Raw genomic sequence first — 57,671 nt, 5'->3', positions numbered from 1 at the left:
CCAAGGCCAATTGCTTTTGTTACAACTGAATCAAATGAGAATGTCTTAAATGGTGCACCATTTAGTTATTTCAACATCGTAACGTCTAATCCACCTATGATATCTGTATCTGTTCAGCGACAAAATGGTAAACAAAAAGATACAGCTAGAAATGCGATTGAGAAAAAAGAGTTCGTTGTCCATATTGTTGATGAATCAAATGTTGAAGAGATTAATAAAACAGCAGCTGCATTGCCACCTACTGAAAGTGAAGTTGAATTAGCAGGCTTAACACCAGTAGAAAGCGTAATGGTTTCAGTTCCAGGTGTGAAAGAGTCAAAAATTCGTATGGAATGTATTTTAGAACAGGCGATTCCATTAGGTAAAGATAATGAGGCTTGTGACTTATTAATAGGCAAGGTTGTTTATTTTCATATAGAAGATGATATTTATGAAAATGGACGGATAGATGCAGATGGCTTAAAAGCAGTTAGTCGTTTAGCAGGGAATGACTATGCTAAAGTTGGGGAAATGTTTACGATTGATCGTCCTAAATAAGTTTAAAAAGAGTGAAGGGTAAAGTAGAATTTACCCTTCACTTTTTTTTTGAAAAAAATTAAAAGAAAAATGAACGATATGCAGAACCTAATCGTATAACAAATGAAACCAAATAAAAATTGTATAGATTAGCAAGAAGGGAGGAGGAAATGGCTGATTTAGATGAATTAGAAATTATAAAGGATGCTCAGCAAGGTGACCAAGATGCATTTGCGAAACTTTTTCAAGTCCATTATTCCTTTTTATATAAATACTTTTTAAAGATGACGTTAAATCAACAAACTGCAGAAGATTTAGTGCAGGATACGATGTTGAAAGGTTATGACAATATAAAGAAATACAATGGTCAATCCAAATTTTCAACTTGGCTAATTACAATCGCTACTAGACTTTATTTAGATCAACAAAGAAAGAAAAAGCGTGAATGGTTTTGGCAAAAAAATGAGTCTGTAGAATTATCACGTTCCTTAAATTGGCAGTTGGCTTATAAAGGGTTTGAGTGGAGTGATATTATGGAGGGTTTTGAAAAGCTTAAATCGGAAGTGCGAGCGGCCATATTATTAAAGCATTACTACGGCTATACGAACGAAGAAATTGGAAATATGATGGGAATTCGAGAAGGAACGGTTAAATCAAGAATTCATAATGGGATGAAGGAATTAAGAAAGGAGTTAATGCAAGATGGATAAAAAAGAAATTGTTTCAGCATTTAAGCAGTTTGATGAAATAACGAATATTAACGAACCTTCAATCAATGAGATTACAGAAAAAATTAAAATACACCAGGAAAAAAAGAAAACCATTTTTCTTAAAGAACTAATCGTATTTATCTGTGTAGCATGCAGTCTATTCATCGGAGCACTTCTTGTTGCTTTAAAGGCACCAGTAAGCATTGTTATTATTCAAGGTTTAGGCTTTATTGCACTACCGATTATTTTTAAACGAGATAAAAAGAAAATTGAAAGTGAGTTGATCTAAAGTGGAATGGACAACAGAAAATATTATCATATTAATTTTAGTCTTTATAATTTTAATAACTCAAAGTATCACACTTTTTACAAAAGCTAAAAAGAGAAATCGTTCAGCCTGGTTATGGGGGCTGTTAGGAATGATTCAATTCCCTTGGCCTAGTGTCTTCTTTTACTTTTTAGTTGTTCGAAAAGATCGAAAAAAACTAAATTAAGGATAGTGTAGGAATACTAGACTAATTGGAACGGTTCGGTTCAATTTTAGTCTAGTATTTTTAAATTTGTGTTTGACAATTTCGGTGTACTACATGTATAGTACATGTATAAGGTGTATTAATTAAGTAATACACGTCGTTATGTACTAAGTGTATGAACTAAGCAGTACACACACATACTACAAAAATCGTATATAGAACGAGGAGGTGGATTGATGGAATTTATAGTGAATAACCGTGAACCCGTTTATTTACAGGTCGTTAGGCATTTTAAACAACAAATTGCCAAAAGACTATTCGAAGCTGGTCAAGAAATACCATCAAGAAGAGAATTAGCTGTTCAATTTAATATAAATCCAAATACTGTACAAAAAGCATACAAGGAAATGGAGGAACAAGGATTGATTACGACTGAACGAAATTTCCCTAGTAAGATTACGACTGATATAAAAGTGTTAAATGGTGTACGAAATGAATTGATTATGGAAGCTGTAAATGAATTCGTCGATTCAATTAAAGTAATAAATGTTCCTGTGGAAGAGTTACTTACAATGGTTAAACAAAACTATGAACAAAAGATAAAAGAAGAAAAGAAGGGAGATGCTTAAATGATCCAAGTAAAAAATGTTTCAAAAAAATATGGTCGGAAAAACGTTTTACGTGATATTTCATTCACTGCAAATAAAGGAGAAATCACTTGTTTAATTGGTATTAACGGTGTTGGTAAGTCTACAACGATGAAGGCGATTATGGGGATTACGCCAATCGATCGCGGTGAAATATTAATAGATGATAAGAAAATGAATCATACAATGTACGAAAATATTACCTTTATTCCAGATACACTTACAATGCTTCCTAGTTTTACAGTTGGAGAAGCAATGCAGTTTATGAAGGATTTTTATGTGAATTGGAATCCAGAGCGTGCAAAAGAATTACTTGGATTTTTCCGTTTAAAGGAAGACGAGAAACTAGGTGAGCTTTCAAAAGGAAATGCTGCAAAAGCAAATTTACTTTTTGGTTTAGGACTAGATGTAGATTATGTTCTGATGGATGAACCTTTTTCTGGTATCGATATGTTTAGTAGAGAACAAATTGCAAAAGTGTTTACGAGTCACTTAATTGAGGATCGAGGCGTGATTATAACTACTCATGAAATTAGTGATATTGAGCATTTAATCGATAAGGTCGTTTTATTAGATAACGGCGAAATACTGAAAGAGTTTTATACAGAAGAAATTCGATTAGAAGAAGGTAAATCAGTGATGGACGTAATGAGAGAGGTGTATGAGTCTTGAATCGATATTTAAAACTAGTTAATTTTGAAGTTAATCGATTTTTTAAATTATATATAGGGTTACTGATTATAGTAGCTATTTCACAGTTTGTGAGTTTGTTTTTAGTAAAGTCTTCTTATATGAACACAGCGAATGATGCAAATTACGCAAGCTCTATGAAAGCAACTGAGGAATTCATTGCATCAAATGGATTGCTAAGCTTTAACCACGTTGCTAATCATCCATTATTTATTGGTCCAATTGTTATATGTATAGCTTTAATGATGTTCTATGTATTTATCATTTGGTACAGAGATTATTTTGGGAAAAATACATTTATTTACCGTTTATTTATGCTACCAACTTCAAGAATGACAATTTACTTTGCTAAAGCGACTACAATCTTAATTATGGTTTTGAGTTTGCTCGCTTTTCAACTAATACTTTTACCGATTGAAATAAACGTATTTCAACAAATCGTTCCAAGTGAACTTTTAGGGAAAATGAGTACGATAGACCTTTTTATGAGTCCTACTATTTTTCAAATGATTTTACCAAGTAATTTTGTGGATTTTATTTTTAGGTATCTTATTGGAATGGGATTAGTGTTTACTCTTTTTACATTCATACTATTAGAACGTAGTTATCGCTGGAAAGGTATAATATTTGGGATATTATACGCTATGGCGATTGTAGTTTTAATTCTTATACCAGAGATTATTCAATCTTACGTTTTTGGAAATGATTTCTCATTTTATCCAAGCGAAGTCGTTTATATGGAAATAGGTCTTTTTGCAATCATTATTACAGGTTCAATCTTATTTAGTAAATATTTATTAAAAAACAAAGTATCGGTGTAAGGAGGAGTTTAGAATGAAGCGATATCGTAATTTGGCAGCAATAGCCGTTGTCACGACAATCAGTATAGGCACGTTTTTTACGAAAGTAGCTATGTCAGAAAGCAAGTTGCCTAAATTTTACTTAAAGACTGAAAATGGAGATTCGAAATACGTTGAAAATTTAGTTCTTAGCGGTGGATACGGTCAGGATGGAGGTAGGGGCTTAAGTATCACTACTGACGGAAGTGAATATAAAGATACTAATTCAATTCTTAGTGAACTTGATAGTGAATACTATGACTTAAAAAAATTAAATGATTTAAAAAAGAAAGAAAGAAACTTTATGCGCGGAAAAATTTCTTCTTCTCAATTTTATATCGATAAAGATTTTGCATGGCACGCCGAGGTAAAAGGTGGAAAACTTGATGGTACGTATGAGCATCAAAATAATCATTTTAAAATGTATATAGATGGTCTTGATCTTCAAAATAAAGACCGTTATAAATTTAAAATTGATATCCCAAGTGAAGAAAACTACTCATATATTGATGTAGAGGATGTACAATTAATCGGTAAAGATTTAGTTGTCACTACTTATCAAAATAAAACGATAGATAATAATACAAAATCAGATGTAAATGTCGATCAAACTGAACTAGTTATGTATCGAATTAATGTAAACCAAAAGAAAATTGTTGATCGTAAAGTGATTAATAAATCATCCAATGACCAAAAGACACACACTCATACTGAATTACAAAATACGATATCAGAATCAGATCAAACGATTCCTTCTAAATTCAGTGTTTACAAAAAGGCAAAACTAAAGGATACGGTTCAAACGAATGGAGAAACAACAACTGAAGAAATTAGTAATGAAGTATTCGTATTTAATTTAGAAACTGATAAAGAAGAAACTTTAAATTTATCGAATGAACAAAAAGAACAATTGAAGCAGAGTAATGTAATCATTGATAAAGATAACTTGTATTTTATAACGAACGGTGATAAAGATTTTTCAGTATTAAAGTATAACCTTAACAATAAAAAAGTTGAAGGTGTACCAGTACTTGCTTCTAAAATTAATGCTAATAATCTTTCAAATTATAAAGTTATTGACGGTAAACTATACGCAATTACGAATAATGTAGAGGGTCTAGGAAAGAGCAATAAAGAATTCAGTATTACTGACTTAACAAACGGACAAAGTGTTTTCGAAGGTAAGATTGAAGTAAAGAATATTAAAGGAAATCCTAGTAAAGCATTAAAAAAATTACAAGTATATGATTTTAAGGTTGAATAAGTAGGGCAGGAAAAAGTTAAGAGATTGGTTATAGGGAAGGATTTTATAAAACTTATAAAATCTTTTCCTACTCCTTCTTCTTTCTTTATTTCTGTTCTTTTTTCTTTACCTTATACTTCATTTAAGGAATATACGTTCTAGTTTAATTACTTGAATTTGTACTTAATCATCGGTAATATGTAAAGATGATTATTTTTAAAGTACGTTTGTTCTGTTTTTGATTGATTTTTGAAATTTTGTGGTAAAATAGAAGGATAGGTATGTTTTGGAAATGGAGGCGGGGAAGATGGAGCAGGAATTCGAGGTAGTTTCTAATTATTCACCTCAAGGCGATCAGCCAAATGCGATTAAGCAGTTAGTTGATGGGGTTATAAATGGTAAAGAGCATCAAGTTTTATTGGGTGCAACAGGTACGGGAAAAACGTTTACCATTTCAAATGTAATTAAAGAAGTAGGAAAACCAACATTAGTATTTGCTCACAATAAAACATTAGCAGGGCAATTATATAGCGAATTAAAAGATTTTTTTCCAAATAATGCAGTTGAGTATTTTGTTAGTTACTATGATTATTTTCAGCCAGAAGCTTATGTACCTCAAACGGATACTTATATTGAAAAAGATTCGAGTATTAATGATGAAATTGATAAATTACGTCACTCTGCGACTTCCTCCCTTTTTGAACGTAAGGATGTCATTATTGTAGCGAGTGTTTCTTGTATTTACGGTTTAGGTTCTCCTGAAGAATATCGTGAATTAGTTTGTTCTCTTCGTATTGGAATGGAAATTAGTCGAGATGAACTATTACATAAACTAGTAGATATTCAGTATGCGCGTAATGATATTGACTTCTCACGTGGTACATTCCGAGTTCGTGGAGATGTTGTTGAAATATTCCCAGCATCACGTGATGAGCACTGTATTCGTGTGGAATTTTTTGGTGATGAAATTGAGAGAATTAGAGAAGTTGACGCATTAACAGGTGAAATTTTAGGTGACCGTGAACACGTTGCAATTTTCCCAGCTTCCCACTTCGTTACCCGTGAAGAAAAAATGAAAATCGCCATTAAAAATATTGAAGTTGAGTTAGAAGAACGATTAAAGGAAATGAGAGATAACGGCAAGTTACTAGAAGCTCAAAGACTTGAGCAACGAACTAGATATGATTTAGAAATGATGAACGAGATGGGATTTTGTTCTGGAATTGAAAACTATTCTCGTCATCTGACGCTGAGACCACCAGGTTCTACGCCTTATACATTATTAGACTATTTTCCAGAAGATTTCTTAATGGTGATTGACGAGTCACATGTTACGGTTCCGCAAATTCGAGGAATGTTTAACGGTGACCAAGCTCGAAAGCAAGTATTAGTAGATCATGGATTCCGTCTGCCTTCAGCATTGGATAATCGACCTTTAAAATTTGCAGAGTTTGTAGAAAAAGTTCAACAAACTATATACGTAACTGCTACACCTGGACCATATGAGCTAGAGCTGTGCCCTGAGAAAGTAGAGCAAATTATTCGTCCAACAGGTCTACTAGATCCGACGATAGATGTTCGTCCGATTGAAGGTCAAATTGACGATCTGATCGATGAGCTTCGTAATCGCATTTCTAAAAATGAGAGAGTACTAATTACTACTCTAACGAAGAAAATGTCTGAAGATTTAACGGATTATTTGAAAGAAATAGGAATTAAGGTTAACTATTTACATTCTGAAATTAAAACGCTTGAACGAATTGAAATTATTCGTGATCTCCGTTTAGGTAAATATGATGTGTTAATTGGTATTAACCTTTTACGTGAAGGTATAGATATTCCTGAAGTTTCATTAGTTGTAATTTTAGATGCAGATAAAGAAGGATTTTTACGATCTGAACGTTCATTAATCCAAACAATTGGTCGAGCTGCAAGGAATTCAAATGGTCATGTTATTATGTATGCTGATAAAATGACGAATTCAATGGATATTGCTATTAATGAAACAAAACGTCGTCGTGAGATTCAGGAAGAATATAACAAAAAACATGGAATCACTCCTAAAACGATTATTAAGCAAGTACGTGATGTGATTCGAGCTACTTCTGTAGCTGAAGAAGAAGAAGTTTATGAAAACGGCATTAGTGCTAAATATAAGAAAATGAACAAAAAAGAACGTCATTTATTTATTCAATCTATTGAAATGGAAATGAAGGACGCAGCGAAGGCTCTTGATTTTGAACGAGCAACAGAACTTCGTGACTTAATATTAGAATTGAAGTCTGAGAGGTGAAGAACTTGAAAAGTATGAATGAAATAATTATTAAAGGGGCCAGAGCGCATAACTTAAAAAATATCGATGTAACGATTCCTCGTAATCAATTAGTAGTTGTGACTGGATTATCGGGATCAGGTAAGTCATCTCTAGCATTTGATACAATTTATGCAGAAGGTCAACGCAGATATGTAGAATCTTTATCTGCGTATGCTCGTCAATTTTTAGGTCAAATGGATAAACCTGATGTTGATTCAATTGAAGGACTTTCACCTGCGATTTCAATTGATCAAAAAACGACTAGCCGAAATCCTCGTTCGACAGTTGGTACTGTAACAGAGATTTACGACTATTTAAGACTTCTTTATGCTCGTATTGGAACTCCGATTTGTCCAAATCATGGTATCGAAATTTCGTCTCAAACAGTTGAACAAATGGTAGATCGTGTAATGGAGTATCCTGAACGAACGAAACTTCAAGTGCTTGCTCCAGTGGTATCTGGTCGTAAAGGGACACATGTAAAAGTATTTGAAGAAATTAAAAAACAAGGGTTCGTTCGTGTTCGTGTTGACGGTGAGTTATTTGATGTATCTGAAGAAATAGAATTAGAGAAAAATAAGAAGCATTCAATTGAAGTTGTAATTGACCGTATTGTTGTAAAAGATGGTGTAGCATCTCGACTAGCTGATTCTCTTGAAACAGCATTAAAACTAGGAGAAGGTCGAGTTATCATTGATGTAATAGGTGAAGAAGAATTACTTTTTAGTGAACATCATGCATGTCCACTGTGTGGTTTCTCAATTGGAGAATTAGAACCGCGCATGTTTTCGTTTAACAGCCCGTTTGGGGCTTGTCATTCATGTGATGGATTAGGAACGAAATTAGAAGTGGATATAAACTTAGTTATCCCAAATGATGAATTAACACTTAAAGAAAATGCTATAGCACCGTGGGAATCAATTAGCTCAATGTATTATCCGCAATTACTAGAGAGTGTTTGTAATCATTACGGAATTGATATGAATATTCCATTTAAAGACATACCAAAAGATCTACAAGATAAAATTCTTTATGGTAGTAATGGCGAACAAATCTATTTTAAATATGATAACGAGCAAGGTCATGTACGTGAAGCAATGATTGAATTTGAAGGCGTTATTTCAAATGTAGAAAGACGTTTTAAAGAAACATCTTCAGATTTTATTCGTGAGCAAATGGAAAAATACATGGCTCAACAACATTGTCCAACTTGTAAAGGGCATCGTCTAAGAAAAGAGGCTCTTGCAGTATTTATTGGTGGCTTGCATGTCGGTGAAGTAACAAAAATGTCAGTTAAAGAAGCGTTTGATTTCTTTGGATCGCTTGATTTAACGCCAAAACAAGAAAAAATTGCAAATCTTATCCTTCGAGAAATTAGAGAGCGTTTAGGCTTTTTAGTAAATGTAGGTTTAGATTATTTAACATTGAACCGAGCTGCAGGTACATTATCTGGTGGAGAAGCTCAAAGGATTCGTTTAGCGACTCAAATTGGTTCGAGATTAACTGGTGTATTATATATTTTGGATGAGCCATCAATTGGATTACACCAACGTGATAATGATCGTTTAATCTCAACATTGTTAAATATGAGAGACATCGGAAATACATTAATTGTTGTAGAACATGATGAAGATACGATGCTAGCAGCAGATTATTTAATTGATATCGGACCGGGAGCTGGTATTCACGGTGGACAGGTCATTTCACAAGGAACGCCAAATGAAGTAATGAATGATCATAATTCATTAACAGGGAAGTACTTATCGGGTGAAAAGTTTATTCCTGTACCGCTTGAGCGTAGAAAAGGCGATGGACGTGAAATTAAAATTGTTGGAGCAAAAGAAAACAATTTAAAAAATGTATCAACTTCATTCCCATTAGGCACGTTCGTTGCTGTAACAGGTGTATCAGGATCAGGGAAAAGTACATTAATTAATGAGATTTTATATAAATCACTAGCTCAAAAATTAAATGGATCGAAAGTACGTCCAGGGGAGCATAAAGAAATAAAAGGGATTGAACAATTGGAGAAGGTTATTGATATTGATCAATCACCAATTGGTCGTACTCCTCGTTCAAATCCAGCTACTTATACTGGTGTATTTGATGATATTCGAGATGTATATGCCGCTACGAATGAGTCAAAAGTTCGCGGTTATAAGAAAGGTCGTTTTAGCTTCAACGTTAAAGGTGGTAGATGTGAAGCATGTCGAGGCGATGGAATTATAAAAATCGAAATGCATTTCTTACCTGATGTTTACGTACCATGTGAGATTTGTCATGGTAAACGATATAATCGAGAAACTTTAGAAGTAAAGTATAAAGATAAATCGATCTCTGAAGTTTTAAATATGACAGTTGAGGATGCAGTTTCATTCTTTGAAAATATTCCTAAGATTAAACGTAAACTTCAAACGTTAAATGATGTAGGTTTAGGTTATATTACATTAGGTCAACCTGCTACAACATTATCTGGCGGAGAAGCACAACGTGTAAAACTAGCTTCCGAGCTTCATAAACGTACGAATGGAAGAACTTTATATATATTAGATGAACCTACTACAGGGCTTCATGTTGATGATATTGCACGATTATTAGTTGTTTTACAAAGACTAGTAGATAATGGAGATACTGTACTTGTAATTGAACATAACTTAGATGTCATTAAAGCAGCCGACCATCTAATCGATTTAGGACCAGAAGGTGGAGACAAAGGTGGTACAATCGTAGCAACTGGTACACCAGAGAAACTATGTAAAGTCGAAGCGTCTCATACAGGTAAGTATTTAAAAGTAGTATTAGAACGTGACAAAGCTAGAATGGAAAAAAGATTGGCATTGATGGAATCTTAAAAAAGCCTCTTTTTATAAGTGTATAGCTATTGAAATATTGATGTGATAGAGTAGTTGATTGGAACGAAAAGGATGCTCAGCTCCAGTTGAATTAGCTGGATAAGAGCATTCTGGAACGGAAATCAACTATTCTTCTTTTTCTTTGTATTTGTTTTTTTTTAGATTTGTTAATGTCATTCCTAATGCCTTTTACTTGAAAAGTAGTCCACATTTCTTTAATGTTTTAACATAGAATAAATAATGAAATAGAAAAATTAGTAATGATAAAAAAATGAGGGCGTATCGATAGAGAGGAGATTTTTGTGAAAAGACTATATCGATCTTCTAAAGATTCTATGCTTGCGGGTGTTTGTGGTGGATTGGGTAAGTATTTTAATTTGGACAGTACATTAATCCGTTTACTGTTTGTTATATTATTCTTCGTAGGATTTGGAGCACTTCTATTTGTGTATTTAATTTGGATATTTGTTGTTCCAGAAGAAGGTGACGTGAAATAAATGAGATGGTTATTTTCATTAGCTATTAATAGCTTAGTTTTTATTGTAGTAGCAGGATTTCTGCAACCAGATTTTTATGTAAAAAATATTCCAACGGCTATCATTGCTGCATTGGTGTTATCGATCTTAAATACAATTATTCGCCCAGTCTTAATTTTAATCACTTTACCTGTAACCATTTTTACAATGGGATTATTCCTGTTTATTATTAATGCATTTACGCTTGAAATTACTGATTATTTATTAGGGGATGCCTTACGAGTAAATGGTTTTGTCACTGCTATTATCGCATCGATTCTAATTAGTACATTCAGTATGTTAATTCAATATTTTGTGTTTGGTTCAAAGGACAAAAAAAAGCATTGTCATCGGTAGAAAAAGAGGCGTCTCTTAAGTTAAAGTACTTTTGAGAGTCTCTTTTTTTGTTTTTTTAGATTAATGGGATTTTCGAACATTTTGTGAACACCATTGTTATTTAACTGATTATATTAAATGCTAAAACTGATTGAAGTTACTAAATATCGTGATAAATTCACTTTTACATTAATGATTTTTAATCGTTTTAGCCCATTTACTGACTTGTCGACATTTTCCCACAAAGTTTAAAAATGGTACAATATGAGAGATAATACATAATTATTAATCCTTAGGAGGCTTGTATGGCTAAATTACGTACAAAGAATTTAGTTGAGTATTTTAAATTAGAGGTCATTAGTGGAAGTGCAGGTTTGAATCGTTCGATTAACACGACTGACTTATCTCGCCCAGGTATAGAGGTTGCGGGTTTTTTTACATACTATCCATCTGATCGAGTGCAAATATTAGGGAAGACAGAATTAACTTTTTATCATAGCTTAACTGACGAAGAAAAACATAATCGATTAAGAAAGCTTTGTGCAGATGATACGCCTTGTATTATCGTGACACGTGGTTTAGAAATTCCATCCGAATTAATTGAAGCAGGTGAAGAAACTGGCGTACCTATTTTACTCTCAAACAGTAAGACAACTAAAATGTATAGTAGACTTACGAGTTATTTAGAGGCTAAACTTGCTCCAACTACAGCATTACACGGTGTACTAGTAGATATTTATGGTGTCGGTGTATTAATTACTGGAAAAAGTGGAGTAGGTAAAAGTGAAACGGCTCTAGAGTTAGTAAAACGTGGTCATCGATTAGTAGCAGATGATTCAGTAGAGATTCGTCAAACTGATGAGGATACGCTGATTGGTTCATCGCCAGAATTAATTGAGCATTTATTAGAAATTCGTGGATTAGGAATTATTAATGTAATGACTCTTTTCGGAGCAGGTTCTGTTCGTAATTACAAGCGCATTACGTTGAACATTGATTTAGAGACTTGGGACTCCCAAAAGGTATACGACCGAGTTGGCTTAGACGATGAAAAACTTAAAATATTAGATACAGATATTTCAAAAATCACTTTGCCTGTTCGACCAGGTCGGAATTTAGCTGTTATTATTGAAGTAGCAGCGATGAATTTCCGTTTGAAAAATATGGGTGTAAATGCTGCTCAGCAATTTGCAGATCGTTTAGAGAAAGTAATTCAAGGCGGTAATAATGTTAGTGATTTAATTTAATGAAAAAGTGGGGAAATTGAAATGGAGTCAAATATTCAGCCATTAGATAAAGTATTTTTACACTTAGGTCCTCTTTCAATAAAGTGGTATGGGGTTTTGATCGGATTAGGTGTTGTGTTAGGTTTGTGGTTGGCAATTCGTGAAAGTAAACGACGTGGAATACCTGATGATACATTTTTGGATCTTATTCTAGTAGCTCTACCTTCAGCAATTATAGGGGCTAGAATTTATTATGTGCTCTTTGAGTGGAGCTACTATTCTAAGCATGTTAGTGAAATACCGGCCATTTGGCATGGCGGATTAGCTATTCATGGTGGTTTAATTGGAGCATTTATTGCTAGTTACTTCTTTGCAAAGAAAAGAGGCATTTCATTTTGGAAGCTTGCAGATATCGCAGCACCAAGTATTTTAGTAGGCCAAATGCTAGGACGTTGGGGAAACTTCATGAACCAAGAGGCTCATGGTGGACCGGTAACTAGATCATTTTTAGAAAGTCTTCATTTACCTACTTGGATCATTAATCAAATGTATATCGATGGAACGTATTATCATCCAACATTTTTATATGAATCATTATGGAGTTTATTAGGGATTATTTTCTTACTAATTTTAAGAAGAGTGAACCTTAGACGTGGTGAAATGTTTTTAACATATTTAATTTGGTACTCAGTTGGTCGTTTCTTTATTGAAGGACTAAGAACAGATAGTTTAATGTTAACAAGTACAATTAGAATGGCACAATTTATTTCAGTCGTAATTATCATACTATCTATTATCATTCTTGTTTATCGTAGAGTTAAGGGGTTATCGAATGAGCGTTATTTAGACGCATAAGTTTGTAAAACAGGAGTGGGAAGCACGTTGGAAACTTTAAAGAGAGGGTTACTAGTTGGTTTACAAACTTCTTGGAAAATAGGGAAAATAATTTTCCCTATTTCTTTCATTTTAACGATTATTAAAGAAACTGCACTAATGGACTGGTTTGTTAATCTTCTTGAACCACTAATGAGTTTTATTGGTTTAAAGGGAGATGCAGCATTAGTATTAGTTTTAGGAAATGTTTTAAATCTATATGCAGCCCTTGGAGCAATGCTACCGATGGATTTAACTGTTAAGGAGGCATTGATCCTTGCAGTTATGTTAAGTTTTTCTCATAATCTATTTGTTGAAACGACAGTAGCTACTGCTGTAGGAGTTCGAGCATCTTTTGTTGTTTTAGTAAGGATTGGATTTGCAATTATATCTGCTATTTGTATCCATTTCTTTTGGTCTGGTGGAACAGAAATTGTTCATAAAGGCATTGCTGTTGCAGAAAGCGTTAACCAGTCAGGATGGGAGATCGTTTATAATGCCATCATCTCGTCATTAATGGGTATTTTAAACCTTATTAAAATTGTTTTTCCATTAATGCTAGTTATTCAAATTGCAAAAGATTTTGGGTGGATGAACTATATAACAAAAGCACTATCTCCATTTACTAAATTAATCGGTGTTGAAGCAAAAGCTGGAGTTACATTAGCTGCGGGATTGTTTTTTGGATTAGCTTTTGGAGCAGGTGTTATGATTCAAGCCGTTAAAGAAGATGGTGTTTCGAAACGAGATTTATACCTCGTTTTCTTATTTTTAGTAGCTTGTCATGCTGTAGTAGAAGATACACTTCTCTTTATTCCTTTAGGGATTCCAGTTTTATACTTATTTTTAATTCGTTTCTTTGTCGCATTAGTTGTTACTTGTATAGTTGCAAGAATCGTAGGAAGAGTTGGTAGAAAAACTGAATCAAATTTAAAAGCTGAAGTGAAATAGAAAGGAAATTCTGATGAAAATAAATACGATACTTTTTGATTTAGATGGTACTTTAATCAATACAAACGAATTAATTATTGCATCATTCTTGCATACTTTAAATAAATATTATCCTGAACAATATAAACGTGAACATGTTATACCTTTTATGGGTCCAACTTTAACTGAATCATTCTCTACGGTAGATGCAGAAAGAGTTGATGAGTTAATCTCGGAATATCGCAGTTTTAATATGGAGATGCATGATGAGTTTGTTGAGGAGTATGAAACGGTTTATGAGACGATTGAAACTTTACACAAATTAGGCTATAAAATTGGGATTGTAACAACAAAGGCACGAAATGTTGTTGAAATGGGCTTAAGTTTTAGTCGATTAAAGCAATTCTTTGATACTGTTATCACAATTGATGACGTACAAAATGCAAAGCCACATCCAGAACCGATTCAATTAGCTTTAAAAAAATTAAATTCTATTCCTGAAGAGAGTATAATGGTGGGCGATAATTACCATGATATTGAAGGTGGTCAAAATGCTGGAACGAAAACAGCAGGTGTTGCTTGGTCACTAAAAGGAAAAGAATTTTTAGCTACATTTAAACCTGATTTTATGCTTGAGAAGATGAGCGATCTCTTACCAATTTTAGGGATTGATGAGAATTGAGGAAAACGAAACACTACCTAATTGAAGGTGAAAATTCACTTTGGCAAGTCTACAAGACTGTTTCATTTTGGAAAACATTTCGAAATACTATTGTCATTGAAATAGCTCGGTATATCCCTTTCTTTAGACTGAAAAACTCGATGTATAGGAATCTCATTGGAATGAAAGTAGGAGAGTATACATCCTTTGCTTTTAAAGTAACGCCTGATTTAATGTTTCCAGAATTAATTTCAGTTGGTAGGAATTCGATTATCGGCTATAATACAACAATCTTGGCGCATGAATATTTAATTAATGAATATCGATTAGGAGAAGTTATTATTGGTAATAATGTGTTAGTTGGTGCAAATACGACAATCCTGCCAGGTGTCACAATTGGTGATGGAGCGAAAGTTTCAGCTGCAACACTTGTCAACAAAGATGTTCCAGCTGGTGCATTTGTTGGAGGTAATCCAATGGTTATTATTTCATTACCTCAATCTGAAACTACTATTTAAACTCTTAAAAAAGTGGTTTTCAATATTTTTTGTTTCGGTTAAAATAATACTTTGACAACTTATTTTAGATAATGTGGAAATTGTACGTTCGTTTAAAATTCTTATAATTTGGACGGCGACTATTTCCTCTTTTTATGTGATATACTGTGATAAGCTTGAAAAACTGGAGGATCGAATGTCTGAAAATTTGGGGAATCAAACAAATCAATTTCATAATGTCGTTTCGTTCTCGTTACCTAAAGATTACTTCTACGAAAAAGGGATGAAAGCTTATAATAGTAACGATTCTGAGCAAGCGATTTATTATTTAAAAAAAGCTGCTGAAAATGAAGAAAATCAAACAGTTCTTATAGATATTTCTAGAAAGCTTTTATCATTACATCAATATCAAACTACAATAACAATTTTAGAATATATTTTAGATAAATTTCCTACAAATGAGGATGTATATTATTTATTAGCATTTGCATTTTTTGAATTAGGATTATTCCAAAAAGCTAATTTGTATGCTCAAAAGTATTTAGAAATTGGCACGGATGAAGAGCAATTAGAAGAACTAGAAGACTATTTAGATATTATTCATAGTGAAGAAGATGATGATTTAAGTATCAACGATGATTTATTAGTGCTTCAAGAGCGGGTTACAAGCTATTTGGCAAATCATGATTGGAAATCTGCTAAAACAACTTTACTTAATATTGTTGATAAGTATCAAGAATTTTGGCCAGCTTATAATAACTTAGCTTTAGTAGAGCTTCATTTAGGTAATCCTGAAGAATCTGAAAGAGTATTACAATATGTTTTAGAACAAAATCCAGGTAATTTATCAGCTTTAATTCATTTAACAATGCTAAAAAGAATATTAAATGAACAAGAAATTGCTCTACGATATCTTGAAGGCTTATCAAATATTGTTCCAATCTCTGAAGAGCACCGCCACAAGCTTGGTGTACTTTTCTATCAATTCAAGAAGTATGAAGAAGCTTATAAATTATTTAATTTACTTTACATGGAACGACCAGATCGTGAAATACAGTTTTATTATATGTTCTGTGATGCAGCTTATCAATCTGGAAGAATTGAAACGGCGGAGCGTATTTGGAATTTTGAAATGACAAGTGAATTTGATGATCATGAGGAATTGGCTCCATGGGCTGAAAAAAAACATTCATCGAATGAAATCGAGCAATTAATGGCTGAAACAGAGTACCAAGCAAAATACTCCAATTCGAATAGTGAGAGATGGGGATTAATCTATTTTATGAAGGAGTATTATTATGAACAAAAATTTAGTTCAATCCTTCAAGATTTAAATCCATTAGAAAATATTGGTCTCGATGAACAATTAGAACAAGTACTTCTAAATAATATGTGTTATCTAGAGCCTCATCCGTCATTGAATATTGCGATTAACGGCGCGAAGAAAGTACAAACAACTTGGGAAGAAGATTATATAATACTACGTAATCATCTTCAATTATGGTTTTTCGCTATTTGTGAGCTTACGTTAAAATATAAAGAATTACCTGTAAGTGAAGATGTTTTACTAGCTGCTACACATTATCTTGTTGAAAATGAAGTAAAACGTGTATCACAAAAGAAAATTGCAGCAAACTATAATATCTCTACCTATTTATTAAATAAAGGCATTAGCGCCATTCGAAGCTTGTTTTAATACCAGATGGTGTTAATGCAAGCTTTCTTTATTTCTCATTAAGGTGAGTATAAATTGGCAGCAAGGATTTGTACTCGATGTGGTAGCCAATACTAGGAATTAAGTATAAGTGCAACTATGCCTTTGACTTCTCCTAAAAGGCTCGTCAGTCGAAGAGTTTTCTTTATCATGAGCATATGATTTGTTGTTTTATGTCATCGCGTATTAGGATAGTGATAGTTAATGAAGTAGGGCTATTAGCCATTTAAGTACAAGGAGTGATTAAGAAATGGAAGAAAAAATTTATGATGTTATTATCATTGGAGCTGGTCCTGCAGGGATGACTGCAGCTGTATATACATCTCGTGCAAATCTTTCTACATTAATGATGGAACGTGGTATTCCAGGTGGACAGATGGCAAATACTGAAGAAATTGAAAACTACCCAGGTTTTGATAGTATTTTAGGCCCAGACTTATCAAATAAAATGTTTGATCATGCGAAAAAATTTGGTGCTGAATACGCTTATGGAGACATTAAAGAAATTATCGACGGTAAAGAATATAAAACAATCATTGCTGGTAAAAAAGAATACAAAGCGCGCGCAATTATTATTTCAACTGGTGCAGAATACAAAAAAATTGGTGTTCCAGGTGAGCAAGAGCTAGGTGGACGTGGTGTATCTTACTGTGCAGTTTGTGATGGAGCATTCTTTAAAGATAAAGAATTAGTAGTTATAGGTGGCGGAGATTCAGCAGTAGAAGAAGGCGTATATTTAACTCGCTATGCTTCAAAAGTTACAATCGTTCACCGTAGAGATCAATTACGAGCTCAAAAAATTCTTCAAGACCGTGCATTTGCAAATGAAAAGATTTCATTTATTTGGAATTCAACAATTAAAGAAGTTAACGGAACTGATGGTAAAGTAAGTAGCGTAACGCTTGTAGATACTCAAAATGGTGAAGAATCTGAATTTAAAACAGATGGCGTATTTATCTATATTGGCATGCTGCCTTTAACAAAACCATTCTTAAGTTTAGGTATTACAAATGAAAATGGATATATCGAAACAAATGATGTAATGGAAACAAGAGTACCAGGTATTTTTGCTGCTGGTGATGTTCGTGAAAAAACTTTACGTCAAGTTGTAACAGCTACTGGAGACGGAAGTATTGCTGCTCAAGCAGTACAACATTATATTGAAGAATTAATAGAAGAATTATCTAAAACTAACTAATCTTGATTAATAAAATTAAGTTTTAGAATTGTGAACAAAATTGTAATATTCTGAAACTTATATGTAATTAGGGTGTAACTCTCCTGAAATATAGTTACTGTAATATAGACAATAACCAGAGAGCCCCCTAATATATATAGGAACATGGATATGCGCTTGTCCATGTTCCCTTTTTTTGTGCATTAAAGTATAAATTTGCAGCGACAAAGGAGGACCTGACGTAGTAGCAATTAAGTATAAGTGTAACTACGCCTTTAGTCTTCGCTTTAAAGCTCGTAAATTAGTGAGTATTCATTATTTGTCTCCGAAAGTGATCGGTTTTGTTCCTCAATCGTAGTTCGAATCCACAAAATCTTTTCCTTTAGCCAGGACCTTTCTACCCTAATTCCCACTCTTAACAAGTTGTTGTCTGACTAGTTTAACGGTATAATATAGATTGGGCAGTTTCAACCAACTGCAAGTCCAAATTGTAAGTGAGGTATAAGAAATGCAAAGAGTTACACATTGTGTTTTGGTAAATGAAAATAATATCCTCTTGCTACAAAAACCTAGAAGAAACTGGTGGGTTGCACCCGGCGGTAAGATGGAGCCAGGTGAAAACATTAGAGAAGCAGTTGTTCGTGAATATCGTGAAGAAACAGGTGTTTACTTAAAAAACCCAAAATTAAAAGGTGTTTTTACAATTATTATAGAAGAAGAAGCTAAGGTAGTGAATGAATGGATGATGTTTTCATTTTTGGCTACCGAGTTTGACGGTGAAAATCAAGATGAGTGTGAAGAAGGAATTCTTCGCTGGCATGCAATAGATGAAGTGAAAAATCTTCCTATGGCAGCAGGTGACTATCATATTATTGATTATTTACTAAAGGGTAAAGAAATTTTACATGGTACTTTTGTATATACACAGGATTTTGAATTATTAAGATATCGTTTAAATCCTAGTTAACCTAAACTTTATAGAAAGGGTTGAGTTAAATGCCTACAAGATCACATGTAAAAATGGTTATTATAACTGGAATGTCAGGTGCTGGAAAGACTGTCGTTGTTCAAGCGTTAGAAGATATCGGTTATTTCTGTGTCGATAATCTTCCTCCTGCTCTACTTCCAAAATTTGTAGAGCTATTAAAGGACCCGGACCACAATACAACAGATAAAGTTGCTCTTGTTATGGATTTACGAGGAAGAGAATTTTTTGATCAGTTAGGGAATTCGTTAGATCAATTAATGTCTACTCCTTCAATCATCCCTCAAATTTTATTTTTAGATGCAACGAATGCCGCACTTGTTACTCGCTACAAAGAAACTCGTCGCTCACATCCACTTTCTCCAACGGGTTCTCCATTAAAAGGAATTGAGTTGGAACGTACTCTTTTAGCCGAGGTAAAAGGGCGTGCACAATTAATTTATGATACTTCAGATTTAAAACCTAAAATATTACGAGAAAAAATAATTGAACAATTTAGAGAAAATGAACAAGAAGGTTTTTCAGTAAATATTCAGTCATTCGGTTTTAAGTACGGAATACCAATTGATGCGGATTTAGTATTTGACGTACGATTTTTACCAAACCCATTTTATATTGAATCAATGCGTCCTTTAACTGGCTTAGATGAAGAAGTTTCCTCTTATGTTCTTAAATTTAATGAGACAACTGAATTTATGCTGAAATTAATTGATTTAATTAGTTTTATGTTACCTCAATATAAAAGAGAAGGTAAACGACAACTAATCATTGCGATCGGATGTACGGGTGGACAGCATCGCTCTGTTACTTTAGCGGAGTATTTAGCTAACTACTATAAGGATCAATATGATACCAATGTTAGTCATCGGGATGTAGAAAAAAGGAGTCATAAGTAATGGATAGTCAACGTTCGAAAATAGTAATAATTGGAGGCGGAACGGGACTATCTGTTTTAGTTCGTGGGTTGAAAAAACATCCCGTTGATATTACCGCTATCGTTACAGTCGCAGATGATGGTGGTAGCTCTGGACGATTACGTGACGAGTTAAAAATTCCACCGCCTGGTGATGTACGAAATGTACTTGCCGCGTTATCAGATGTGGAACCGATGTTGGAAGAATTATTCCAGCATCGATTTGCAACATCTGGAGACCTTTCTGGACATTCACTAGGTAATTTAATGCTAAGTGCAATGACTGCGATTACAGGTGATTTTTACCGTGCAATCATTGAAATGAGAAGGGTATTAAATGTTAGAGGGAAAGTTATACCAGCAGCTAATCAAAGTGTCGTATTAAAAGCTGAATTAGAAGATGGTACAATTGTTTCAGGTGAATCAAAAATTCCTTATTCTGGTAAGAAGATTAAAAGAGTATTTTTAGCACCTGGAAATGTTGAACCTTTAAAAGAGGCGCTTGATGAAATAAATCGTGCTGACTTAATTGTAATTGGACCGGGTAGTTTATATACGAGTATCCTTCCTAATCTATTAGTTACTAAAATCGGGAAGGCTGTTGTAAATTCAAACGCTAAAAAAGTATATGTATGTAATGTGATGACTCAAGCGGGTGAAACTTTGCATTATACAGCTAGTGATCATGTAAGGGCTCTATACCAGCATTTAGATTCAAGTTTTATCGATACAATTATAGTAAATGAAGGCACAATGCCTATAAATATTTTAGAACTTTATAAGGAAGAACATGCTCAACAAGTAAAACTAGATATAAATGAGCTTGAATCTTTAAATCTAGAAATTGTTCATAAGTCGATCGTTAAATATGATGATAATGTGATTAGGCATGATACGGTAAAGTTGGCTGAAATCCTATGTGATCTCATTCCGACAAAAATAAAAGAATAATGAAGAAATATATAGAGCTAGAAGGAGGGGGTGATTCAAATGTCCTTTGCATCAGAAACGAAAAAAGAATTAACAACGATTGAGATCAAAGATTGTTGTTCAAAATCTGAGCTATCCTCTTTAATTCGAATGAATGGTTCGTTATCAATTGCGAATCGCCAATTTATTATAGATGTAGTTACTGAAAATGCAGCAATTGCTAGAAGAATATATGTATTAATTAAACGTGTTTATGATGTGGGCGTTGAATTACTCGTTCGTAAAAAAATGCGTCTTAAAAAGAACAATGTATATATTGTTCGAATAAAAGAAGAAGCGAAACATATTTTAAATGATCTTTATATAACTGGTGAAGGATTTACCTTTACGAATGAAATAGCGAAAGAGCTAATTGCGAAGAAATGTTGTAAACGCTCCTATTTAAGAGGTGCTTTTCTAGCTGGTGGTTCAGTAAATAATCCAGAGACATCTTCATATCATTTAGAAATTTTTTCACTGTATAAAGAGCATACAGAAGAAATTTGTCGTCTAATGAATGAATTCGGATTAAATGCTAAAACACTGGAAAGACGTAAAGGCTATATTACGTACTTAAAGGAAGCAGAAAAAATTACTGAGTTTTTAAACGTTGTTGGTGCACATTCGGCTTTATTAAGGTTTGAAGATATTCGCATTGTAAGAGATATGAGAAACAGTGTTAATCGTCTAGTTAATTGTGAAACTGCGAACTTAAATAAAACGATCAGTGCAGCCTTCAGACAAATTGAAAATATACGTTATATCCAAAGCTCAGTTGGTTTAGATATATTACCGCCAAAGTTACGTGAAATTGCAGAACTTCGAGTAGCGTATGAGGATGTAACATTAAAAGAGTTAGGTGAAATGGTATCTAGTGGCGCAATTAGTAAATCAGGAATCAATCATCGACTACGTAAAATTGATGAAATAGCTGATAAACTAAGAGCGGGAGAACCAATAAAAATAAAATAAAAGTTAAGAGGGAAGAAAAAATGATTGAGAAAAAAGGGAGAGTACTATTAGAAACTGGAATACAGGCTCGTCCAGCAGCACAATTTGTTCAAGTTGCTACGAGATTTCGTTCAGAAGTATTATTAGCTTACAAAGGTAAACAAGTAAACGTTAAGAGTATTATGGGTGTTATGAGTCTTGCTGTTCCTCATGGAGAAGAAATTGTAATTACTGTTACTGGCGACGATGAAGTTGAAGCGATGGAAGCAGTAATGGACTTTATTGGAGAAGAAATTTGATGTAATTGGACATTCACAAGTTGGATGTCCAATTTTTTTCTATAAAAAAACTAGCCGAAAAATTACGGCTAGTTTATTATTATTATTTAATAGATGCAGTATTAGAAATTACTTTATCAATTAATCCGTATTCTAATGCACGGTCTGCAGTCATAAAGTTATCGCGCTCTGTATCACGCTCGATCGTATCTAATGGTTGACCAGTACGATCTGCAAGAATTTTGTTTAATTTATCACGTAAGAACAAGATTCGCTTAGCTGCAATTTCGATTTCTGTAGCTTGACCTTGAGCACCACCTAATGGTTGGTGAATCATAACTTCTGCATTTGGAAGAGCATATCTCTTTCCTTTTTCCCCAGCAGATAATAAGAAAGCACCCATTGAAGCCGCCATACCGATACAAATTGTAGATACTTGAGGCTTAATAAAGTTCATCGTATCATAAATAGCCATACCAGCAGTAATACTTCCTCCTGGACTATTTATGTATAATGAAATATCCTTATCTGGATCTTCTGCTGCTAAAAATAAAAGTTGTGAAACAATTGAGTTAGCTACGTTATCATCGATTGCGCTACCTAACATGATGATGCGGTCTTTTAATAGACGAGAGTATATATCATACGCACGCTCACCACGACTTGTTTGTTCAATAACTGTAGGAATTAAATTCATTTTTTCTCCTCCTTGTTTAAAACAAATGAATGATTAATACAATAATACCTTTAAGGTCAGAAAAGGTCAAATAAAAGAGATGCTATATATAATGTATTATTTAAACTAAAAAATATTGACCTTTTATAACATATCTATTTATCTAATACTTCAACATCATTAACGACTTTTCCTATTATTAAACGTAACTTTATGTAGTTTTTCTTTTGATCAGTTAAAAAACTAATACTTAACTGATTGGAGCATAGTTGAGTCTTATGGACAGAACGTAGAACTTTCCAAGATGAGAACGAAATTTCGTTATTAAAGTGTAAGCTAGTGATAATGAAAAAATGATACGTCTATATATACTAGACAAAGACAACGAAGGAAAAGGCACTCTAAAAAGACTCAAGAAAAAAGCTTTTACTGGTATCAACAAGTCATCAAAAAAACGGAAAAAACCTATAAAATAATGATCATCAAAGAAGACACTCAAATCAACCCCATGTGCATCTTCTTCTTTTTTCCAATTTAAAGAATATTTTCGTACTCAAAAAGAAACCTAAATCATTGCGGTCAGAACATTCTAACGATATAATAAAACATAAGATTTTCTTATAAACCTACGTATAAGCTACATAGCGAAACATCAGCGCACCAATCGAGCCACTCCTTTCAATTACCTACTGAGGCAAGGGTGGGACAGAGTAAACATATTTCTGGTGAAACCAATCGAGCCGCTACTTGCATTAACCTCCTGAGATTGGGGCGACCAAAACACTATACTTGTTTTAACTTTTAAATAAACATGCGTTCGTAGCTCAGTGGATAGAGCAACGGTTTCCGGTACCGTGTGTCGCAGGTTCGAATCCTGTCGAGCGCGCTAAAAATAAACCGAGTGATAAGATCTGTTAATCAACAGAAATATCGCTCGGTTTTTATTTTCTCTGTTAACTCTGAAGATCAGCCCTAAATCCTACTATTACCCTACAACTAAAGATGTACTAAAACTCCGTCCAATGAAGAATGGGTTCCCTTAACTTAAAATCATATATTTAAAGTAAATAAAGGGAGGTCATTCAAATGGACATGAATTCTTGGTTTCTTGAAGAAATGGCACAAATGAATAAAGATGAAATAGAAAGAGAATTAAAATTTAAAGAAACCTATAAACTGTACTCAACATCTAAAAAGAAAAAATACTGCATCGACTTAAAAATCATTAAATTATATATCTAAACTGAAGACTGTTTAAAATATTTACTAAAATTTATCTGCTCTTTTTACTCCTTCTATTTTTTTCCTCTATCCTTTTTCTTAAATATATGATATATTACTCTTTGCGATGAGCTAATTTGAGTAAGACGAGAGATATGCGCAAGCTAAACGCGCGGATGTGGCCGCCCGGTCTCTCGCCTCAAACGCATCAAGACGTCTGCTGCGGCAGGCGTCTTTCTTTTTGTTCATTTCTTTGTGTATAATAGTACATATTATAATTGAAGGGAATGTTTTTGTGTTAACGATTACAGAATACACTGTAGAAGAAATAAAAGATCCATTTGGTATCATTGAAGGGGATCGATATGAGTTTATACTTTATATCAATGTACCAGAGGATGATGAATTATATAATGAAAAAGGTATATACATAAAAGCTCTTTTTGGAGTAAATGGTGACGTGTCGAAATTAATTAAATATGACTTGTATGAAGCTGAATCAAATCAGTATTTAGATTTTGATTTGGAAGATGATGAAGAAAAAGAAGTATTCGAATTTTGTAAAACTCATTTAACAGTTGAAGAATAATATTAATGTGTTATTGAATGACACACTTCAGCTTAGGAGATATCCTTTTTTGGGTATTTCTCAACACACTATTGAGTAATTGTAAACACAGTACCAATTGTGTGTACACACATATAAAACACTAATATTTTGAATAAATGTTACGTTTTGAAAACCTTGATTTATCAAGGTTTTTTTGTTGTGTTTTTAAATAGATAGATTTTTTAGAATATTGGCACATAATTTGCAATATTTAAATTGATTACACAACTTGTCCTTGTAACGCGTAATTCTTTTGTCATTATTTGTAAAAATGTAAGCGTTTCATCGACGAGAAAAATTGAGGAGGTGTAGGATGAATATCTTATTGGTATGTTCTGCAGGAATGTCGACTAGTTTACTAGTTACAAAAATGGAACAAGCAGCTAAGACCAAAGGAATTCAGGCAACAATATGGGCTGTTGCTGGTGATGAGGCAAAAGAAAATTTAGTCAAAGCGGATGTATTACTTCTTGGTCCTCAGGTTCGTTATCTAGTCTCAGAAATGAAGAAACTAGCTGAACCTAAAGGGATACCAGTAGATACGATTAATCCGGTGCATTATGGATTGATGAATGGTGAAGCTGTACTAGAAATGGCTTTAAATTTGAAAAAATAACGGGGAATTAAAAATCTAGAGAGAAAAGAAGGTGTATTTGAATGATGCGTTTTGCTGAGAAGTATATAATGCCTGCCGCAGCGAAGTTTGGTAATCAACGTCATTTGTTAGCGATCCGTGATGCGTTAATTGGAATGATTGCCATTACGATGATTGGAGCTTTTGCTGTACTTATTAATAACTTAGGTGGAGCAATCCACGGCTACGATAAAATGATGGAAACAGTCTTTGGTACAAACTGGAAAACACTAGGCAGTGATATTTGGTGGGGAACATTTGCATTTATGACAGTATTTGCCGTAGTAGGGATCGCGCATAGATTAGCTCGTTCTTATGGTGATGAAGGTTTTGAAGCAATGCTTGTTGCTTTAGCGTGTTACTTTGTACTTGTTCCACAATCATTAGCTGCAGTATCTGTTACGTTAAATGGTGGTAAGACAGCTACAGGCGGAACTTGGGGATTTATTAGTTGGAATTCATTAAACTCAACGGCTTTATTTACAGGAATTATCGTTGCGATTATTGCAACTGAAATTTTTGTACGTTTAGCTAGAGTGAAACAATTAGTTATTAAATTACCAGATGGCGTTCCACCAGCAGTATCAAAAGCGTTTGCAAAGTTATTACCAGGTATGTTAACAATTTTTATCGTTGCATTAGTTGGCTTATTGTTCAGATTATATATTTCGAATGGCGTATTCTTTAATGATTGGTTAAATTCAGTCCTTGTAAAACCATTAACTGATGCAGCAGATTCATTAGGATTTGCAGTTGCGATTGCATTTTTTGTCCATTTCTTCTGGGCGATTGGATTACATGGTCCAAATATTTTAGGGGGTATTACAACTCCTTTATTAACAACTCTAGGTAACCATAACATCGATTTATATGCAAAAGGTGTAACAGATCTAGATAAGTATTCTGTTTTAGCAGGCCCATTCTTAGACGCATTCGTATATATGGGTGGATCAGGTACTACAATCGGTTTACTCATTGCAATGTTCTTAGTTAACCGTAAACGTCATAAACAGATGATTGCTTTAGGAACACCACCAGGATTATTTAATATTAATGAACCAATTATTTTCGGTTTACCAATCGTGTTAAACCCAGTCTGGTTAATACCATTTATCTGTACTCCAATTATTTTAACCATTATTTCTTATTTAGCTGTTCAATCACATATTGTTTTTCCAGTTGTTTCTACAATCCCTTGGGTAACTCCACCAGTTATAGGTGGCTATTTAGCAACAGGTGGTCACTGGAGCGGTGCAGTTTTAGCCCTTGTTAACGTAGTGATTTCAATCGTTATTTACTTACCGTTCGTTGTAGTAGCAGAAAGAATGGAAGCTAGAAAGTCAACTGAAACAACGACAAGTAGTAATTCATTAAATGTATAATAGAATGTGAAGGAGAAGAGTGCAAATGCCTACCGACACAAATAATGAACAAATTGCATTTCAGCTTATATTACATTCTGGTAATGCTAAGAGTTTATTAATGGAAGCGATGTATAAAGCTCGTGATGGAGAGTTCGAGGAAGCTCGTAGAAAAGTAACCGAGGCGAATGCGGAACTTAGGCTGGCTCATCATTCACAAACTTCACTTATACAAAGTGAAGCTGGTGGGCAACGATACAAAATTAATATTCTTTTAGTACATGCACAGGATCATTTAATGAACACTCTTACAACAAGAGATTTAGTAGAGGAAATTATTTATTTGCATGAAAAAATTTCACTTTAATAATTGCTAAAAAAAGTGGTGTAGACTGATTCTACATCACTTTTTTCATAGATTACATAGAACAAATTGTATTATTTAAGTAAGAATCGAAAAGTGTTTTAAAACACTATAATTTAGTGTACTTAAATCACGACACTCTAACAGGATGATAACACACTAAAACAATTTTAGAAGATTAACAAACTAGATTTAACACACTAGATGTTTTAAGTTACTTTCCTTTTAAAGCAAGAAAAAAAGATTTCATGACGATGAGTCCTTATAGGACAAGGTTTCATTGTGTAAATTACATATCTTTGAGAATGTCAGAAAAAGTTGGCACGCCATTTGCTATATAAAGAGTGTACAAAAAAATTTAATTTGTAGATGCTACAAGGAACTGTTTCATACTTTTAAACAAACCTGTAACCGCTACACTAATTCTAAAACTGGAGGAATAACAATGAATATTTTATTAGCTTGTTCAGCAGGAATGTCTACTAGTTTACTAGTAACTAAAATGGAGGATGCAGCAAAAGCAAAAGGGATCGAAGTAAAGATTTGGGCAGTTTCAGGCGATGCTGCAAAAGAAAATTTAGATAAAGCAGATGTTCTTTTATTAGGACCACAAGTACGTTATTTAGCTGCTGAAATGAAAAAAGTTGCCGAGCCAAAAGGGATACCAGTTGATGTAATCAATCCAGTACATTATGGACTTATGAATGGTGAAGCTGTTTTAGAATTGGCACTTAGTTTAAAAAAATAGTCATGTATGTTTCATACATTTTAAACAAAAGGGAGTCTTAAAAAATGATGAATTTTGTAGATAGATATATAATGCCAGCTGCAGCAAAGTTCGGTAACCAACGTCATTTATTAGCAATACGCGATGCGTTAATCGGGATGATTGCCATTACAATGGTCGGCTCATTTGCAGTTTTATTTAATAATTTAGGTGGAGCGATCAAAGGTTACGATAAAATGATGGAAGCTCTTTTTGGAGTGAATTGGAAAACACTTGGCAGTGATATTTGGTGGGGAACATTTGCATTTATGACTGTATTTGCAGTTGTAGGGATTGCTTATAAATTAGCTCGTTCTTATGGTGATGAAGGATTTGAAGCAATGCTTGTCGCTTTAGCGTCATATTTTGTACTAGTGCCACAAACATTAAACACTGTAACGGTTACATTAGAAAATGGAAAAACGGCTACTGGTAGTGTTTGGGGGTTAGTGAACTCTACTTATACTAATTCAACTGCACTTTTTACCGGAATAATCGTCGCCATTATTGCAACAGAAATTTTTGTTCGCTTATCAAGAGTAAAACAATTAGTTATTAAATTACCAGATGGTGTACCACCAGCAGTTTCAAAAGCATTTGCAAAGCTATTACCTGGTATGCTAACAATCTTTGTGATCGCGATTGTTGGATTGCTATTCAGATTATATTTATCGGATGGAGTATATTTTAATGATTGGTTAAGCTCAGTACTTGTTAAGCCATTAACGAATGCTGCAGACTCTTTACCGTTTGCAATCGGTATAGCATTCTTTATTCATTTCTTCTGGATGCTTGGCTTACATGGACCAAATATACTAGGTGGGATTACGACACCTTTATTTACAGCTTTAGGAAATGAAAATATTGATTTAGCAGCAAAAGGTGTTACAAAGTGGAGTGAATACAATGTAATGGCAGGCCAGTTCTTTGATGCATTTGTATTCTTAGGTGGATCAGGTGCTACATTAGGGTTAATCATTTCAATGATATTAATTAATCGAAAACGTAATAAACAAATGATTGGATTAGGTGGGGCACCAGGTTTATTCCAAATTAATGAACCAGTTCTTTTCGGATTACCAATCGTGTTAAATCCAATGTGGTTAATTCCATTCATTGGTACACCAATTATCTTAACAGTTATTTCATATTTAGCGATTTCTTTAGGTATGGTTCATCCAGTAACTACTAATATTCCATGGGTAACACCACCAATTTTAGGTGGGTGGTTGATTACAGGAGGACATTGGACAGGTGCAGCCTTAGCAGCATTTAACTTAGTTATCTCAGTGGTCATCTATTTACCTTTCGTTGCATTACAAAGACGAATGGAATCTAAAAAAATGAGAGAAGCAGCAAATAATCAAAGTGCTGCTATGTAATGCAGTTTGAGGAGGATACGAAATGAGTACTTTAACGACAATCGAGCAAACAGCATTCCAATTAATCTTACACGCAGGAAACGCAAAAAGCTCATTAATGGAAGGTATGCAGGCTGCTCGAGCGGGTAATTTAGAAGAAGCAAATAGTAAGATTGAAGAAGCAAAGAAAGAATTAAATCTTGCGCATCAGGCACAAACTTCATTAATTCAAGGTGAAGCACGTGGTGAGAATGTTGAATTAAGTATCTTATTAATTCATGCTCAAGATCATTTAATGAATGCATTAACGATGAGAGATTTAGTATCAGAAATAATTTTCCTACATGAAAAATTAAATAAATAAGAAAAAAGAGAAAAGTAGTTTCATAGAATGACCGGGCTACTTTTCTCCTATCATATAGAAGGAGTGAAGAAAATGAGAAACGGTATTAAAATAGCAACAATTGGTGGCGGTTCAAGTTATACTCCAGAATTAGTAGAAGGATTTATTAAACGTTATGATGAACTACCTGTAAGAGAGCTATGGCTAGTGGACATTGAAGAAGGTAGAGAGAAACTTGAAATCGTTGGAAATCTTGCGAAAAGAATGGTAGAAAAAGCAGGAGTACCAATGGAAATTCATTTAACACTTGATCGTCGTGCTGCTCTTAAAGATGCTGATTTTGTTACGACACAATTTCGTGTAGGCTTACTTGAAGCTCGTATGAAGGATGAGCGTATTCCTTTAAAATATGGGGTAATTGGTCAAGAAACAAATGGTCCAGGTGGTCTGTTTAAAGCACTTCGTACAATTCCGGTTATTTTAGATATCGTTAAGGATATTGAAGAGCTTTGTCCAAATGCATGGCTAGTAAACTTTACGAATCCTACAGGTATTTTAACAGAAGCGATTTTAAGATATACAAATTTCCGTAAAGTAGTTGGTTTATGTAATGTACCAATTCATATTCACATGAACATTGCAAAAGGTCTAGGGGTAGAAGCTGAGCGTGTGCATATTGATTTTATGGGATTAAATCATATGGTTTACGGAACGAAAGTATTATTAGATGGAGAAGATGTAACAAGTCGTGTTGTAAGTGAGTTTGCACGCCCTGCTGAAAGTATGACGATGCAAAATATTAAGGCAATGGATTGGAATCCTGATTTTATAGAAGCACTTGGAGCGATTCCATGTCCGTATCATCGTTACTACTATCAAACGAAAGTAATGCTAGAGGAAGAGCTTGAAGCAGCGAAAAAAGATGGTACGCGTGCTGAGGTTGTAAAAAAATTAGAAGAATCATTATTCGAATTATATAAAGATCCTAATTTAAATATTAAGCCACCACAATTAGAAAAACGCGGCGGAGCTTATTATAGTGATGCTGCATGCCGATTAATTTCATCTCTATATAACAATAAAGGTGATATCCAACCTGTTAACACAATGAATAACGGTGCTATTGCATCAATTCCAGATGATTGTGCTGTTGAAGTAAGTGCCGTTATTACAAAAGACGGTCCGAAACCAATTACGATGGGTGACTTGCCGGTTGCAGTACGCGGTTTAGTACAACAAATTAAATCATTCGAACGTGTTGCTGCGGAAGCTGGAGTATCAGGTGATTATAAAACAGCATTACTTGCTATGTGTATCAACCCTCTAGTTGGATCTGATCATTTAGCAAAACAAATTCTAGATGAAATGTTAGAGGCTCATAAAGAGCATTTACCTCAATTCTTCAAAAACGAAAAAGTAGCAGCAAATTAACGATTAAAAAGAGGGATGTAGCTCGAATGAAAGAGTGCATCCCTTTTAATTATACTAAATGAAAAAAGGGGAATGAATGATGACGAAGCTTATTGTGAATGCAGATGATTTCGGATATTCAAAAGGTGTAAATTATGGCATTATTGAATCACATTTGAATGGAATAGTGAACTCCGCAACAATGATGATGAATATGTATGCTGTGGAGCATGGAATTGAATTAGCAAAATTACATCCTACATTAGGATTAGGTGTACATCTTGTATTAACTGCGGGCAAACCTTTATTATCAGGTCTACAAACAATCGTAGATCAAAATGGGGCATTTCTTAAAAATAGTTATTGGTATGACAATCCAGCTATTAATGTTGAAGAAGTTGAAAAGGAATGGGATGCTCAAATTCAAAAGTTTCTTTCTTATGGATTGAATCCTTCACATCTAGATAGTCATCATCATGTACACATGATCCCAATTCTACACCCAGTCATTGCAAAATTATCTCAAAAGTATGATCTCCCAGTACGAATTTCTCCAAAGAGTCAAATAGACGGAATCACACCTCTTACAGATCAATTATTAACCGACTTTTATGGTAGTGATATTCCATTAAACTATTTTGAGACAATAGAAGACAGAATAAATAATAGTGTTGAGTCAGTAGAGGTTATGGTACATCCTGCATTAGTAGATAATCATTTAAAAAATGGTACATCCTATTGCTTTGAGAGATTAACAGAACTAGATATCTTAACGAACTCAAAACTTCCTGAGGGAGTAGAGCTAGTAAAGTATTAATATAGTGTAAAAAGCCAGTTCTTCATCGAAGTAACTGGCATCAGAGTATTGAAATATAAAATGGTCAATAGGGAAACGGACATTAAATTGAACTTATTTATGATGAAATGATCATTTTTTGGATGATTTATTAATGGTTATAAATGTTAATATTTTGAGCAATTTCACGATTTCAATAATCACTAGTAATGATTTTTTTCAGAGGTTAAAAATACTATGAGCTAATTTTTAGAAAAACAAATTCAGTTGATTAGTTTAATTAAAGTTCGATATTAGTTGACCTGCAAACTGATTAATACACAGCAGTTAGGTTACTCTAAGTAAAGGCTATTTGATTATGATTTTATTGCAGACTTTTTTCGATGAATAAGTTGATTGGAACGGAGGGGTGCTCGACTCCTATGGGATAAGCGGGAAGGCTGAGACCCCGCAGGNNGAAAGCGAGCATCCTGTAGTGTAAATCAACATCACTCTACTCCTTTTACGAAAATTTGGTAATTTAATTGACAGGGATGTTTTTCAACAGAGTAAAGCCAGTTTCTTCATCGAAGTAACTGGCTTTTTACTTATTTTATATAAAATTCTTCATCTAATCTGCTAATATCATTTCTAGAATAAAATTCCATTAAGTAACATATTTCATCATCAGGTATGATAATGTCACAAGTATTCTCTATTTGTTGCATTATTTTCTTAATTTTTAAATATAGCATATAGTCACTATTTATTTTATCTTCTTTATCTTTAAATGGGATTAGAGGCTGTGAGTTTTGAATTCGGTCGATCATGCAACTCATATGAATAACAATTCCCATTAGATCCTCATTTTTGAAAAATTTGTCTGTTTGGACTTGTATATCGTTCAAGGCACGTCTAATCACACTAATTACTTTTTTAGCATCCTTTAAAGAAATAGTCTCTTGTAATGTTTCAGCCATTTTTAAATACGTTTCTTCATAAGTGATCAATTCTTGTATTGTCTTTGTAGCCTTCATATTTAATACATCCTGTAAATGAAACGTATTAAATGGAACATTTATATCAAAATTCGAAACAATACAAACGATACTTCGTTCTTTAGATATATCATTTAACATTTTTTGTAATTCGTCTTTATTTAAAAGGCTAATTGGCACGATTTCTAGCATCTCTTTATCATAGACCAAGTTATTCGTTAGTATATTTTTAATGGCTATTGCACTTCCCTGACCAGTCAGACATGCAGTTAAAATGACAGAACGATTAAATTCAGGTTGTTTCGTTTTATTCGAATGAGAATTGATGAAGAAAGTAGTTAAGTTTCGTACATCCTGATAAAGCTCGTCTAAATTATAACCGAGTGTCGCTTTTCTAGAGGCTTCGATTACATGTGCAGTACTTACCATTTGAATCAGGCGTACTGGAATTGAAAATTCGGCTTCAATTATGTCACCGATATAAGATAGTGACCCCATATCGATACAAAGTAGAATTCCATTTAATTTACCTAAAGATTTAATATAATCTTTTACTCGAATTAGAAAATCTTGTGGTGATTCACTTAATGGCATATCGATTCCAATAACTTCTTCGTTTTCTAACAGTTCATTTGTTACATTTGCCATTTCTCTAGCAATACCATTACCGTGAGCTAATACAATTACTTTTACATTAGAACTAGTCACTTTAAAATCTTCGTTTCCATATACAAAAAACATCGTTATAAATGCTACTTCATCAAATGGGATTGAAACATTTGAAAAATCTTCAATCATTTTTACACATTCAATTGAAACGGAAAACTCTTTTTTATATTGATCTCGGATTTGCGTTATATTTGGATGATAAATTTTCTTGTTTGACTGTATACGCTGTAATAGGGTTTGTATGTGTAGGCTAAGTGCAACGAGTATTTTTTCATTAAATCTCTTACTTAATTTTTCTTCTGCTAGTTTTAATACCTTTTCACTTAGTGTAACGATTTCAGGTTTGATTATTTTTGAGACATTTTCTTTACTAGATAGTTTGCGATTAATAGAAGTTAAATAATGTGTAAAGTAACTTTCGATATCGTTTTCCATTAGTAAGGATAACTCGTCCTGAGCAACACCACGTTGTTTTAGTTCTTCATATTTCGTATCAATTCGGTCATAAATTGTATCTGCAGAATGATCCAATTTTTGGTTACTTGTTATACCCTTTGTTGGTGAAAATTCAAAATGCTCGTTTAAAAGTGTGACTGCATGCTTCACCTTTTTTTCAATGAATAAGCCTTCCTTCACATACCAGTTCAAATCAGTGCTATAAATTCGTATTTTGTCATGTTTATGAGTAATAAAATCTGCGTAAGCCTTTGCACAAGCTAACTGAATATCAGCTTTAAGTTGTCCGATATTGTTTTGACACGGATAAAATAGAAATGAGCGAATAGTATTTGCACTGACAACGATCTCTTTTCCTAGACGAACACTTTCTTCCGTGAAAAATCGTTTAATCAGAGTCAATCTCTCTTCATATGTTCGATCACGAAGAGACGGCAATGTAATGACCATAGGGATCCGGCGTGTAAATGTAGATAATAAAGTGGATCCGGGATCCTCTGTTGTTGCTGAAATGATTAAAACATTCGATGTTCGTTCGTTTTCTGTCTCACCTAGTCTTCTATACAACTTATAATCAATGAACGTAAATAACATTTCTTGACCTTCAGGAGTAAGACGATGAACCTCATCTAAAAATAATATTCCATTATTTGCTTTTTCAAGTAGACCTTTTTGTTCTGTAGCACCTGTATAAGCACCTTTTCTTACACCGAAAAGCTGACCTAACAATAATTGTGGATTATTTGCATAGTCCGCGCAATTAAAAATAATGAATGGAGAATCCTTTTCTAAAACATTCGAACGAATTGCGTAATCATGCATTCTTTTAGCAAAAGCAGATTTACCAACACCAGTCTCACCGAGTATTAACGTATGCATACCATTTGGTGGATAGAGAATAGCTGATCTTGCTTTTTCGATGGCAGGTCTTAAACTAATATTTTCTTCATAAAAATATTCATATTTATAGTTTAAACTTGCTGGATTGTTCTGGAATTGATTCGGTTGTTGTATACTATCAGACTGAAGTTTAAATACAACAGGTCTAGAATTTGTTTTAATTAATAAATTTTCTTTGACTAATTTATTTAAATCACTGCTAACGTTTGCTCGATCTAAACCGAGCTTTTGAGCAATCTCAATAGCGGTAAAACCTTGCTCCTTACTTTGAAGAAAAACTTCATAAATCTGATTTTTTCTGTTCATAATGGCCCACCCATCATAAAGAGTTGTATACTTTTACTATACAGGAAAAAGTAAACGTTTTCACTATATTTAAATTAGTATAACAATTCGTCAAGTACTATGAAAAAGTTAAATATCGAGTAAAATAGTAATAAGGGAGTGAAGTAGTATGGAAATGAATTTAATGCAAAAACAATCATTGAAACTTGCAATGACTCAGGAACTACGACAAGCCATTACAATGCTTCAATTTAATGCCCAAGAACTTACTGATTTTTTATTTGAGCAATCATTAGAAAATCCCTTAATTGAAGTCGAAACTCCTTATAACGATTACACTTCTTCAAAAATCAAACAACAAACTACTTCCAGCGGACAAGGAATGGAGTTATATACTCGAAGAACAGAAACATTACAAGAAGAACTTGTTAGTCAGTTAAATGAGTTGAAAATTGATAATGAGGAATATAAAATTATTAAATATTTAATTTATAACTTAGATAAAAATGGATTTTTGATGGAATCAGATGAAGAGCTTATACATGAATTAAATATTTCTTTCGTCCAGCTACAAATCTGCATTGATACACTTCAACGTTTTGAACCCTCAGGAGTTGGAGCAAGATCGGTTAAAGAGTGCTTATTGATTCAACTAAATGGCCTTGAAGTTGATACAACAATTGCAAAACAGGTCATTAAAGATTATTTTGATCTATTTGTTAATAAAAACTGGAAAGAAATAGCGAAGAAACTTAAGATTAGCTTACCTGATTTACAAAGAGAAATTGACTTGATTTTAACCTTGCAGCCAAGGCCAGGTTTAAATTATTTCCAAGACCAAGTAAATTATGTAGCTCCTGATTTAACAGTTGAAAAAATAGGCGGGGAATTTGTGGTTCTAATTAATGATAAAATTATGCCGCGTTTAAAAGTACTTAATGAATATTCTTCAATATTAAATGGTCAACATGAGAAGGAAGTTTCAACATATTTAAAGGATAAAAATACACAAGTTAACTGGTTAATGAAAAGCTTGGAAGAACGAAAATCAACGATGTTGGCAGTAATGAATCGTATTCTTCGAAAGCAAATTGCTTTTTTTGAAAAAGGTCCTGCAAATTTAAAAACTCTTACTTTAAAAGAGATAGCGGAAGAACTTTCATTACATGAATCGACAATTAGCCGTACTTGTAAAAACAAATATGTACAGACACCGTTTGGTTTATATGAAATGAAGCAATTCTTCCATCAAGGTGTAAGTGTGGACGGCGAGGAGCTTGCATCAACGAGTGTACAGGTATTTATAAAGCAGCTAGTAGATGAAGAAAACAAAGAAAAACCTTTATCAGATCAAAAGCTAGTTGAATTATTAGCTGAAAAACATGGAGTGGAAATCTCTAGAAGAACTGTAGCTAAATATAGAGATATCCTTAGAATTCCTGGTTCATCAAAACGAAAGCGCTTTAGTTAAAAAGGAGAATGGAATGTCGATTAAGTTAACTTTATTTACAAAAGAGAATTGTGGATTATGCGAAGAAGCAAAAGATGCAATTCGTATGGTCCAATCTGAATATGAAATCGAAGTAAATGAAATTGATATTTATTCTGATGATGCATTATTAGAGGAATATCAACTAATGATTCCTGTTATTCAAATTAATGGGGAAACTGTTGCATACGGAAAAATTCATAAGATTGACATATTAAATGCCATAAATGGGTAGTTATCAGTTGAAAGAAATGAATGACCCTGTTACAATATAAATGTAGCAGGGTTATTTCACTTCTGGAGTAAATCTTGTTCAAAAAAACAACGTTGCAAAACGCTGTAATTTTTTTAAAACAAGTGGGACATAATATGTCATAGTGGGACACAATTAGACCCGAGTGAATACTCTGTGAAAGAGGAGATGAAAATGAACCATATTTTAAAGCTACAACAAAAATTATTACCTGATCTAATACCGGTTATCCAAAAGAGATTTCAAATCCTACAATATATACGAATTATGCAGCCGATCGGTCGAAGGAATTTGTCAGCTAGCGTAGGATTAACAGAGAGAGTACTTAGATCAGAAGTTGCTTTATTAAAAGAGCAAAGACTGATTAATGTCGCATCTTCTGGCATGACATTAACGGATGAAGGACTAAGTTTACTTTTAGACCTAGAAGAACCAATGCGTGAACTATTCGGTTTGAAAAATATCGAAGACTTGCTTAAGGAAACATTTAATCTTAAAGAAGTAATCGTTGTTTCAGGCGATAGTGACGAGCTGGACTGGGTAAAAAAGGAGATGGGTCGAGCAGCTGTTGGCTGTATAAACCAAAGGCTAGAAACAAATAATATTGTTGCTGTTACTGGTGGTTCCACTTTAGCTGCTGTAGCTGAAATGATGAATGATGACTCTAAAGATCTAAATACCTTATTTGTACCAGCGCGAGGCGGTTTAGGTGAAGAAGTAAGAAATCAAGCAAATACGATTTGTGCAAAAATGGCTGAAATGGCAAAAGGTAATTATCGATTACTGCACTTGCCAGATGAACTTAGTGAAGAGGCCTATGTAACTATGATGGAAGAACCAAGAGTAAAAGAGGTTCTAAATTTAATTCGATCTTCTTCAATTGTCGTACACGGCATTGGAGATGCATTTACGATGGCAAAACGAAGACAATCTTCATCAGAACAGTTAGAAATCTTAACTGAGTCTGAAGCTGTAGGAGAGGCATTTGGCTATTACTTTAATGAAAATGGTGAAGTTGTATACAGAGTAAGAACAATTGGTTTACAACTGAATGAATTGGAGAATATACCTTATGTACTGGGAGTGGCTGGAGGATCTTCTAAAGCAAAAGCAATGGCATCTTTCTTAAAGAAAGGTCATGTAAACATCCTCGTCACTGACGAAGGAGCAGCAAAAGAGTTAATTAAAGGATGTACCCTTTAAAATAAAAAAAGCTTCTACCTATTAAAAGGAGGAAATTAAAAATGGCAACTAAAATTGGTATTAATGGATTTGGACGTATCGGACGTATGGTTTTCCGCGCAGCTTTAAACAACCCAAACGTAGAGGTTGTAGCAATCAATGACTTAACAGACGCTAAAACTTTAGCTCACTTATTAAAATATGATTCAGTTCACGGTTCAGTAAACGCTGAAGTAGCAGTTAACGGCGATTCAATCGTTGTAAACGGAAGCGAGATCAAAGTAATTGCTGAGCGTGACCCAGCAGTTTTACCTTGGAGCGATTACGAAGTAGAAGTTGTAGTAGAATCTACTGGTCGTTTCACAGATAAAAAAGATGCTGAAAAACACTTAGGTGGATCAGTTAAAAAAGTAATCATCTCTGCACCAGCTTCTAATGAAGATATCACGATCGTAATGGGTGTAAATGATGACAAATATGATGCAGCTAGCCATAATGTAATTTCTAATGCTTCTTGTACAACTAACTGTTTAGCTCCATTTGCTAAAGTATTAGACGAAAAATTCGGTATCAAACGTGGTATGATGACAACTGTTCACTCTTACACAAATGACCAACAAATTTTAGATTTACCACACAAAGATTTACGTCGTGCACGTGCTGCTGCAATGAGCATGATCCCAACAACTACTGGTGCTGCTAAAGCAGTTTCATTAGTATTACCTCAATTAAAAGGTAAATTAAACGGTGGTGCTGTACGTGTACCAACTGCTAACGTATCTTTAGTTGACTTAGTAGTAGAATTAAATGCTGAAGTTACTGCTGAAGAAGTAAATGCTGCATTTAAAGCTGCTTCTGAAGGCGAATTAAAAGGTATCTTAGGATACTCTGAAGAGCCATTAGTATCAATCGACTATAACGGTTGCACAAACTCATCTACAATCGATGCATTATCTACAATGACTATGGAAGGTAACATGGTTAAAATCCTTTCTTGGTACGATAATGAAACTGGTTACTCAACTCGTGTAGTTGACTTAGTAGCTCACATCGCTTCAAAAGGTCTATAATTTTAATAAAAATTAATATGAGGGCGAGGGGATTTTCCTCCCCTCTTTTGTTTGAAAAAATCCTCTTTTGTCACTAATCCAACACAATATTAAAAAATACTCTAGAAATAAATTCCAATTGATGTACATAATCTGTTAAAATTGCGGTGACAATATCACAGAATAGATACGACTTTGTATGAGACGGATCGACCAGTGGAATTGAATATGGATGAATAAAAACAGTACTGGAGGCACCTACTATGAACAAAAAGTCATTACATGACATTGATGTAAAAGGAAAACGCGTATTTTGCCGTGTAGATTTTAACGTACCAATGGCAAATGGTGAAGTAACAGATGATACCCGTATTCGTGCTGCTCTTCCTACGATTCAGTATTTAATAGAAAACGGAGCAAAAGTTATTTTAGCATCTCACTTAGGACGTCCAAAGGGACAAGTAAATGAAGACATGCGTTTAAATGCTGTTGCTACACGTTTAAGTGAAAAATTAGGTAAAAACGTTATTAAAGCTGATGAAGCATATGGACCTAAAGTTCAAGAAGAAATCAGCAAAATGAACGAAGGCGATGTTTTATTATTAGAAAACGTTCGTTTCTACCCAGGCGAAGAGAAAAATGATGAAGCTCTAGCAAAAGAATTTGCTTCATTAGCTGATGTATATGTAAACGATGCTTTTGGTGCTGCACACCGTGCACATGCTACAACTGCTGGTATTGCTAAACATATTCCAGCTGTAGCAGGCTTCTTAATGGAAAAAGAACTTAATGTTTTAGGTAAAGCACTTTCTAATCCAGAGCGCCCATTTACAGCTATTATCGGTGGAGCGAAAGTTCGAGATAAAATTGGTGTAATTGAAAACTTATTAGAAAAAGTAGACAACTTAATCATAGGTGGCGGACTAGCTTATACATTCTTAAAAGCTAAAGGCTATGAAATTGGTCAATCTCTTTTAGAAGAGGATAAAATTGATTTAGCAAATGAATTTATCCAAAAAGCCGAAGCGAAAGGCGTTAAATTCTATATGCCAATTGATGCAATTATAGCTGACAAATTCGGTGAAGATGCTAATACTCAGGAAGTTGATATTGATAGCATTCCTTCAGATTGGCAAGCTCTTGATATTGGACCAAAAACAACTGCTCTTTATGCAGATGTCATTAAAAGCTCTAAATTAGTCATTTGGAATGGACCTATGGGTGTATTTGAAATCGATAAATTTGCACAAGGTACTAAAGGAGTAGCGCAAGCATTAGCAGATTCAGATGCTTACTCAATTATCGGTGGAGGAGACTCAGCAGCTGCTGCTGAAAAATTCGGCCTAGCAGATAAAATGAGCCATATTTCTACTGGTGGCGGTGCTTCATTAGAATTTATGGAAGGTAAAGAACTTCCTGGAGTTGCATTATTAAACGATAAATAAGTCTAATAGCTTTACAATATTTAGTAATTGAAATAGAGTAAGATTTTATGTCTTACCAATTGTTAGGAAGGTGTTTCTCATGCGTAAACCAATTATCGCAGGTAACTGGAAAATGAATAAGACGCTTAACGAAGCAATGACATTCGTTGAGGAAGTAAAAAATAGCATTCCATCATCTGATACAGTAGATTCAGCAGTTTGTGCGCCTGCATTATTTATTGCACCTATGTTATACGGTGTAAAAGGAACTGAATTAAAAATTGGTTCTCAAAATGTAAGTAATCAAGATAGTGGAGCTTATACTGGAGAAATTAGCCCAGTAGCACTTAAAGATTTAGGTGTAACTTATGCGATTATCGGACATTCTGAGCGTCGTGAGTATTATGGCGAAACAGATGAGTTTATTAATAGTAAAACAAAAAAAGCTTTCGAACATGGTCTTACTCCAATTCTTTGCTGTGGCGAAACGCTTGAAGAACGTGAAGGTGGTAAATTTGAGGAAGTTATTCGTACTCAATTAACTGCTGATCTTGCAGGTCTTACAGATGAGCAAGTAAAGAATTTAGTAATTGCATATGAACCAATTTGGGCAATTGGAACAGGTAAATCTGCTACAGAAAAAGATGCACAAGATTCATGTAAATTTGTTCGTGATGTTGTAGTAAGTCTTTATGATGAAACTGTTGCAGAATCTGTACGTGTACAATATGGCGGTAGTGTAAAACCTGAAAATATTAAAGAATATATGGCTCAACCTGATATTGACGGTGCGTTAGTAGGTGGAGCAAGTTTAGAACCAGCTTCTTTCCTTGCATTATTGGAGGCTGTTAAGTAATGAGTAAACAACCAGTAGCGTTAATTATCCTAGATGGATTCGGTTTGCGCGACGAAACATTTGGAAATGCTGTTGCACAAGCGAAGAAACCAAATTATGATAGATATTGGAATAAATATCCTCACGCGCAATTAACTGCTAGCGGTGAAGCAGTCGGTTTACCTGAAGGACAAATGGGTAATTCTGAAGTTGGTCATTTGAATATCGGAGCGGGTCGAATTGTTTATCAAAGCTTAACGCGTGTAAATAAGGCAATTCGTGAAGGCGAATTCGAAAAAAATGATACATTCATCGATGCAATTAAAAGTGCAAAAGAAAAAGACAAAGCATTACATATTTTCGGTCTACTGTCTGATGGTGGTATTCACAGCCATATTAATCACATGTTTGCTTTATTAAAATTAGCTGCTGAAGAAGGCATGGAAAAAGTATATTTACATGCATTCCTTGATGGACGAGATGTTGGTCCAACGACAGCAAAAAAATACATCGATCTAACAGAAGCAAAGTTTAAAGAATATGGTGTCGGAGAATTTGCAACAATTTCTGGCCGTTATTATTCCATGGACCGTGACAAACGTTGGGATCGAGTAGAAAAATGCTATTGTGCAATGGTTTATGGAGAAGGGCCAACTTATACAAGTCCGTATGAATTAATTGAAGATTCGTATGCGAACGGTATCCATGATGAATTCGTTTTACCTTCTGTAATGGTAAAAGAAGATGGAACACCAGTTGCAACAATAAGTGATGATGATTCTATTATCTTCTACAACTTCAGACCTGATCGTGCAATTCAAATTTCAAATGTATTTACAAACGATGATTTCCGTGACTTTGATCGTGGAAGTAAGTTCCCGAAAAATGTTCATTTCGTTTGTTTAACACATTTTAGTGAAACAGTACAAGGTTATGTTGCATTTAAACCAACAAACCTAGATAACACTTTAGGTGAAGTTCTTGCTCAAAATAATTTAAATCAATTAAGAATTGCTGAAACGGAAAAGTATCCACACGTTACATTTTTCTTTAGTGGAGGCCGTGAAGCAGAGTTCCCAGGTGAAGAACGTATTTTGATTAACTCGCCAAAAGTTGCAACATACGATCTGCAACCTGAAATGAGTGCTTATGAAGTAAAAGATGCATTACTTAAAGAGATTGCTGCAGACAAGCATGATGTAATCATCTTAAACTTTGCAAATCCAGATATGGTAGGACATTCAGGAAAACTTGAGCCGACAATTAAAGCAATTGAAGCAGTTGACGAATGTTTAGGAGAAGTAGTTGATGCAATTCTTGCTAAAGGCGGAAAAGCAATCATTACTGCTGACCATGGAAATGCTGATGAGGAAATTACACCTGAGGGTGAACCTATGACAGCTCACACGACTAATCCTGTACCAGTAATTGTTACTGAAGAAGGTGTTACGTTACGTGAAGATGGTATTTTAGGTGACCTAGCTCCAACAGTTCTTGATTTATTAAAAGTAGAGCTACCAAAAGAAATGACTGGTAAATCACTTATTAAATAAGTGAACAGTTAATATAAAAAGTTTTTAATTATGCGTATAACGCAACAAAAGGAGAGATTTTATTATGTCAATGATTATTGATGTTTATGCTCGCGAAGTATTAGATTCTCGTGGTAACCCTACTGTTGAAGTAGAAGTTTATACAGAAGATGGTGGCTTTGGCCGTGCACTAGTACCAAGTGGTGCTTCAACTGGTGAATACGAAGCTGTTGAATTACGTGATGGAGACAAGTCTCGTTACCTTGGTAAAGGTGTTGAGAAAGCTGTAGCTAACGTTAATGATATTTTAGCTGAAGAAATCGTAGGATTCGAAGTAACTGATCAAGTTTCAATCGACCGTCGTATGATTGAGCTAGATGGTACTGAAAACAAAGGTAAATTAGGTGCTAACGCAATCCTAGGTGTATCTATGGCAGTAGCTCGTGCAGCAGCTGATGAATTAGGTTTACCATTATACCAATACCTTGGTGGATTCAATGCGAAACAATTACCAGTTCCAATGATGAACATCATCAACGGTGGTTCTCATGCTGATAATAACGTAGACTTCCAAGAATTCATGATCTTACCTGTAGGTGCTGAAAGCTTTAAAGAAGCAATTCGTATGGGTACTGAAATTTTCCATAACCTTAAAGCTGTATTACATGACAAAGGTTTAAACACAGCTGTAGGTGACGAAGGTGGATTCGCTCCAAACCTTGGTTCAAACCGTGAAGCTTTAGAAGTAATCATGGAAGCAATTGATAAATCTGGTTATAAAGCTGGAGAACAAGTATTCTTAGGAATGGACGTTGCTTCTTCTGAATTCTTTAACAAAGAAACTGGTAAATACGATCTTGCAGGTGAAGGACGCACTGGTGTATCTTCAGCTGAAATGGTTGATTTCTACGAGCAACTTTGCAATGATTTCCCAATCCTTTCAATTGAAGATGGTTTAGATGAAAATGACTGGGATGGTCACAAATTATTAACAGAACGTTTAGGTAGCCGAGTACAATTAGTAGGTGACGATTTATTCGTTACAAACACTAAAAAATTAGCTGAAGGTATTGAAAAAGGTATCGCAAACTCAATCCTTATCAAAGTTAACCAAATCGGTACATTAACTGAAACTTTCGATGCAATCGAAATGGCTAAACGTGCAGGTTACACTGCAGTAGTTTCTCACCGTTCTGGTGAAACTGAAGATAGCACAATCGCTGATATCGCAGTTGCTACAAATGCTGGTCAAATTAAAACAGGTTCTGCTTCTCGTACAGACCGTATCGCTAAATACAACCAATTATTACGTATTCAAGACGAGTTAGGCGAAAGCGCAGTATACCAAGGATTAAAATCTTTCTACAACTTAAGAAAATAATTTAATCAAAACTAAGTGCATTAACGAAAAAACATAATCCATTATAGACACGTTAAAAAGAGAAGGATCGTCACCTTCTCTTTTTTTTATTGCTTAAAATGTTTTCGTTTAAAAAATAGCAATTAACAATAATTGGGATTGATTGTTAAAGAATTTTAATGTTAAAATAAGAATATATGTTCTAATGTGTTCTAAGGAAAGTTAGTTCTTGTGCGGTTAAAATGTAATTGAAATAAGAGAGGGGAAAAAATGTCTAAAACTACTCCAACAGCTTCAAATCCATCAATGGCTTCTTTGTTAAAAAATCCTTTTATCCAGACGATTCTTTCAGCAGGTTTGTTTATTCAAGTTGGTATTTGGATTCGTAATTTTGCAATCTTATTATTTGTTGTGGAAAAGACAAATGGTGATGCAACAGCTGTATCATTGATTTCAGTTGCAGAATTTGCACCGATTTTTATTTTTTCTTTTATCGGTGGAACTTTTGCCGATCGTTGGAAACCAAAGCGTACAATGATATGGTGCGATCTTTTAAGTGCTGTATCTATATTTGTAATATTGTTAGCACTATTATATGGAACTTGGAAGTTTGTATTTTTTGCTACATTAGTTTCAGCAATCTTGTCCCAGTTTTCTCAGCCATCCAATATGAAATTATTTAAAGTTCATGTACCAGGTGAGCAAATGCAAGCAGGTATGTCTATATTTCAAACGATGATGGCAGTGTTTATGATTTTAGGTCCGGTATTAGGTACATTCGTATTTCAACAAGCTGGAATGCATGTTTCGATGGGAATTGTAGGTATTGCTTTTCTTATGTCAGCTTTAGTATTAACAAGATTACCTAAAGATCAAGAGGAAGAAAAGGCAGAACATACAACATCGTTATTGGAAGAGATGAAGTTAGGATTCCAATACGTTTGGTCTCGAAAAATTCTCGTCTATTTAGGTGGAGTATTTGCAGCGGCAGGATTAGGTATAGGTCTTATTCATCCTCTAGCTATTTTTTTAGTAACTGAACGACTAGGATTAGATAAGGAATATTTACAATGGATATTCGCTGCAAATGGAGCGGCTATGATTATAGGTGGTGGCCTAATAATGGTCATATCGAATAAGTTGGCACCGCATGTATTATTATCAATCGGCATGGCGGTCAATGCGATTGGAATATTTGTAATAGGTTGGTCTCAGATGTTCTGGTTAACGCTTGTTGCTGAATTCTTTATCGGACTATTTATGCCTGCATTGCACATTGGTATTAATACAATCATCTTAAAAAATACTGATGAAAAGTTTGTAGGTAGAGTAAACGGTATATTAACACCATTATTTATGGGAGCTATGGTCATTACAATGAGCTTGGCAGGAATTTTAAAGGAGCATTTTTCTTTAGTCTCTATTTATCAAGTATCAGCATTATTATTCGTTATTGGAATCATCATTATGTTACCAATGTTCAAGATTATGAAGAAGAATTTCGTAGTTGAGGCAAAATCAGAAAACTATTAATTGAAGCCTGATTATTCGTTTAGAGTAATCAGGTTTTTTTATGTGACTTTCGAGGAGTATTTAACCATTGAACTCCAAGTTGAATAAAAAATTGAATAGTAAAGATTTTTGGTAAATTAGTCGAATAGATAATTTGTTTGATAGTATGACAAAAGTACCTATTCAACAAGAAAGGATTATTTATTGCCTATCAATTGATATAATAGAGGAACTAGAATTTTACTAAATATTTAAATAAAGGATGAGAAGTTTGAAAGAGAAATACGGCATCATTGATATAGGTTCAAATACAATCAGACTTGTTATATATGAAAAAAGTAAAAGTGGACGTATAAAAGAAATAGAGAATATTAAAACGGTAGCTCGTTTGCGTAAATATTTAAATGATCAAGAAGTTTTGAATACTGAGGGAAAGTATATATTACTTAATTCACTTCTAATGTTTCAGGAAATCACTCGTCATCATCAAATAAGTGAAGTAAAATGTGTAGCGACTGCAACGATTAGACAGTCAGTTAATCGAGATGAAATGATTCAACTAGTGGCTGAAAAAACTGATTTTACATTAGAAATTCTATCAGGTTATGATGAAGCATTTTATGGATTTCTTGCTGTTGTAAATTCTACTTCAATACAAGAGGGGGTTACAATTGATATTGGTGGAGGTAGCACAGAAGTAACATATTTTAAGAATCGTGAAATGGTCCATTTTCATAGTTTTCCATTTGGGGCATTATCTTTAAAGCAGGATTTTATATTGAGTAATATTCCAACTACTGAAGAAATGAAACAACTCACTCAATTTATACAAAAGCAATTTGAATCTTTAGATTGGCTTAGAGATAAGCAAGTACCGATTGTCGCAGTTGGGGGAAGTGCTCGAAATGTAGTGCAAATACATCAAAGTTTGGTTAACTATCCTATCACAGGTATTCATCAATATGAAATGAATTTTGAAGAGATAAACTATATAAAAAAACATCTTTCATCATTAGAGTTTGACCATATTTTAAGAACTGAAGGTTTATCAAAAGATCGTGCTGATATCATCCTACCTGCAATTGAGGTCTTTAAAGAACTTTATTCAATTGTTAATGCGAAAAGCTTTATTTTAAGTAATAAAGGTTTGAGAGATGGAATCTTTATGGAAGAGTTTATATTAAACGGTGAAAAGTTACTTCCTAATGTATTAGACAAAAGTTTTAATGATTTAGAGATTGACTATGAAGTAAATAGAAACCACGTAAATTATATTAAGGATTTAGTAAATCAATTAGTGGAGCAAATTAATTTATACAATTTAAATCAAATAAAGTCTGGAGATAGATTAGATCTAAATCTAGCAGCACGAGTCTATAATATTGGACAATACATAGACGAAGAATCAAGTAGTCAGCATACTTTCTATTTATTATCTAATCGTACAATTGAAGGATTGAGCCATAAAGATCGCATAAAAATTGCCTTAATAGCTTCATATAAAAATAAAAATAGTTTTAAGCAATATGTTAAACCGTTTCTTGATTGGTTTACAGCGGAGGAACTTAAGAAACTACGCTTTTTAGGGATTCTTTTAAAGTTTACTAATAGTCTAAATGGATCGAAAAGAGAAGTAGTAAAGAATATAGAACTTAAATTAAACGAAGATGAACTAATTATACGACTTAAATGTATAGATGATTCAACGGTTGAAGAAATCGAATCTGAAAAACAGATAAAGCAACTAGAAAAAATATTTAATAAAACAACTTGTCTTTATTTTGAAAAGCACAAATCTGAGTGATCAGATTGTGCTTTTTTATTTTAATTAAAAATTGTTAGTAATTAACATTTTTTTCATATATTTACAATTTATTAACATGGCGTTAATAATAGGTAAATTTTAATATTGTAGGATTATGGTGTAGATATTAATTAAAAAATAAAGAGATCGTATTTCTAGAATATGTTCAAAAAGGGTGTAAATGATGATAGCGACAAAAGAGTATAGTGGTAGAAAAATAGAATTAGCAGATCCACAATATTATAATAATCGAGAATTAAGTTGGCTTGCTTTCAATGAACGTGTTTTAGAAGAAGCTTTAGACGTACATAATCCTTTGCTTGAACGGTTGAAATTTTTGGCAATATTTAGTTCGAATTTAGATGAGTTTTTTATGGTACGTTTTGCTGGATTAAAGGATCAAGTAAAAGCGGGTTTTAATAAGCCGGAAAATAAGGCTGGTTTAACACCAAAACAGCAACTTTCACAAATTTCAACAGTTGGTCATGAACTTGTGAATTTACAATATAAAACATTCAGGGAATCATTACTTCCAAAATTAAAACAGGAGAATGTTCATCTAGTGAAATATCATGAGCTTAGTGATCGACAAAAAAATTATTTAGAAAAATACTTTGAAGAGCAAGTACTTCCGGTATTAACACCAATGGCAATCGATGCGTATAGACCATTTCCAATGCTATTAAATAAAAGCTTAAATTTGGCAGTTTATTTAGAGGATATGGCAGAGGAAGGAGAAAAGCGCAATAAATTTGCGATTGTACAAGTCCCTTCTTTATTAAAAAGATTTATATCAATACCTACACTTGATGAAAAGCATTGTTATATTTTATTAGAAGATGCTATTACTGCTTATATACATCTTTTGTTCCGCGGTTTTATCGTACGAGAAGTAGCGCAGTTTAGAATTACAAGAAATGCTGATTTGACGATTCATGAAGAAGGCGCAAGAGACTTACTTCGTGAAATAGAAATAGAGTTAAAAAAACGAAAATGGGGTTTGGCGGTTCGACTTGAAATTGGACAGTCTGGCGCGAGTGATTACATTTTAAACTATTTATTAGAAGAGCTAGATGTACACGGTAAGGATGTATATAAGCTTGATGGTCCACTAGATTTAACCTTTTTATTTAGTTTTTATAAAGAATTAGAAAAATATAAAGAGCATCTAGTATATGAAACATTAATCCCGCAGCCACCGCAAGACCTTGAATCTGATGAGGATATCTTTGAAAAAATATTGGAACAAGATTTATTGCTTCATCATCCATACGAATCATTTGAGCCGGTATTAGATTTTGTATTAGATGCAGCAAATGATCCTGACGTCTTAGCGATTAAACAAACTTTGTATCGAGTAAGTGGTGATTCCCCAATTATTGAGGCGTTAAAGCGCGCAGCAGAAAATGGTAAACAAGTAACTGTTCTCGTAGAGTTAAAAGCTCGTTTTGACGAAGAAAACAATGTACATTGGGCAAAGGAATTAGAAAAAGAGGGCTGCCATGTTATTTATGGAATGACCCATTTAAAAACGCATAGTAAAATCACACTTGTTGTTCGTAAAAAGAATGGAAGAATTGAACGATTTGTCCACCTGGGCACTGGCAACTATAATGATGCAACTGCAAAAGTATATACGGATATGGGGCTAATGACTGCTAATCGTCAAATCGGAGTAGATGCTACAAATTTTTTTAACTTCTTAAGTGGGTTTATGGAAAAGCCTGACTTTAGGCATTTATCCGTCGCTCCGTATAGTATTCGTCATGATTTTATACGAATGATTGATGAGGAAATTGCTTTTCATAAACAGTATGGAAATGGAAGAATTATCGCCAAAATGAATTCTTTAACTGATAAGCAAATTATTATGAAGTTATATGAAGCATCTAAAGCTGGGGTAAAGATTGACTTAATTGTTCGTGGAACTTGCTGCTTGCGTCCTCAAATAAAAGGTGTTAGCGAAAATATTCGTGTCATTAGTATCGTTGGGCGATTTTTAGAGCATAGTCGAATATATTATTTTTATCATAATGGGGAGCAGAAAATCTTTTTATCATCTGCTGATTTGATGACACGTAATATGGAAAAACGAGTTGAAATCTTTTTTCCTATATTCGCTGATCATATAAAAAAGCGAATTATGAGTATCCTACTTATGATGCTCTTCGATACTGCTAAAGCACGTGAGCAAGATGAAAATGGCGTATATCAGTATGTAAAAAGCACTGGAAAAGAGAAATATAATAGTCAAAGTGAATTGTTTAATTTGGCATATAATGTGCGGGATGATGAAGAGTAATACTTTAGTTGAAACTACTCTGTATGACCTTCAACCCCCTTTAGTGCATTTTAGGGGTAGAAAAAGCAGGGAATAAGATATTAAAAAGACCCACATGGATTTAATAATCTTGCGGGTCTTTTTATGAAGTTTATGTCTGTTCTTGAATGAAAAGTAACCGATCTACTTATTTTTTTTCGATCTTCTAGCAAACCCAATTGCGATAATGAGTGCTCCAATTGAGTCTGCGATTAGATCTGTCATAGTATCAAAATTACCGCCGCCTTGAGTATTAGTTCCGAAAAATTGGTCGCTACTGAATTCCCAAATTTCCCATAAGGCTCCACAAAATACTCCAAATGAAAATACAAATAGAAAAATGAATCCAGCGGACATTTCACTTCGAGACTGTTTGGTTGTCAGTTTTCCCATTAAATCAACTGCTAAAAACGCGACTAGCGTGCCACTTAGAAAATGTAAAAACGTATCCCACCAGCCTAAGCTATAAAATCTAAGCATTGAACCAAGACATAGGGACCCTATTAAAAAAGCAAAATAAGAGAGAATAAACGGAAATGCAAATCGAATTTTAAAAAACTTATCTAATATGAGCGGCACGAGTGCACAAGCAAAGCCACCTAGTGCGATTGGATACCGATAAGAATCGTCTTTTATGAAGAAAATGACGAACAAGACAAGCATTACAATTGCAAAGACAATACTTAAAATTGTTTGTATGCCTCTTTTCATTTCGAATCCCCCATTCATTCTGTTTTTTATCTCAATTCATACAGCAATACAAAACATGCTTAGCTTAAAATCCTAAAAATGAGCTTAAATTTGACACAAAATGTTCATCAAATTGATGGAAAATTGTTAAAAATTAACCTATAGAATTAGGAAATTTGGATTAGTATTAAATATGGATATGAGTTGCAATTAGTTGGGAGGATAATTATGAACTTTTTCGCATACTTAAAAGAATATATTTGGTATACTATAAAAACATATTTACTTCCATTTATTATTGTAATTGTTTCAATAGTAATTGTTTTTTGGAGATTATTAGGTGATGAATTTACATTTAAATACATACGATTAGAAATAATCTATTTCACTTGTTTTTTCTTATTAGTATCTTTTACAACATATGAGATGAAGGGGCATAAAAATGAATAATTGGGAAGGATTAATTTCGGCGAAGGATCGAACAAAAATCTATTTGCGAAAATATATTCCTGCTGAACCAATTGCTGTGATTCAAATTGTACATGGAATGGCAGAGCATGGTGGAGCTTATGATAAGTTTATTGAATATTTAGTTCATAATCAGTTTGCAGTCTTTATTCATGATCAAAGAGGTCACGGGAAAACTGCTGCGCTTGAAGATGATTTAGGTTTTTTTGGTGAAGAAATTGGCTGGGATGAAGTTGCTAAAGATATCATTTTTATAAGTAAGATGATAAGGAAAGAACTAAAAGATATCCCTTTAATTCTATTTGGACATAGTATGGGATCTTATTTGAGCAGACGAGTAGTTCAATTAAATGGAGGACTATACGATGGGCTAATTATTTCTGGAACCGGATACGATCCAGGAATACTTAGAAAATTAGGCGTCTTTATTTCTAGTGCAGAAGCATTTTTGATTGGTGCCAATAAGAGAAGTAAAATTTTAGACTTTTTAACTTTTGGAAACTTCAATAATCATTTTAAGTTTCCTAAAACAAAATATGATTGGTTAACAAGAGATGAAGCTGAAATTGATCGTTATATAAAAGATCCATTTTGTGGATTTATTTGTTCTTCAAGTTATTATCGCGAACTGTTGAAAGGCATTGGAATTATACATCGTAAAGAGGAAATAAAGAAAACACCAACTTCATTGCCAATTTATATTTTTTCTGGAGATAAAGATCCAGTTGGTCAAAATGGTGAAGGTGTAAAGAAGGTTTATGGGCTATATAAAGATATTGGTTGTTCAAATATAAAGTTGAAATTATATGAAGAAGGTCGTCATGAGATGCTTCATGAAACAAATAAAGATGAAGTTCATCAAGATGTAAAAACTTGGATAGAAGAAACAATCTTAATTCATTAAATAAGTGTTGTACTCTCATATTGAAGTATAGTATTCTTCATAGTAGAATAGGAAGTAACAGTACTTTACTGTGGAGGTGAAGAAATGCATACGTTTTTATCTGTACTTTTAATTATTGTTTCAGTACTTATGATTGTTTTAGTTTTACTTCAATCTAGTAAAAGTAACGGCCTATCAGGAGCGATATCTGGTGGTGCTGAGCAACTGTTTGGCAAGCAAAAAGCTCGTGGTTTTGAACTAGTTTTACAAAGAATAACAGTTGTTGTAGCAGTTTTATTCTTCATTCTAACGATTGCTGTAACATATTTTAAACTGTAATAAACAAGCTACCTAAAAGGGTGGCTTTTTATTTTGCTAAACATTTCTTTTGGATAGGAAGATATTTTTCTTAATGATTAAAAAAATACAGCCAGTTTTTTGGCTGTATTTTAGTATGTAGACAAAATCTTAAATATTACCCTTTCATTGCAGCCCATTCTTCTTTACTTGGACCGTACATTCCTGGAATTGCTAGTCCAGCTTGACGCATTAATACAGTCATTTGGCCACGGTGATGCGTTTGATGTGAAATTGCCATGCGAAGTAATGCATGGATAGGCATTTCAAGGAATCCAAAAGCGTTAATGATTTGATTTAAATCTTTTTCTTTCCATTCTTTTTGTGCTGCTTCAATCATAGCTTTACTAGCTTCTGCGTATTTTTCGGTAATTTCCTTCGCAGTTGCAGGCATCTCTTCTTTGCTCATAGATGCTTCGAATTGCAATCCTGATTGTGAAATGATCGCTTTAATTGCTGTAGTTATATGCCAAGCTAATTCTCCCAAAGAGCTAAAATCTTCACCAATTGATTGATCTAGTGATTCATCTGTCATAGCATTTAGTAATTTGATTGTGCTTGATTCTTCCATTTTCCATTCAGTAATAAATTCTTCAACATTATTAAACATAACGTATCCTCCTTTTGTTGGTTAAATTACCAACATTATTATTACCACACCTTTCATTAAATCATAACTAGTTAATTAAAAAAACTGTTTATTGGTAAATTCTTCAATTGAAAGGTAAAATAAAAGAACAATTTCTTTACGTAAAATTAGTTAAATATTATTATTAATTATTTATATTGAAGATATCGATTATTAATTTAAATAAACAAAATCATTTAAAGATAATATAAGAGTAACGAAAGAAAAATGGATAGAAAAGTTTTGGAGTGAGTATATATGAGAGTAACAATGCCGAAGCCATTTACATTTGAAGGTGGAGATCGAGCAGTTTTATTATTACATGGATTTACAGGACATTCTGCGGATGTTCGAATGCTTGGCCGTTTTTTAGAAAAACAAGGTTATACTTGCCATGCACCGCACTATAAAGGGCATGGTGTACCACCAGATGAGCTTGTTCATACTGGACCAGTGGACTGGTGGAAGGATGTAATGGAAGCTTATCAACTACTAAAGGATAAGGGACATCAAAAAATTGCAGCGGTAGGTCTTTCCTTAGGAGGAGTATTTGCACTAAAGCTAGGTTATACTGTTCCTTTGAATGGTATTGTCACAATGTGTTCGCCAATGTACATAAAAAGTGAAGAAATTATGTATGAAGGTGTCTTAGCTTACACAAGAGAGTTTAAAAAACGTGAAGGGAAATCTCCTGAACAAATTGAAGTAGAAATGGAAGAGTTTAAAAAAACTCCGATGAATACATTAAAAGCTCTTCAAGGTTTAATTAAAGAAGTGCGTGAAAATGTTGATACAGTATATGCACCAACGTTTGTCATACAATCTACTGTAGACGAGATGATTAATACAGACAGCGCAAATATTATTTATAATGAAGTGCAATCTGATCAGAAAAAATTAAAGTGGTACGAAAATTCAACACATGTTATTACGCTTGGACAGGAAAAAGACATGTTACATGAAGATGTTCTAGCATTTCTTAATGAATTGGAATGGTAGAATGAAATCTTTCTGGACAAACTTAAACTAAATACCCTTTAACAGTTAGAAAAAGGAGGGAAAGTATGAATCAACAATGGAAAGAAAAATTATTGGAATTGATGAAAAGTGATGATTATAAGCCTTTAAATATCCAAGGGATAGAAGAGGCTATGGAGTTGACTGATGCAAGTGACTTTCGAGAAGTAGTAAAAACGCTCGTTATTTTAGAAGATGAGGGTTATATTGTACGTTCTCGAAATAATAAATATAGTTTACCTGATCAATCTAATTTAGTTAGAGGTAAATTAACGGGCCATGCTAAAGGCTTTGCGTTTGTCATTCCAGAAGAAGCAGGGGCAGAAGATGTATTTATTCCACCGTCAGATTTAAATGGTGCTTTACATGGAGACATCGTTTTAGCTCGTATTACAAAAGAAAAAAGTGATGCACGTAGAGAAGGTACAATTGTAAAAATTATTGAACGTGGCCAAACGAAAATGGTAGGTACATACCAGGCTCAGAAAAGTTTCGGTTTCGTTGTTCCTGATGATAAGCGATTCGGGAGCGATATTTTTATTACAAAGAGTAATTCTCAAGGCGCAGTGGAAGGTCATAAAGTTGTTGTAGAGCTTACTCAGTTTCCTGAGAATGGGAAAAATGCAGAGGGTATTGTAGTCCAAGTACTAGGACATAAAAATGATCCTGGTGTTGATATTTTATCGGTTATTCATAAGTTTGATTTACCTCAAGAATTCCCTAAGGAAGTAATGGATCAAGCGAATGCTGTACCGGATGAGATTGATGAATCAGCTATTGGCACTCGTCGCGATCTTCGTGATGAACAAATTGTAACGATAGATGGAGCAGATGCAAAGGACTTAGATGATGCCGTTACAGTAACAGCGCTTGAAAATGGTCATTACAAGTTAGGGGTACATATTGCAGACGTATCATACTATGTGACGGAGAGCTCACCGATTGATCAAGAAGCACATGATCGTGGAACAAGTATTTACTTAGTTGACCGAGTTATACCGATGATTCCACATCGTTTATCGAATGGTATTTGTTCATTAAATCCAAAAGTAAATCGATTTACACTTTCATGTGAAATGGAAATTGACCAAAAAGGTGAAGTTGTTAAGCATGAAATTTTTGAAAGTATCATTAAAACAACTGAACGAATGACATATAGCGATGTAAATAAACTATTGGATGAGCAAGATGCTGAATTGCGTGAACGTTACGAACCGTTAGTCCCAATGTTTGAGGAAATGGCTACGTTAGCGAAAATCTTACGTAATAGACGTATGACTCGTGGAGCAATCGATTTTGATTTTAAAGAATCAAAAGTATTAGTTGATGAAGAAGGTCATCCAACTGAAGTCGTCATTCGTGAGCGCTCAACTGCAGAAAAACTAATTGAAGAATTTATGCTTGTAGCGAATGAAACAGTTGCTGAGCATTTCCATTGGCTAAATGTACCGTTCATGTATCGTGTTCATGAGGATCCAAAAGAAGAAAAGTTACAACGATTCTTTGAATTTATTGCATCATTTGGTTATACAGTAAAAGGTGCTGGAAATGAAATTCATCCTAGAGCGTTGCAACAAGTTCTAGAGATGGTTCATGGGCAACCAGAAGAGACTGTCATTTCAACAGTTATGCTTCGTTCAATGAAACAAGCGAAATACGAGGCTGATAATCTTGGCCATTTCGGATTAGCAGCGGAGTATTATACTCATTTCACATCACCGATTCGTCGATATCCGGATTTAATTGTTCATCGATTAATTCGTAAATATTTAATCGAAGGAAAAATGGATAGTGAGACAAAACGTGAGTGGGATGATAAATTACCTGCAATCGCCGAACATGCATCCAATATGGAGCGTCGCTCAGTTGAAGCAGAAAGAGAAACTGATGATTTGAAAAAAGCAGAGTACATGCTTGATAAAATTGGTGAAGAGTATGAAGGGATTATCAGCTCTGTAACAAATTTCGGTATGTTCATTGAACTGCCAAATACAATTGAAGGGTTAGTTCGAGTTGCTGATTTATCAGATGACTATTATAACTATGACGAACGTACTTACGCGATGATTGGTGAAAGAACAGGGAAAATCTTCAGGATTGGTGATGAAGTATCTGTTCGAGTAGTTAATGTTAATAAAGAAGAACGTGCAATCGATTTTGAAATTGTTGGTATGAAGTCGAACAAACCTCGTAGAAGCGGCGGTAGAGGACCGGTTAATCTTGGCGGTGGCTCAGGTAGCGGCAGAGGACGAGATGGACGCGGAAGAGGTTCTTCATCAGATCGAAATGGAGACAGCTCTCGCAGTGGCCGTTCTCGCGGAAGACGTGGAGATAGTTCACGAGGAGATAGTTCACCTAGAAATGACGACAGAGATAGCGCACGTGGTGGTAAATCATCGAGAAATAAACGCGATGATCGTTTTAATCCAACGAAAAGTAAAAGTAAGAGCAAAAAGAACAAACCTTTTTATGAAAAAGTAGCAAAAGGTAATAAAAAGCGATAGTAAGTAAAAAGCAGTGGACAAAATTGTCCACTGCTTTATGTATACAAACATAATTTATGGTAAAATAAGTAAAGATAGAGAGGTGTTATTTATGCCAAAAGGTGAAGGGAAAGTAATTGCTCAAAATAAAAAAGCGTACCATGATTATTTTATCGAAGAAACGTATGAAACAGGTATCGTTTTACAAGGTACTGAAATAAAATCATTACGTGCTGGAAAAGCTAATTTAAAGGATTCTTTTGCACGAGTTCAAGGTGGAGAAGTATGGCTTCATAATATGCATATTAGTCCATATGAACAAGGCAATCGCTACAATCACGAGCCATTACGCACGCGTAAATTATTGCTACATAATAGAGAAATCGTGAAATTAATCGGTTATACAAAGGAAACAGGTTATACTTTAGTTCCATTAAAAATCTATTTAAAAAATGGCTATGCTAAGCTATTACTTGGATTAGGTAAAGGTAAGAAGCAATATGATAAACGTGATGATTTAAAGAAAAAAGAAGCAAAACGTGAAGTAGAGCGTGCATTCAGGGATCGTCAACGAATCTAATTGGATAAATGTTGAAGTATTGGAATTCTGTTTTTCTTTTAGAAACAATTGTTAATTGCAACTTCAAATGGATATGCTATAATAAGTTTGTAAGTTAATCAGCAACACAAATTGCACGATGTGCAGTTTTTATAAATTATGAAGCCTTTGCTTTATGCTTCGTAAGTCACTCATAGCGAACAGAACTGAATAAGTTATGTGAGCATTTTATATGGGGACGTTACGGATTCGACAGGGGTAGTTCGAGCTTAAGTTGCGAGTCGAGGGGTCGGCCTCGTTAAAACGCAAAAGCCAATAACTGGCAAAAACAACAATTTCTCTTTAGCTGCTTAATTGCACTAAAGGCTCCTCCTATGTATCGCCCATGTGCATAGCTTAGAGGGGTTCACTCATTAGTGGGCTACGCCGGACCTCACCGTCTGAGGGGAAAGGAAGAGATTAACCAGACTAGCTATCAGGAAGCCTGTCATTGGGCCAAATGGTATGCGAAATTCTAATACAGTGACTACGCTCGTAGAAGCTTAAGTGCCGATATTCTTGGACGTGGGTTCGACTCCCACCGTCTCCACCAATACATACTGTTTGGTGGTTTTTTTATGTCTTGTGACGTAAAGCATAAGATTTCCGTTCGGAAAGCTTATGCTTTAGGTTGTGCCCATATAATTGT

General features: G+C 33.9%; 54 protein-coding genes, 1 tRNA gene and 1 other RNA gene (1 of these 56 running past the window's edge). 52 read left to right on the top strand and 4 right to left on the bottom strand.

Going from position 1 to position 57,671, the window contains the following annotated elements:
* The 23 genes from CN946_RS09660 to CN946_RS09545 all read left to right on the top strand — a co-directional run.
* On the top strand, positions 1-537 hold the 3' portion of the coding sequence (locus CN946_RS09660; RefSeq protein ID WP_098860941.1) for a flavin reductase family protein. It extends 69 nt beyond the left edge of the window; the window shows 537 of its 606 coding nt (coding positions 70-606); its start codon lies off the left edge, out of view; it ends in the stop codon at positions 535-537.
* 149 nt (positions 538-686) lie between these two features.
* On the top strand, positions 687-1,226 hold the full coding sequence (gene sigY, locus CN946_RS09655) for an RNA polymerase sigma factor SigY (protein ID WP_098860931.1): 540 nt from the start codon (positions 687-689) through the stop codon (positions 1,224-1,226).
* A complete protein-coding gene (locus tag CN946_RS09650) occupies positions 1,219-1,515 on the top strand; it encodes a DUF5345 family protein (protein ID WP_098860930.1) in 297 nt (98 codons plus the stop codon). Before sigY ends, CN946_RS09650 begins: the two co-directional genes overlap by 8 nt.
* A 420-nt stretch (positions 1,516-1,935) precedes the next feature.
* Positions 1,936-2,328 carry a GntR family transcriptional regulator gene (locus CN946_RS09640; protein ID WP_098860928.1) on the top strand — a complete coding sequence of 131 codons (393 nt, stop codon included), beginning with the start codon at positions 1,936-1,938 and terminating at the stop codon, positions 2,326-2,328.
* Positions 2,329-3,018, top strand: a complete 690-nt coding sequence (locus tag CN946_RS09635) for an ABC transporter ATP-binding protein (protein ID WP_056469792.1) — start codon at positions 2,329-2,331, stop codon at positions 3,016-3,018.
* Complete coding sequence (locus CN946_RS09630; protein WP_098860927.1) at positions 3,015-3,857, top strand: hypothetical protein; 843 nt, start codon at positions 3,015-3,017, stop codon at positions 3,855-3,857. Before CN946_RS09635 ends, CN946_RS09630 begins: the two co-directional genes overlap by 4 nt.
* A 13-nt stretch (positions 3,858-3,870) precedes the next feature.
* Entirely contained in the window at positions 3,871-5,139 is a 1,269-nt protein-coding gene (locus CN946_RS09625; RefSeq protein WP_098860926.1) for a hypothetical protein, read from the top strand.
* Between the two features lie 286 nt (positions 5,140-5,425).
* On the top strand, positions 5,426-7,411 hold the full coding sequence (uvrB, locus tag CN946_RS09620) for an excinuclease ABC subunit UvrB (protein ID WP_098860925.1): 1,986 nt from the start codon (positions 5,426-5,428) through the stop codon (positions 7,409-7,411).
* Between the two features lie 14 nt (positions 7,412-7,425).
* Entirely contained in the window at positions 7,426-10,284 is a 2,859-nt protein-coding gene (uvrA, locus tag CN946_RS09615; RefSeq protein ID WP_098860940.1) for an excinuclease ABC subunit UvrA, read from the top strand.
* 302 nt (positions 10,285-10,586) lie between these two features.
* Positions 10,587-10,781 (top strand): PspC domain-containing protein, encoded by a 195-nt coding sequence (locus tag CN946_RS23430; RefSeq protein WP_098860924.1) that lies wholly within the window; start codon positions 10,587-10,589, stop codon positions 10,779-10,781.
* A complete protein-coding gene (locus CN946_RS09605; RefSeq protein WP_098860923.1) occupies positions 10,782-11,156 on the top strand; it encodes a phage holin family protein in 375 nt (124 codons plus the stop codon). It begins immediately after the preceding gene.
* A 284-nt stretch (positions 11,157-11,440) separates the two neighbouring features.
* Positions 11,441-12,382, top strand: a complete 942-nt coding sequence (gene hprK, locus CN946_RS09600) for an HPr(Ser) kinase/phosphatase (RefSeq protein WP_098232001.1) — start codon at positions 11,441-11,443, stop codon at positions 12,380-12,382.
* Positions 12,383-12,403: 21 nt separating this feature from the next.
* Positions 12,404-13,216 (top strand): prolipoprotein diacylglyceryl transferase, encoded by an 813-nt coding sequence (gene lgt / locus CN946_RS09595; protein ID WP_098232000.1) that lies wholly within the window; start codon positions 12,404-12,406, stop codon positions 13,214-13,216.
* A gap of 27 nt (positions 13,217-13,243) precedes the next feature.
* Positions 13,244-14,185, top strand: coding sequence for a nucleoside recognition domain-containing protein (locus CN946_RS09590; protein ID WP_098860922.1), 942 nt, complete (start codon positions 13,244-13,246; stop codon positions 14,183-14,185).
* Positions 14,186-14,198: 13 nt separating this feature from the next.
* Positions 14,199-14,846, top strand: coding sequence for a pyrophosphatase PpaX (gene ppaX, locus CN946_RS09585; protein WP_098860921.1), 648 nt, complete (start codon positions 14,199-14,201; stop codon positions 14,844-14,846).
* The gene (locus CN946_RS09580; RefSeq protein ID WP_098860920.1) at positions 14,843-15,343 is read left to right on the top strand and encodes an acyltransferase; all 501 of its coding nucleotides are present in this window, start codon (positions 14,843-14,845) and stop codon (positions 15,341-15,343) included. The genes ppaX and CN946_RS09580 overlap by 4 nt, the downstream gene beginning before the upstream one ends.
* Positions 15,344-15,518: 175 nt before the next feature.
* Complete coding sequence (locus CN946_RS09575) at positions 15,519-17,018, top strand: tetratricopeptide repeat protein (RefSeq protein ID WP_098860919.1); 1,500 nt, start codon at positions 15,519-15,521, stop codon at positions 17,016-17,018.
* 268 nt (positions 17,019-17,286) lie between these two features.
* On the top strand, positions 17,287-18,234 hold the full coding sequence (gene trxB / locus CN946_RS09570; protein ID WP_098860918.1) for a thioredoxin-disulfide reductase: 948 nt from the start codon (positions 17,287-17,289) through the stop codon (positions 18,232-18,234).
* A 487-nt stretch (positions 18,235-18,721) separates the two neighbouring features.
* Positions 18,722-19,180: an NUDIX hydrolase gene (locus CN946_RS09565; RefSeq protein WP_098860917.1), complete on the top strand. Its 459-nt coding sequence runs from the start codon at positions 18,722-18,724 to the stop codon at positions 19,178-19,180.
* A 29-nt stretch (positions 19,181-19,209) separates the two neighbouring features.
* Positions 19,210-20,094: an RNase adapter RapZ gene (gene rapZ / locus CN946_RS09560; RefSeq protein ID WP_098231993.1), complete on the top strand. Its 885-nt coding sequence runs from the start codon at positions 19,210-19,212 to the stop codon at positions 20,092-20,094.
* Positions 20,094-21,062, top strand: a complete 969-nt coding sequence (locus CN946_RS09555; protein ID WP_098860916.1) for a gluconeogenesis factor YvcK family protein — start codon at positions 20,094-20,096, stop codon at positions 21,060-21,062. The genes rapZ and CN946_RS09555 overlap by 1 nt, the downstream gene beginning before the upstream one ends.
* Positions 21,063-21,101: 39 nt before the next feature.
* Positions 21,102-22,052, top strand: a complete 951-nt coding sequence (whiA, locus tag CN946_RS09550; protein WP_098860915.1) for a DNA-binding protein WhiA — start codon at positions 21,102-21,104, stop codon at positions 22,050-22,052.
* 20 nt (positions 22,053-22,072) lie between these two features.
* On the top strand, positions 22,073-22,330 hold the full coding sequence (locus tag CN946_RS09545; RefSeq protein ID WP_025568719.1) for an HPr family phosphocarrier protein: 258 nt from the start codon (positions 22,073-22,075) through the stop codon (positions 22,328-22,330).
* A gap of 82 nt (positions 22,331-22,412) precedes the next feature.
* Here the strand turns inward: CN946_RS09545 and clpP are convergent, their stop codons facing one another.
* Positions 22,413-23,006 (bottom strand): ATP-dependent Clp endopeptidase proteolytic subunit ClpP, encoded by a 594-nt coding sequence (clpP, locus tag CN946_RS09540; RefSeq protein WP_098860914.1) that lies wholly within the window; start codon positions 23,004-23,006, stop codon positions 22,413-22,415.
* 792 nt (positions 23,007-23,798) lie between these two features.
* On the opposite strand from clpP, the gene CN946_RS09535 reads away from it, so the two are divergent.
* From CN946_RS09535 to chbG, 11 genes are all read left to right on the top strand, one after another.
* Positions 23,799-23,871 (top strand) — tRNA-Arg (locus CN946_RS09535).
* 200 nt (positions 23,872-24,071) lie between these two features.
* Positions 24,072-24,227, top strand: coding sequence for a hypothetical protein (locus CN946_RS23425; RefSeq protein WP_176547277.1), 156 nt, complete (start codon positions 24,072-24,074; stop codon positions 24,225-24,227).
* A gap of 274 nt (positions 24,228-24,501) precedes the next feature.
* Entirely contained in the window at positions 24,502-24,795 is a 294-nt protein-coding gene (locus CN946_RS09530; RefSeq protein WP_098860913.1) for a DUF6509 family protein, read from the top strand.
* Positions 24,796-25,129: 334 nt separating this feature from the next.
* A complete protein-coding gene (locus CN946_RS09525) occupies positions 25,130-25,432 on the top strand; it encodes a PTS sugar transporter subunit IIB (RefSeq protein WP_098860912.1) in 303 nt (100 codons plus the stop codon).
* A gap of 41 nt (positions 25,433-25,473) precedes the next feature.
* On the top strand, positions 25,474-26,832 hold the full coding sequence (locus CN946_RS09520) for a PTS sugar transporter subunit IIC (RefSeq protein ID WP_098860911.1): 1,359 nt from the start codon (positions 25,474-25,476) through the stop codon (positions 26,830-26,832).
* Between the two features lie 25 nt (positions 26,833-26,857).
* Positions 26,858-27,178 carry a PTS lactose/cellobiose transporter subunit IIA gene (locus CN946_RS09515; RefSeq protein ID WP_098860910.1) on the top strand — a complete coding sequence of 107 codons (321 nt, stop codon included), beginning with the start codon at positions 26,858-26,860 and terminating at the stop codon, positions 27,176-27,178.
* A gap of 442 nt (positions 27,179-27,620) precedes the next feature.
* Positions 27,621-27,923: a PTS sugar transporter subunit IIB gene (locus CN946_RS09510; RefSeq protein ID WP_097973524.1), complete on the top strand. Its 303-nt coding sequence runs from the start codon at positions 27,621-27,623 to the stop codon at positions 27,921-27,923.
* Positions 27,924-27,967: 44 nt separating this feature from the next.
* Positions 27,968-29,323: a PTS sugar transporter subunit IIC gene (locus CN946_RS09505; RefSeq protein WP_098860909.1), complete on the top strand. Its 1,356-nt coding sequence runs from the start codon at positions 27,968-27,970 to the stop codon at positions 29,321-29,323.
* A gap of 22 nt (positions 29,324-29,345) precedes the next feature.
* Positions 29,346-29,666, top strand: a complete 321-nt coding sequence (locus CN946_RS09500; RefSeq protein WP_098428533.1) for a PTS lactose/cellobiose transporter subunit IIA — start codon at positions 29,346-29,348, stop codon at positions 29,664-29,666.
* A gap of 72 nt (positions 29,667-29,738) precedes the next feature.
* On the top strand, positions 29,739-31,076 hold the full coding sequence (locus CN946_RS09495) for a 6-phospho-beta-glucosidase (RefSeq protein WP_098860908.1): 1,338 nt from the start codon (positions 29,739-29,741) through the stop codon (positions 31,074-31,076).
* Positions 31,077-31,155: 79 nt separating this feature from the next.
* On the top strand, positions 31,156-31,872 hold the full coding sequence (chbG, locus tag CN946_RS09490) for a chitin disaccharide deacetylase (RefSeq protein ID WP_098860907.1): 717 nt from the start codon (positions 31,156-31,158) through the stop codon (positions 31,870-31,872).
* Positions 31,873-32,438: 566 nt separating this feature from the next.
* On the opposite strand, the gene CN946_RS09485 is transcribed toward chbG, so the two are convergent.
* The gene (locus CN946_RS09485) at positions 32,439-35,159 is read right to left on the bottom strand and encodes a sigma-54-dependent transcriptional regulator (RefSeq protein ID WP_098860906.1); all 2,721 of its coding nucleotides are present in this window, start codon (positions 35,157-35,159) and stop codon (positions 32,439-32,441) included.
* A gap of 148 nt (positions 35,160-35,307) precedes the next feature.
* On the opposite strand from CN946_RS09485, the gene rpoN reads away from it, so the two are divergent.
* From rpoN to CN946_RS09430, 11 genes are all read left to right on the top strand, one after another.
* Positions 35,308-36,609 (top strand): RNA polymerase factor sigma-54, encoded by a 1,302-nt coding sequence (gene rpoN, locus CN946_RS09480; protein ID WP_098860905.1) that lies wholly within the window; start codon positions 35,308-35,310, stop codon positions 36,607-36,609.
* Between the two features lie 19 nt (positions 36,610-36,628).
* On the top strand, positions 36,629-36,862 hold the full coding sequence (locus tag CN946_RS09475; RefSeq protein ID WP_098860939.1) for a glutaredoxin family protein: 234 nt from the start codon (positions 36,629-36,631) through the stop codon (positions 36,860-36,862).
* Positions 36,863-37,054: 192 nt separating this feature from the next.
* Positions 37,055-38,083 carry a sugar-binding transcriptional regulator gene (locus CN946_RS09470; protein WP_098860904.1) on the top strand — a complete coding sequence of 343 codons (1,029 nt, stop codon included), beginning with the start codon at positions 37,055-37,057 and terminating at the stop codon, positions 38,081-38,083.
* A 41-nt stretch (positions 38,084-38,124) separates the two neighbouring features.
* Positions 38,125-39,132 (top strand): type I glyceraldehyde-3-phosphate dehydrogenase, encoded by a 1,008-nt coding sequence (gene gap / locus CN946_RS09465; protein WP_098860903.1) that lies wholly within the window; start codon positions 38,125-38,127, stop codon positions 39,130-39,132.
* A 242-nt stretch (positions 39,133-39,374) separates the two neighbouring features.
* Positions 39,375-40,556: a phosphoglycerate kinase gene (locus CN946_RS09460; RefSeq protein ID WP_098860902.1), complete on the top strand. Its 1,182-nt coding sequence runs from the start codon at positions 39,375-39,377 to the stop codon at positions 40,554-40,556.
* 79 nt (positions 40,557-40,635) lie between these two features.
* On the top strand, positions 40,636-41,391 hold the full coding sequence (tpiA, locus tag CN946_RS09455; RefSeq protein WP_098860901.1) for a triose-phosphate isomerase: 756 nt from the start codon (positions 40,636-40,638) through the stop codon (positions 41,389-41,391).
* The gene (gene gpmI / locus CN946_RS09450; protein WP_098860900.1) at positions 41,391-42,923 is read left to right on the top strand and encodes a 2,3-bisphosphoglycerate-independent phosphoglycerate mutase; all 1,533 of its coding nucleotides are present in this window, start codon (positions 41,391-41,393) and stop codon (positions 42,921-42,923) included. Before tpiA ends, gpmI begins: the two co-directional genes overlap by 1 nt.
* A gap of 64 nt (positions 42,924-42,987) precedes the next feature.
* Entirely contained in the window at positions 42,988-44,283 is a 1,296-nt protein-coding gene (eno, locus tag CN946_RS09445; protein WP_098860899.1) for a phosphopyruvate hydratase, read from the top strand.
* Between the two features lie 249 nt (positions 44,284-44,532).
* Positions 44,533-45,795 carry an MFS transporter gene (locus CN946_RS09440; RefSeq protein ID WP_098860898.1) on the top strand — a complete coding sequence of 421 codons (1,263 nt, stop codon included), beginning with the start codon at positions 44,533-44,535 and terminating at the stop codon, positions 45,793-45,795.
* A 241-nt stretch (positions 45,796-46,036) separates the two neighbouring features.
* On the top strand, positions 46,037-47,578 hold the full coding sequence (locus CN946_RS09435; protein ID WP_098860897.1) for a Ppx/GppA family phosphatase: 1,542 nt from the start codon (positions 46,037-46,039) through the stop codon (positions 47,576-47,578).
* A gap of 184 nt (positions 47,579-47,762) precedes the next feature.
* Positions 47,763-49,880 (top strand): RNA degradosome polyphosphate kinase, encoded by a 2,118-nt coding sequence (locus tag CN946_RS09430; RefSeq protein ID WP_098860896.1) that lies wholly within the window; start codon positions 47,763-47,765, stop codon positions 49,878-49,880.
* 162 nt (positions 49,881-50,042) lie between these two features.
* Here CN946_RS09430 and CN946_RS09425 read toward each other — a convergent pair whose 3' ends face one another.
* Entirely contained in the window at positions 50,043-50,609 is a 567-nt protein-coding gene (locus tag CN946_RS09425; RefSeq protein WP_098860895.1) for a DUF2238 domain-containing protein, read from the bottom strand.
* A gap of 207 nt (positions 50,610-50,816) precedes the next feature.
* On the opposite strand from CN946_RS09425, the gene CN946_RS09420 reads away from it, so the two are divergent.
* The 3 genes from CN946_RS09420 (at position 50,817) to secG (ending at position 52,278) form a co-directional block, all read left to right on the top strand.
* Complete coding sequence (locus CN946_RS09420) at positions 50,817-51,038, top strand: hypothetical protein (protein ID WP_098860894.1); 222 nt, start codon at positions 50,817-50,819, stop codon at positions 51,036-51,038.
* A complete protein-coding gene (locus CN946_RS09415) occupies positions 51,031-51,960 on the top strand; it encodes an alpha/beta fold hydrolase (RefSeq protein WP_098860893.1) in 930 nt (309 codons plus the stop codon). The genes CN946_RS09420 and CN946_RS09415 overlap by 8 nt, the downstream gene beginning before the upstream one ends.
* Before the next feature lie 84 nt (positions 51,961-52,044).
* Positions 52,045-52,278 (top strand): preprotein translocase subunit SecG, encoded by a 234-nt coding sequence (gene secG / locus CN946_RS09410; RefSeq protein WP_025569105.1) that lies wholly within the window; start codon positions 52,045-52,047, stop codon positions 52,276-52,278.
* 136 nt (positions 52,279-52,414) lie between these two features.
* Here secG and CN946_RS09405 read toward each other — a convergent pair whose 3' ends face one another.
* Positions 52,415-52,906 carry a DinB family protein gene (locus tag CN946_RS09405; RefSeq protein ID WP_098860892.1) on the bottom strand — a complete coding sequence of 164 codons (492 nt, stop codon included), beginning with the start codon at positions 52,904-52,906 and terminating at the stop codon, positions 52,415-52,417.
* A gap of 276 nt (positions 52,907-53,182) precedes the next feature.
* Here CN946_RS09405 and CN946_RS09400 point away from each other — a divergent pair, with 276 nt between their 5' ends.
* From CN946_RS09400 to ssrA, 4 genes are all read left to right on the top strand, one after another.
* Positions 53,183-53,923, top strand: coding sequence for an alpha/beta hydrolase (locus tag CN946_RS09400; protein ID WP_098860891.1), 741 nt, complete (start codon positions 53,183-53,185; stop codon positions 53,921-53,923).
* A 65-nt stretch (positions 53,924-53,988) separates the two neighbouring features.
* Positions 53,989-56,445: a ribonuclease R gene (gene rnr / locus CN946_RS09395; RefSeq protein ID WP_098860890.1), complete on the top strand. Its 2,457-nt coding sequence runs from the start codon at positions 53,989-53,991 to the stop codon at positions 56,443-56,445.
* Positions 56,446-56,536: 91 nt separating this feature from the next.
* Complete coding sequence (gene smpB, locus CN946_RS09390; protein ID WP_056469927.1) at positions 56,537-57,004, top strand: SsrA-binding protein SmpB; 468 nt, start codon at positions 56,537-56,539, stop codon at positions 57,002-57,004.
* Between the two features lie 213 nt (positions 57,005-57,217).
* Positions 57,218-57,575, top strand: a transfer-messenger RNA (tmRNA) gene (ssrA, locus tag CN946_RS09385).
* Positions 57,576-57,671: the final 96 nt, after the last annotated feature.

The sequence above is a fragment of the Bacillus sp. AFS053548 genome (genome assembly GCF_002575105.1).
In the GTDB taxonomy this organism is placed as follows: Bacteria; Bacillota; Bacilli; order Bacillales; family Bacillaceae_G; genus Gottfriedia.
This window is presented reverse-complemented; position numbering and strand designations above follow the sequence as displayed.

Bases quoted from the DNA above. Each gene is read 5' to 3' on its own strand.
- sigY (WP_098860931.1), top strand. From the start codon at position 687: ATGGCTGATTTAGATGAATTAGAAATTATAAAGGATGCTCAGCAAGGT.
- CN946_RS09650 (WP_098860930.1), top strand. From the start codon at position 1,219: ATGGATAAAAAAGAAATTGTTTCAGCATTTAAGCAGTTTGATGAAATA.
- CN946_RS09640 (WP_098860928.1), top strand. From the start codon at position 1,936: ATGGAATTTATAGTGAATAACCGTGAACCCGTTTATTTACAGGTCGTT.
- CN946_RS09635 (WP_056469792.1), top strand. From the start codon at position 2,329: ATGATCCAAGTAAAAAATGTTTCAAAAAAATATGGTCGGAAAAACGTT.
- CN946_RS09625 (WP_098860926.1), top strand. From the start codon at position 3,871: ATGAAGCGATATCGTAATTTGGCAGCAATAGCCGTTGTCACGACAATC.
- uvrB (WP_098860925.1), top strand. From the start codon at position 5,426: ATGGAGCAGGAATTCGAGGTAGTTTCTAATTATTCACCTCAAGGCGAT.
- uvrA (WP_098860940.1), top strand. From the start codon at position 7,426: ATGAATGAAATAATTATTAAAGGGGCCAGAGCGCATAACTTAAAAAAT.
- CN946_RS09605 (WP_098860923.1), top strand. From the start codon at position 10,782: ATGAGATGGTTATTTTCATTAGCTATTAATAGCTTAGTTTTTATTGTA.
- hprK (WP_098232001.1), top strand. From the start codon at position 11,441: ATGGCTAAATTACGTACAAAGAATTTAGTTGAGTATTTTAAATTAGAG.
- lgt (WP_098232000.1), top strand. From the start codon at position 12,404: ATGGAGTCAAATATTCAGCCATTAGATAAAGTATTTTTACACTTAGGT.
- ppaX (WP_098860921.1), top strand. From the start codon at position 14,199: ATGAAAATAAATACGATACTTTTTGATTTAGATGGTACTTTAATCAAT.
- CN946_RS09575 (WP_098860919.1), top strand. From the start codon at position 15,519: ATGTCTGAAAATTTGGGGAATCAAACAAATCAATTTCATAATGTCGTT.
- trxB (WP_098860918.1), top strand. From the start codon at position 17,287: ATGGAAGAAAAAATTTATGATGTTATTATCATTGGAGCTGGTCCTGCA.
- CN946_RS09565 (WP_098860917.1), top strand. From the start codon at position 18,722: ATGCAAAGAGTTACACATTGTGTTTTGGTAAATGAAAATAATATCCTC.
- rapZ (WP_098231993.1), top strand. From the start codon at position 19,210: ATGCCTACAAGATCACATGTAAAAATGGTTATTATAACTGGAATGTCA.
- CN946_RS09555 (WP_098860916.1), top strand. From the start codon at position 20,094: ATGGATAGTCAACGTTCGAAAATAGTAATAATTGGAGGCGGAACGGGA.
- whiA (WP_098860915.1), top strand. From the start codon at position 21,102: ATGTCCTTTGCATCAGAAACGAAAAAAGAATTAACAACGATTGAGATC.
- CN946_RS09545 (WP_025568719.1), top strand. From the start codon at position 22,073: ATGATTGAGAAAAAAGGGAGAGTACTATTAGAAACTGGAATACAGGCT.
- clpP (WP_098860914.1), bottom strand. From the start codon at position 23,006: ATGAATTTAATTCCTACAGTTATTGAACAAACAAGTCGTGGTGAGCGT.
- CN946_RS23425 (WP_176547277.1), top strand. From the start codon at position 24,072: ATGGACATGAATTCTTGGTTTCTTGAAGAAATGGCACAAATGAATAAA.
- CN946_RS09525 (WP_098860912.1), top strand. From the start codon at position 25,130: ATGAATATCTTATTGGTATGTTCTGCAGGAATGTCGACTAGTTTACTA.
- CN946_RS09520 (WP_098860911.1), top strand. From the start codon at position 25,474: ATGATGCGTTTTGCTGAGAAGTATATAATGCCTGCCGCAGCGAAGTTT.
- CN946_RS09515 (WP_098860910.1), top strand. From the start codon at position 26,858: ATGCCTACCGACACAAATAATGAACAAATTGCATTTCAGCTTATATTA.
- CN946_RS09510 (WP_097973524.1), top strand. From the start codon at position 27,621: ATGAATATTTTATTAGCTTGTTCAGCAGGAATGTCTACTAGTTTACTA.
- CN946_RS09505 (WP_098860909.1), top strand. From the start codon at position 27,968: ATGATGAATTTTGTAGATAGATATATAATGCCAGCTGCAGCAAAGTTC.
- CN946_RS09500 (WP_098428533.1), top strand. From the start codon at position 29,346: ATGAGTACTTTAACGACAATCGAGCAAACAGCATTCCAATTAATCTTA.
- CN946_RS09495 (WP_098860908.1), top strand. From the start codon at position 29,739: ATGAGAAACGGTATTAAAATAGCAACAATTGGTGGCGGTTCAAGTTAT.
- chbG (WP_098860907.1), top strand. From the start codon at position 31,156: ATGACGAAGCTTATTGTGAATGCAGATGATTTCGGATATTCAAAAGGT.
- CN946_RS09485 (WP_098860906.1), bottom strand. From the start codon at position 35,159: ATGAACAGAAAAAATCAGATTTATGAAGTTTTTCTTCAAAGTAAGGAG.
- rpoN (WP_098860905.1), top strand. From the start codon at position 35,308: ATGGAAATGAATTTAATGCAAAAACAATCATTGAAACTTGCAATGACT.
- CN946_RS09470 (WP_098860904.1), top strand. From the start codon at position 37,055: ATGAACCATATTTTAAAGCTACAACAAAAATTATTACCTGATCTAATA.
- gap (WP_098860903.1), top strand. From the start codon at position 38,125: ATGGCAACTAAAATTGGTATTAATGGATTTGGACGTATCGGACGTATG.
- CN946_RS09460 (WP_098860902.1), top strand. From the start codon at position 39,375: ATGAACAAAAAGTCATTACATGACATTGATGTAAAAGGAAAACGCGTA.
- tpiA (WP_098860901.1), top strand. From the start codon at position 40,636: ATGCGTAAACCAATTATCGCAGGTAACTGGAAAATGAATAAGACGCTT.
- gpmI (WP_098860900.1), top strand. From the start codon at position 41,391: ATGAGTAAACAACCAGTAGCGTTAATTATCCTAGATGGATTCGGTTTG.
- eno (WP_098860899.1), top strand. From the start codon at position 42,988: ATGTCAATGATTATTGATGTTTATGCTCGCGAAGTATTAGATTCTCGT.
- CN946_RS09440 (WP_098860898.1), top strand. From the start codon at position 44,533: ATGTCTAAAACTACTCCAACAGCTTCAAATCCATCAATGGCTTCTTTG.
- CN946_RS09435 (WP_098860897.1), top strand. From the start codon at position 46,037: ATGAGAAGTTTGAAAGAGAAATACGGCATCATTGATATAGGTTCAAAT.
- CN946_RS09430 (WP_098860896.1), top strand. From the start codon at position 47,763: ATGATAGCGACAAAAGAGTATAGTGGTAGAAAAATAGAATTAGCAGAT.
- CN946_RS09425 (WP_098860895.1), bottom strand. From the start codon at position 50,609: ATGAAAAGAGGCATACAAACAATTTTAAGTATTGTCTTTGCAATTGTA.
- CN946_RS09420 (WP_098860894.1), top strand. From the start codon at position 50,817: ATGAACTTTTTCGCATACTTAAAAGAATATATTTGGTATACTATAAAA.
- CN946_RS09415 (WP_098860893.1), top strand. From the start codon at position 51,031: ATGAATAATTGGGAAGGATTAATTTCGGCGAAGGATCGAACAAAAATC.
- secG (WP_025569105.1), top strand. From the start codon at position 52,045: ATGCATACGTTTTTATCTGTACTTTTAATTATTGTTTCAGTACTTATG.
- CN946_RS09405 (WP_098860892.1), bottom strand. From the start codon at position 52,906: ATGTTTAATAATGTTGAAGAATTTATTACTGAATGGAAAATGGAAGAA.
- CN946_RS09400 (WP_098860891.1), top strand. From the start codon at position 53,183: ATGAGAGTAACAATGCCGAAGCCATTTACATTTGAAGGTGGAGATCGA.
- rnr (WP_098860890.1), top strand. From the start codon at position 53,989: ATGAATCAACAATGGAAAGAAAAATTATTGGAATTGATGAAAAGTGAT.
- smpB (WP_056469927.1), top strand. From the start codon at position 56,537: ATGCCAAAAGGTGAAGGGAAAGTAATTGCTCAAAATAAAAAAGCGTAC.